The organism is Niastella yeongjuensis, from assembly GCF_900110245.1.
Classification (GTDB): Bacteria; Bacteroidota; Bacteroidia; order Chitinophagales; family Chitinophagaceae; genus Niastella; species Niastella yeongjuensis.
Genome location: NZ_FOCZ01000016.1, coordinates 1 through 57,671 on the forward strand (window position 1 = coordinate 1; position 57,671 = coordinate 57,671).

General features: G+C 41.3%; 60 protein-coding genes (1 of these 60 running past the window's edge). 28 read left to right on the forward strand and 32 right to left on the reverse strand.

Annotated elements, in window-relative coordinates; genetic code table 11:
- Together BMX95_RS29030 and BMX95_RS29035 are read left to right on the forward strand one after the other, a co-directional pair.
- A partial coding sequence (locus BMX95_RS29030; protein WP_143067622.1) for a transposase domain-containing protein occupies window positions 1-276 on the forward strand: 276 nt, incomplete at its 5' end.
- A 30-nt stretch (window positions 277-306) separates the two neighbouring features.
- On the forward strand, window positions 307-795 hold the full coding sequence (locus BMX95_RS29035; protein WP_081203097.1) for a site-specific integrase: 489 nt from the start codon (window positions 307-309) through the stop codon (window positions 793-795).
- 177 nt (window positions 796-972) lie between these two features.
- Here BMX95_RS29035 and BMX95_RS29040 read toward each other — a convergent pair whose 3' ends face one another.
- The 6 genes from BMX95_RS29040 to BMX95_RS29065 form a co-directional block, all read right to left on the reverse strand.
- Entirely contained in the window at window positions 973-1,956 is a 984-nt protein-coding gene (locus BMX95_RS29040) for a hypothetical protein (RefSeq protein WP_081203096.1), read from the reverse strand.
- A gap of 46 nt (window positions 1,957-2,002) precedes the next feature.
- Window positions 2,003-2,566 (reverse strand): hypothetical protein, encoded by a 564-nt coding sequence (locus BMX95_RS29045; RefSeq protein WP_081203095.1) that lies wholly within the window; start codon window positions 2,564-2,566, stop codon window positions 2,003-2,005.
- A gap of 90 nt (window positions 2,567-2,656) precedes the next feature.
- A complete protein-coding gene (locus tag BMX95_RS29050) occupies window positions 2,657-3,016 on the reverse strand; it encodes a hypothetical protein (RefSeq protein WP_090519674.1) in 360 nt (119 codons plus the stop codon).
- 263 nt (window positions 3,017-3,279) lie between these two features.
- Window positions 3,280-3,468, reverse strand: a complete 189-nt coding sequence (locus BMX95_RS29055) for a hypothetical protein (RefSeq protein ID WP_081203093.1) — start codon at window positions 3,466-3,468, stop codon at window positions 3,280-3,282.
- The gene (locus tag BMX95_RS29060) at window positions 3,461-3,994 is read right to left on the reverse strand and encodes a DUF6036 family nucleotidyltransferase (protein ID WP_081203092.1); all 534 of its coding nucleotides are present in this window, start codon (window positions 3,992-3,994) and stop codon (window positions 3,461-3,463) included. Before BMX95_RS29060 ends, BMX95_RS29055 begins: the two co-directional genes overlap by 8 nt.
- A 429-nt stretch (window positions 3,995-4,423) precedes the next feature.
- Entirely contained in the window at window positions 4,424-4,996 is a 573-nt protein-coding gene (locus BMX95_RS29065; RefSeq protein ID WP_133054010.1) for a HEPN domain-containing protein, read from the reverse strand.
- A gap of 1,037 nt (window positions 4,997-6,033) precedes the next feature.
- On the opposite strand from BMX95_RS29065, the gene BMX95_RS29075 reads away from it, so the two are divergent.
- The 8 genes from BMX95_RS29075 (at window position 6,034) to BMX95_RS29110 (ending at window position 12,812) form a co-directional block, all read left to right on the forward strand.
- A complete protein-coding gene (locus BMX95_RS29075) occupies window positions 6,034-6,261 on the forward strand; it encodes a helix-turn-helix domain-containing protein (protein WP_081203089.1) in 228 nt (75 codons plus the stop codon).
- 42 nt (window positions 6,262-6,303) lie between these two features.
- Window positions 6,304-7,215, forward strand: a complete 912-nt coding sequence (locus tag BMX95_RS29080; RefSeq protein ID WP_081203088.1) for a hypothetical protein — start codon at window positions 6,304-6,306, stop codon at window positions 7,213-7,215.
- A complete protein-coding gene (locus BMX95_RS29085) occupies window positions 7,212-7,898 on the forward strand; it encodes a hypothetical protein (RefSeq protein ID WP_081203087.1) in 687 nt (228 codons plus the stop codon). Before BMX95_RS29080 ends, BMX95_RS29085 begins: the two co-directional genes overlap by 4 nt.
- A gap of 29 nt (window positions 7,899-7,927) precedes the next feature.
- Window positions 7,928-8,509, forward strand: a complete 582-nt coding sequence (locus BMX95_RS29090; protein ID WP_090519661.1) for a hypothetical protein — start codon at window positions 7,928-7,930, stop codon at window positions 8,507-8,509.
- Entirely contained in the window at window positions 8,509-8,901 is a 393-nt protein-coding gene (locus BMX95_RS29095) for a hypothetical protein (RefSeq protein WP_081202934.1), read from the forward strand. Before BMX95_RS29090 ends, BMX95_RS29095 begins: the two co-directional genes overlap by 1 nt.
- A 477-nt stretch (window positions 8,902-9,378) precedes the next feature.
- A complete protein-coding gene (locus tag BMX95_RS29100; RefSeq protein WP_081202933.1) occupies window positions 9,379-10,782 on the forward strand; it encodes an ATP-binding protein in 1,404 nt (467 codons plus the stop codon).
- Window positions 10,783-10,826: 44 nt separating this feature from the next.
- Window positions 10,827-12,494 (forward strand): NAD(P)/FAD-dependent oxidoreductase, encoded by a 1,668-nt coding sequence (locus BMX95_RS29105; RefSeq protein WP_081202932.1) that lies wholly within the window; start codon window positions 10,827-10,829, stop codon window positions 12,492-12,494.
- A 45-nt stretch (window positions 12,495-12,539) separates the two neighbouring features.
- The gene (locus BMX95_RS29110) at window positions 12,540-12,812 is read left to right on the forward strand and encodes a UBP-type zinc finger domain-containing protein (RefSeq protein WP_081202931.1); all 273 of its coding nucleotides are present in this window, start codon (window positions 12,540-12,542) and stop codon (window positions 12,810-12,812) included.
- Between the two features lie 118 nt (window positions 12,813-12,930).
- Here the strand turns inward: BMX95_RS29110 and BMX95_RS29115 are convergent, their stop codons facing one another.
- From BMX95_RS29115 to BMX95_RS29125, 3 genes are all read right to left on the reverse strand, one after another.
- Window positions 12,931-15,522, reverse strand: coding sequence for an outer membrane beta-barrel protein (locus BMX95_RS29115; RefSeq protein ID WP_242673204.1), 2,592 nt, complete (start codon window positions 15,520-15,522; stop codon window positions 12,931-12,933).
- Window positions 15,523-16,628: 1,106 nt separating this feature from the next.
- Entirely contained in the window at window positions 16,629-17,153 is a 525-nt protein-coding gene (locus tag BMX95_RS29120; protein WP_133053997.1) for a hypothetical protein, read from the reverse strand.
- A gap of 602 nt (window positions 17,154-17,755) precedes the next feature.
- Complete coding sequence (locus BMX95_RS29125) at window positions 17,756-18,229, reverse strand: hypothetical protein (protein ID WP_081202928.1); 474 nt, start codon at window positions 18,227-18,229, stop codon at window positions 17,756-17,758.
- 524 nt (window positions 18,230-18,753) lie between these two features.
- On the opposite strand from BMX95_RS29125, the gene BMX95_RS34685 reads away from it, so the two are divergent.
- The 4 genes from BMX95_RS34685 to BMX95_RS29150 are packed head-to-tail and all read left to right on the forward strand — an operon-like array spanning window position 18,754 to window position 21,131.
- Window positions 18,754-19,326 carry a hypothetical protein gene (locus tag BMX95_RS34685; protein WP_133053996.1) on the forward strand — a complete coding sequence of 191 codons (573 nt, stop codon included), beginning with the start codon at window positions 18,754-18,756 and terminating at the stop codon, window positions 19,324-19,326.
- 26 nt (window positions 19,327-19,352) lie between these two features.
- Window positions 19,353-19,763: a hypothetical protein gene (locus tag BMX95_RS29140; protein WP_081202925.1), complete on the forward strand. Its 411-nt coding sequence runs from the start codon at window positions 19,353-19,355 to the stop codon at window positions 19,761-19,763.
- A 38-nt stretch (window positions 19,764-19,801) separates the two neighbouring features.
- Window positions 19,802-20,080 carry a hypothetical protein gene (locus BMX95_RS29145; RefSeq protein WP_081202924.1) on the forward strand — a complete coding sequence of 93 codons (279 nt, stop codon included), beginning with the start codon at window positions 19,802-19,804 and terminating at the stop codon, window positions 20,078-20,080.
- Window positions 20,058-21,131, forward strand: coding sequence for a hypothetical protein (locus BMX95_RS29150; protein WP_081202923.1), 1,074 nt, complete (start codon window positions 20,058-20,060; stop codon window positions 21,129-21,131). Before BMX95_RS29145 ends, BMX95_RS29150 begins: the two co-directional genes overlap by 23 nt.
- On the opposite strand, the gene BMX95_RS29155 is transcribed toward BMX95_RS29150, so the two are convergent.
- Both BMX95_RS29155 and BMX95_RS29160 read right to left on the reverse strand, forming a co-directional pair.
- Window positions 21,132-22,184, reverse strand: a complete 1,053-nt coding sequence (locus BMX95_RS29155; protein ID WP_081202922.1) for a Mov34/MPN/PAD-1 family protein — start codon at window positions 22,182-22,184, stop codon at window positions 21,132-21,134.
- Window positions 22,185-22,213: 29 nt separating this feature from the next.
- Window positions 22,214-22,894, reverse strand: coding sequence for a hypothetical protein (locus BMX95_RS29160; RefSeq protein WP_081202921.1), 681 nt, complete (start codon window positions 22,892-22,894; stop codon window positions 22,214-22,216).
- A 341-nt stretch (window positions 22,895-23,235) separates the two neighbouring features.
- On the opposite strand from BMX95_RS29160, the gene BMX95_RS29165 reads away from it, so the two are divergent.
- Together BMX95_RS29165 and BMX95_RS29170 are read left to right on the forward strand one after the other, a co-directional pair.
- Window positions 23,236-24,240: a ligand-binding sensor domain-containing protein gene (locus BMX95_RS29165; RefSeq protein ID WP_081202920.1), complete on the forward strand. Its 1,005-nt coding sequence runs from the start codon at window positions 23,236-23,238 to the stop codon at window positions 24,238-24,240.
- Window positions 24,241-24,668: 428 nt separating this feature from the next.
- Complete coding sequence (locus BMX95_RS29170; RefSeq protein WP_081202919.1) at window positions 24,669-29,528, forward strand: FG-GAP-like repeat-containing protein; 4,860 nt, start codon at window positions 24,669-24,671, stop codon at window positions 29,526-29,528.
- Between the two features lie 374 nt (window positions 29,529-29,902).
- Here the strand turns inward: BMX95_RS29170 and BMX95_RS29175 are convergent, their stop codons facing one another.
- Window positions 29,903-32,233, reverse strand: coding sequence for a S9 family peptidase (locus BMX95_RS29175; RefSeq protein ID WP_242673203.1), 2,331 nt, complete (start codon window positions 32,231-32,233; stop codon window positions 29,903-29,905).
- A gap of 363 nt (window positions 32,234-32,596) precedes the next feature.
- Here BMX95_RS29175 and BMX95_RS34690 point away from each other — a divergent pair, with 363 nt between their 5' ends.
- A complete protein-coding gene (locus tag BMX95_RS34690) occupies window positions 32,597-32,752 on the forward strand; it encodes a lmo0937 family membrane protein (protein ID WP_107686044.1) in 156 nt (51 codons plus the stop codon).
- 83 nt (window positions 32,753-32,835) lie between these two features.
- On the forward strand, window positions 32,836-33,744 hold the full coding sequence (locus tag BMX95_RS29180) for an NAD-dependent epimerase/dehydratase family protein (RefSeq protein WP_242673202.1): 909 nt from the start codon (window positions 32,836-32,838) through the stop codon (window positions 33,742-33,744).
- A gap of 105 nt (window positions 33,745-33,849) precedes the next feature.
- Here the strand turns inward: BMX95_RS29180 and BMX95_RS29185 are convergent, their stop codons facing one another.
- Window positions 33,850-34,239 carry a RidA family protein gene (locus BMX95_RS29185; protein ID WP_081202918.1) on the reverse strand — a complete coding sequence of 130 codons (390 nt, stop codon included), beginning with the start codon at window positions 34,237-34,239 and terminating at the stop codon, window positions 33,850-33,852.
- Window positions 34,240-34,277: 38 nt separating this feature from the next.
- Window positions 34,278-35,231, reverse strand: coding sequence for an NADP-dependent oxidoreductase (locus BMX95_RS29190; RefSeq protein ID WP_081202917.1), 954 nt, complete (start codon window positions 35,229-35,231; stop codon window positions 34,278-34,280).
- Window positions 35,232-35,354: 123 nt separating this feature from the next.
- Here BMX95_RS29190 and BMX95_RS29195 point away from each other — a divergent pair, with 123 nt between their 5' ends.
- Window positions 35,355-35,735 carry a winged helix-turn-helix transcriptional regulator gene (locus BMX95_RS29195; protein ID WP_081202916.1) on the forward strand — a complete coding sequence of 127 codons (381 nt, stop codon included), beginning with the start codon at window positions 35,355-35,357 and terminating at the stop codon, window positions 35,733-35,735.
- A 119-nt stretch (window positions 35,736-35,854) separates the two neighbouring features.
- On the opposite strand, the gene BMX95_RS29200 is transcribed toward BMX95_RS29195, so the two are convergent.
- The gene (locus tag BMX95_RS29200) at window positions 35,855-37,309 is read right to left on the reverse strand and encodes a S41 family peptidase (RefSeq protein WP_081202915.1); all 1,455 of its coding nucleotides are present in this window, start codon (window positions 37,307-37,309) and stop codon (window positions 35,855-35,857) included.
- 68 nt (window positions 37,310-37,377) lie between these two features.
- On the opposite strand from BMX95_RS29200, the gene BMX95_RS29205 reads away from it, so the two are divergent.
- Together BMX95_RS29205 and BMX95_RS29210 are read left to right on the forward strand one after the other, a co-directional pair.
- On the forward strand, window positions 37,378-37,743 hold the full coding sequence (locus BMX95_RS29205) for a BlaI/MecI/CopY family transcriptional regulator (protein ID WP_081202914.1): 366 nt from the start codon (window positions 37,378-37,380) through the stop codon (window positions 37,741-37,743).
- 10 nt (window positions 37,744-37,753) lie between these two features.
- Window positions 37,754-39,571, forward strand: coding sequence for a M56 family metallopeptidase (locus BMX95_RS29210; protein WP_081202913.1), 1,818 nt, complete (start codon window positions 37,754-37,756; stop codon window positions 39,569-39,571).
- A 46-nt stretch (window positions 39,572-39,617) separates the two neighbouring features.
- On the opposite strand, the gene BMX95_RS34695 is transcribed toward BMX95_RS29210, so the two are convergent.
- The 6 genes from BMX95_RS34695 to BMX95_RS29235 all read right to left on the reverse strand — a co-directional run bounded on the left by BMX95_RS34695 (window position 39,618) and on the right by BMX95_RS29235 (window position 42,930).
- Window positions 39,618-39,836 carry an ABC transporter permease gene (locus BMX95_RS34695; protein WP_143067623.1) on the reverse strand — a complete coding sequence of 73 codons (219 nt, stop codon included), beginning with the start codon at window positions 39,834-39,836 and terminating at the stop codon, window positions 39,618-39,620.
- Window positions 39,772-40,224 carry a hypothetical protein gene (locus BMX95_RS29215; RefSeq protein WP_081202912.1) on the reverse strand — a complete coding sequence of 151 codons (453 nt, stop codon included), beginning with the start codon at window positions 40,222-40,224 and terminating at the stop codon, window positions 39,772-39,774. The genes BMX95_RS34695 and BMX95_RS29215 overlap by 65 nt, the downstream gene beginning before the upstream one ends.
- Before the next feature lie 208 nt (window positions 40,225-40,432).
- Window positions 40,433-40,888 (reverse strand): peptide-methionine (R)-S-oxide reductase MsrB, encoded by a 456-nt coding sequence (msrB, locus tag BMX95_RS29220; RefSeq protein WP_081202911.1) that lies wholly within the window; start codon window positions 40,886-40,888, stop codon window positions 40,433-40,435.
- A gap of 17 nt (window positions 40,889-40,905) precedes the next feature.
- Window positions 40,906-41,349 carry a hypothetical protein gene (locus BMX95_RS29225; RefSeq protein ID WP_081202910.1) on the reverse strand — a complete coding sequence of 148 codons (444 nt, stop codon included), beginning with the start codon at window positions 41,347-41,349 and terminating at the stop codon, window positions 40,906-40,908.
- A gap of 59 nt (window positions 41,350-41,408) precedes the next feature.
- Window positions 41,409-41,765: a hypothetical protein gene (locus BMX95_RS29230; RefSeq protein WP_081202909.1), complete on the reverse strand. Its 357-nt coding sequence runs from the start codon at window positions 41,763-41,765 to the stop codon at window positions 41,409-41,411.
- 367 nt (window positions 41,766-42,132) lie between these two features.
- A complete protein-coding gene (locus tag BMX95_RS29235) occupies window positions 42,133-42,930 on the reverse strand; it encodes a class I SAM-dependent methyltransferase (protein ID WP_081202908.1) in 798 nt (265 codons plus the stop codon).
- Between the two features lie 133 nt (window positions 42,931-43,063).
- Here BMX95_RS29235 and BMX95_RS29240 point away from each other — a divergent pair, with 133 nt between their 5' ends.
- Window positions 43,064-43,501 carry a DUF1801 domain-containing protein gene (locus tag BMX95_RS29240; protein ID WP_081202907.1) on the forward strand — a complete coding sequence of 146 codons (438 nt, stop codon included), beginning with the start codon at window positions 43,064-43,066 and terminating at the stop codon, window positions 43,499-43,501.
- Window positions 43,502-43,586: 85 nt separating this feature from the next.
- The gene (locus tag BMX95_RS29245; protein ID WP_081202906.1) at window positions 43,587-44,000 is read left to right on the forward strand and encodes a putative quinol monooxygenase; all 414 of its coding nucleotides are present in this window, start codon (window positions 43,587-43,589) and stop codon (window positions 43,998-44,000) included.
- Between the two features lie 734 nt (window positions 44,001-44,734).
- Here the strand turns inward: BMX95_RS29245 and BMX95_RS29260 are convergent.
- On the reverse strand, window positions 44,735-45,136 hold the full coding sequence (locus tag BMX95_RS29260) for a GlcG/HbpS family heme-binding protein (protein ID WP_081202904.1): 402 nt from the start codon (window positions 45,134-45,136) through the stop codon (window positions 44,735-44,737).
- Window positions 45,137-45,168: 32 nt separating this feature from the next.
- Window positions 45,169-45,999: an enoyl-CoA hydratase/isomerase family protein gene (locus tag BMX95_RS29265; protein WP_081202903.1), complete on the reverse strand. Its 831-nt coding sequence runs from the start codon at window positions 45,997-45,999 to the stop codon at window positions 45,169-45,171.
- A gap of 239 nt (window positions 46,000-46,238) precedes the next feature.
- On the opposite strand from BMX95_RS29265, the gene BMX95_RS29270 reads away from it, so the two are divergent.
- Window positions 46,239-46,727, forward strand: a complete 489-nt coding sequence (locus BMX95_RS29270; protein ID WP_207631672.1) for a cupin domain-containing protein — start codon at window positions 46,239-46,241, stop codon at window positions 46,725-46,727.
- Window positions 46,728-46,776: 49 nt separating this feature from the next.
- On the opposite strand, the gene BMX95_RS29275 is transcribed toward BMX95_RS29270, so the two are convergent.
- A complete protein-coding gene (locus tag BMX95_RS29275) occupies window positions 46,777-47,169 on the reverse strand; it encodes a DUF3224 domain-containing protein (protein WP_081202902.1) in 393 nt (130 codons plus the stop codon).
- An 85-nt stretch (window positions 47,170-47,254) separates the two neighbouring features.
- Complete coding sequence (locus tag BMX95_RS29280) at window positions 47,255-48,280, reverse strand: hypothetical protein (protein ID WP_081202901.1); 1,026 nt, start codon at window positions 48,278-48,280, stop codon at window positions 47,255-47,257.
- Window positions 48,281-48,551: 271 nt separating this feature from the next.
- Between BMX95_RS29280 and BMX95_RS29285 the strand changes: the two genes are divergently transcribed.
- Both BMX95_RS29285 and BMX95_RS29290 read left to right on the forward strand, forming a co-directional pair.
- Window positions 48,552-49,589 carry an alpha/beta hydrolase gene (locus BMX95_RS29285; protein ID WP_081202900.1) on the forward strand — a complete coding sequence of 346 codons (1,038 nt, stop codon included), beginning with the start codon at window positions 48,552-48,554 and terminating at the stop codon, window positions 49,587-49,589.
- 270 nt (window positions 49,590-49,859) lie between these two features.
- Entirely contained in the window at window positions 49,860-50,738 is an 879-nt protein-coding gene (locus BMX95_RS29290; RefSeq protein ID WP_242673201.1) for an aldo/keto reductase, read from the forward strand.
- Here BMX95_RS29290 and BMX95_RS29295 read toward each other — a convergent pair.
- A complete protein-coding gene (locus BMX95_RS29295) occupies window positions 50,719-51,249 on the reverse strand; it encodes a GNAT family N-acetyltransferase (RefSeq protein WP_081202898.1) in 531 nt (176 codons plus the stop codon). The genes BMX95_RS29290 and BMX95_RS29295 overlap by 20 nt on opposite strands.
- Before the next feature lie 22 nt (window positions 51,250-51,271).
- The gene (locus BMX95_RS29300; protein ID WP_081202897.1) at window positions 51,272-52,216 is read right to left on the reverse strand and encodes a winged helix-turn-helix domain-containing protein; all 945 of its coding nucleotides are present in this window, start codon (window positions 52,214-52,216) and stop codon (window positions 51,272-51,274) included.
- Window positions 52,217-52,546: 330 nt separating this feature from the next.
- On the opposite strand from BMX95_RS29300, the gene BMX95_RS29305 reads away from it, so the two are divergent.
- Entirely contained in the window at window positions 52,547-52,984 is a 438-nt protein-coding gene (locus BMX95_RS29305) for an aldo/keto reductase (RefSeq protein ID WP_262493612.1), read from the forward strand.
- 157 nt (window positions 52,985-53,141) lie between these two features.
- Here the strand turns inward: BMX95_RS29305 and BMX95_RS29310 are convergent, their stop codons facing one another.
- The 5 genes from BMX95_RS29310 to BMX95_RS29330 form a co-directional block, all read right to left on the reverse strand.
- A complete protein-coding gene (locus BMX95_RS29310) occupies window positions 53,142-54,068 on the reverse strand; it encodes a DUF6263 family protein (protein ID WP_081202895.1) in 927 nt (308 codons plus the stop codon).
- A 110-nt stretch (window positions 54,069-54,178) separates the two neighbouring features.
- Window positions 54,179-54,520, reverse strand: a complete 342-nt coding sequence (locus BMX95_RS29315) for a hypothetical protein (protein WP_081202894.1) — start codon at window positions 54,518-54,520, stop codon at window positions 54,179-54,181.
- Window positions 54,521-54,523: 3 nt separating this feature from the next.
- Complete coding sequence (locus tag BMX95_RS29320; protein WP_081202893.1) at window positions 54,524-55,255, reverse strand: hypothetical protein; 732 nt, start codon at window positions 55,253-55,255, stop codon at window positions 54,524-54,526.
- Complete coding sequence (locus tag BMX95_RS29325; protein WP_081202892.1) at window positions 55,224-55,670, reverse strand: RHS repeat-associated core domain-containing protein; 447 nt, start codon at window positions 55,668-55,670, stop codon at window positions 55,224-55,226. The genes BMX95_RS29320 and BMX95_RS29325 overlap by 32 nt, the downstream gene beginning before the upstream one ends.
- Window positions 55,667-57,268, reverse strand: a complete 1,602-nt coding sequence (locus tag BMX95_RS29330) for a hypothetical protein (RefSeq protein ID WP_081202891.1) — start codon at window positions 57,266-57,268, stop codon at window positions 55,667-55,669. Before BMX95_RS29330 ends, BMX95_RS29325 begins: the two co-directional genes overlap by 4 nt.
- A gap of 202 nt (window positions 57,269-57,470) precedes the next feature.
- On the opposite strand from BMX95_RS29330, the gene BMX95_RS29335 reads away from it, so the two are divergent.
- Window positions 57,471-57,671, forward strand: the start of a protein-coding gene (locus tag BMX95_RS29335; RefSeq protein WP_081202890.1) for a YybH family protein. It continues 249 nt past the right edge of the window; the window shows 201 of its 450 coding nt (coding positions 1-201); the start codon lies at window positions 57,471-57,473; the stop codon falls past the right edge of the window.

A 57,671-nucleotide genomic window follows, 5' to 3' on the forward strand; every position in this document is an offset into this window, starting at 1 on the left:
CACAAGTTATCAATATATACCACTGATGGTCGATTGAACATTGACAATAATCCCGTGGAGAACAGCATACGTCCGGTGGCCCTTGGCCGAAAAAATTACCTATTTGCCGGATCTCACGAGGCTGCCAGGCGAAGCGGAATGTTTTACAGTTTACTAGGTACCTGTAAAATGCATGGTATAGAACCATACACCTGGCTAAAAGATGTTCTTCACAAAATAGCAGATCACCCCGTAAACAAGGTGCAGGAACTACTACCACATCATTACAAAAAATAGTCCTTACGGATTTTAGACCGGCTCAACAATATGTACTTAGCCGAAGGGATACGTTATACCGGCTTGGCCTATGTTGACCTGATGGGGTTACAGCTTGGTAATATTGCATGCTCTATGGATGGCAAGAAATGGATAAAGATCAGCCGGGCGAAATCTGAAATTGGTGTAAATGTACCCTTGTTAAGTCCGGCCCTGGCAGTGCTGGAAAAATACAGTCAACACCAGGAACCCACACAAAACGATGTGTTGTTCCCTCGGGTAACCAACCAGGAAATGAACCGGAGCCTGAAAATAATCGGGGAAATATGTGGCATCCGTAAAAACCTAACCTTTCACCTGGCTCGCCACACTTTTGCTACCACCGTTACTTTAATGAATGGTGTCCCAATTGAAACCATTAGTAAAATGCTGGGGCATACTAAACTTACTACTACTATGATCTATGCAAAAGTAACCGGGTTGAAAATTGGGATGGATATGGAGTTGTTGCAGCAGAAGCTGGATGATAATAAAAAATAATAATATTGACAATAATATTATTGGGCAGACTTGCATATTTGCAGTTGCTTTGCAATAACTTAAAGCTTAAACCCTAAAATAAAACTACTGCAAAAACTTGTATTTTGTAACTATCATTTGTCAAGATAAGACTGCATGTTTGATATGCTACCGGACTACTGTTTCACTAATATGAGTTTATTTCATCTTAGGTTTTAGTTTATCAACCTTTCCTAATAATTCCTTTAATCTTTGCATTTCGTCATTCAAATATTTGTGCGTCGGTTTGGAAGGACTTACAACATCGTCAAACAGTTCAAATAATTTCTCAAATGCTTTATTGTCAGGTGTATGTTGAATTACTAAAATTGATTCGGGGCAATAATTTGATGAAATTACTTCGCATACAAAGCCAATGTCATCATTAAAACTTTTCAACTTTTTATTTAAAATTTCCTCTCCTCTTTCATTAATAAACTCTGAAAATAATTTTCGGTTGTGCCTTTGCAAATCCTTTCCGATTTTTGTTTGAAGAACCAAACAATCTTCTTTAGTTGCAATATCTAATAAATTTTCAGTTTCCTTTATTTTTTCTATAGTCGTATTTTCCTTTATTCTAAAGAGGTTAGCCGTTGTAACGATTATTGGAACATTGTAAAAAATCACTTCACTTGTTGCAAGTAGCTCCTCAATTTGATGAACCATATCATCAACAATCATTTCAGCCATTGCATAACTTAATTGATTAACTGCTTGCGTAATCGTCTTTGGATTTTGCCCATCAGATGTTAACTCAATACCTTTAAGACATGGTTTTGCAATTGGAGGTAATTCGGGATGCCTATATGGAAACTTTGTTGTCTTAGTAAAATGATCGCATGGGTGCAAGAATGCAGTATGACTTAACTCGCTTGGTCCTCCATACTCTCCAGGAAGGAAAAGCCAGTTCGTTGAACTGTCACGATATTTACACTCAATAAGTAATTTAAAAAAATGATGATCTTTTATGTAAGAAGAATCAATATCAAATGAAAATTCGTTTTCAATCAAATTTTCATCAGGTCGTAAATATGAATATTCAAATGAAGAAATACATTTCTTTGAATCAAGAAAGTCTAGAACTTCATATTCTAACGGAAGCCCCGATTTAAGCAAGTAATCTTTCCATTTGTTATTCGCCATGTCTGTTTTTTAATATATCTACTTGAAGTGAATCTGTGTTATAGCCTTATTTTGTCCATTGTAGCTCAATGTATTTGGTACAGTCATTTTTCATATCCTCAAAACAGTCAAGCAAAATTGCAGAACCCCCATTTTTAACTACTTCCTTAACGATTCCATATGCATTTTCAGCTCCTATTGGATCCTGCCCAACAACGTCAAATATGATGTCTTTTGTTTTTGAAAGAGTTGCGTATAAACTAAGCAGTTTCCTTGGATTTCCAGCCAGTGTATTAACCTTTGTCTTTTCATTTATCCATTTTGTTTCATAAATCTTTGTAACAAAAGGGCTGCTCAAGTCCGCATTCATTTTTAAGTATTCTCCGACTGTAACTGGATAAAAGAGCCGTCTAAATTTAGACTCAATGAAATGTTCAACAAATGTTACTTCTTTACGAACAACAACATTTTCGTCCTTCACTTTTCCACTAAAAATATCCTTAAGTAGCATTTCGGTGTCGTAAAAATGCTGTCCATTAAATAAATATATAACAACAATTTCTCCTGTCTTCAAGTCGAAAGGAGGTATATAAAAATCGGTTCTCCTTATTCCTTTATTTTCAATTATCATTCTCTTGTTTGTCGTTTAGCATTACGCCAATCAATATTTCCAATCTGGTCGAAGTAAATCTTGTAAATGGAAAAATTAAATTTTCCAAGTTCATTCTTTCGCTTCATGATCCTGTAATTCCAAGTTATCTGTTAATTGCTTGAAAACATTATAGAATTCCCCTGTCACGATCATATAGTCAACAACTGAAAGGATACTTTCTTTATTTATTTTATCAATGAGTATCATGTCGCTTGCCCAAAAGTATTTTCCGTTTAAGCATTCACCGGACCGTTCATTTTTTCGTCTCAGACTGTCAATGTTAGTGTAAGTAAAGAAACTGGCAATATACCTAGTGTTATCGGTAAATGTAACAATTACGTCGCTGTTATCGTCTTCTGGAGCACATCCTTCAATTACTGCTCCAAACTCTTCGCTTTCTATCCAAACTGATTTAATAGGCTTGTTCATAAGGGAAGTAAAATGATGCATAACATTATATTTCTATAATTATGCGCAATTACTGCAATTTATTATTTTTTAGATACTAAGCAAAAAAGTGGTTAGAGCTGAAAAGCTCATTTTATTTTGCAATAAATAGTTTTGGGGAATCCGAAAACCGGTGATGACCATGCCCTTGTTGCATGGAGCAAGATGTAGTGTTGTTGACAACAGAAGATGTAGAACCTAGTAATATTATTATTACTATACTGTCATCCTTTAATAGTGCATCATTATTTCAATCCATTTGATTTATTAACAGCTTTAGAATTATCAGTCATAGGATTCGACTTTTGAGCCATATTCCAAAACTGAAATAGGGAAGCATTATCTTCCATAAACTGCTTTAGCCTTTCCGCAGGCGACTTAGAAAGCCAGATTTTTAATTGCAATTCTTTTATATGCTGTGGGGTATCATTCATGCTCAAACAAATTAAATGACTTCAAATGTAGCTTTTCTATCCATTTAGTAATATAAGGCCAATCCAATTGTTCAATTGCAGAAAGATTTTTGATATCCTCCATTTGCTGTGCAGATTGAAAATCCTGAATCCAAATGAGCTTTGAAAGAAGTAAATCTTCAGGAGATACCACATAAATGGTTTTATCAAAAAAATCCACTTTTTTTCTCCTTTCGAACTCTTCAAGCCTAAAGGCTTCGTCTTTCAATACCACAAAGTCAGCTTTAAAGCCAGATGCATGATCTATAATATTGAACATGCTCCGTCTATTTACTGCATCCTGAATGGCATCTTTGTCACAGTAATAACCATCCTGAAAATATTGGACAAAATGGTCAATGTATTTCTGTTCAAGGTGAATTATAAAATCAAAGTCCCTTGTCGCTCTTGGTACGATGTATATACTCATTGCCACACTGCCAGAAAGCATATAAGGTATATTGGACTGGTTTAGAACATCAGTTATTTTCTGGAAAAAAGCTACCATATTGGAGACAAGTTACTATAAGTCTGTCTTATGGGCAAATAACTTTAATTAACAGTTTGATTTTCATGGAATTGTAGTCGAAACACTCGCATTTGGAGTTGTAAATTGTAAAACAGCAATAACGTCCAACGGTTTCATATCCAATGGATAATTTTAAGGAATAAAAGCCTGGAAGTGATAATATCTCTTACTGGCTATGCAGCGGTTAACCGTGCTTGAGTGCACGGAGCAAGATGTAGTATTGTAATCAACACAGCCCTTACTTGAAGGAAAAACCAATAGTTGTAGACAACTATACATCTTGCTGTGAGCGCATACGCACACGCAATACCTTTGCAAAGCCTATTGCCAGAACAGGCCATTTTTCTTTTCACCAGCCCCAAATAGCTTAAAAAGTTACCGTTAAAGTTGTGATCCGTTTTAAATTGATTATCTGTTTTCCAATAAAATCAGATTTTCAAATGTTTTCAGCCTTTCTTCAAAAGATTGCTCCGTTTGTGCGAGAATGGCATTTACCCGGTCAAGTAGCAACATTACCTGATCCTGGCTTATTTCATATTGGGGACTATACCTTGCAGAAACATAGGCCGTATTCAGCAAATCGAAAAATTCCTTTTCTTCATCGGTGTTTTTAGGGAAAATGATATCCAGATCAGGAGCGCAAAAACAGGAATGTCTTATTAATGATTTCAAATTATGTCCGTAGGCCGTCAATCTAGTTAGGGAAACCAATAATGCACGAAGTGCATGTTCTGTTGCCTGATGCAACAAAAAGGCTGCAGGTTTATATTGACCAGTGGTGGCGAAATATTCTGCACCGTCCAGGAAAGATTTTGCAAGACAGAAAGCATCATCAAAAATATTACGGGCATTCACCTTTATGGCAGAAATGTCCATATCAGGCTTTTCCGGCAAGGTTACCCGTTTGTTATCATACACCATAAAATCTGGTGAACAGACGGCAGAATAGAAAATATGCCCCTCCCGCAAATGTTTATACACTTCATTGATTTTATTGCACCAGATGAGTACCGATCCAATTTCACTACATTTTGCCTGCACTTGGGTTAGGTAATCACTATAGGAATATTTGGCATTAGAGGGTAAAAGCACAAGGAAATCAAACTGTGGCCTGTTCCTGCTGTTTATTTTAAAACCTGATCAAAACAGTTTTTCTGCATTGGTTATGCGGATAATGTTTTCCGCAACCGCTTTTATTTTCTCATGTAAAATGTTGCCAACCTCGTAAACTTCAGATAATCTGGCCAAGTTACCCGAATCAATATTCTCTGGTGAAAACGGGTACGTTTCAAAAACGGGCTTTTTTGACAGTTTTTGCTTTTCATTAATAATGTGGACAGCTTCCACTAACTTTTCAATTTTTTCATATATCGTAACCAATAGTTCCCGATCCCGCCGATGCAAATCGTGGGTATAATTGCCTATAACGGTTGTTTTAAAGAACTCCCATAATAGTTCCCGGATTCGGGGAAGGTGGGCAAAATCAAATAATTCGTAAATAACCTAGTACGGGTCGGCAATTTCGGCCGCCGTTAATTTTTGTGGGGGAATGACAATTTTTGGTGGGATTGTTGAAGCCTCTTTATACATAACATTCAATTAAGGATGAAGTAAATATTGAAAGTCATGTAAGGCTAACCGGTTGCAGGAAAACCTGCGCGCCTGGGTGGCAGGTGAAAAGAAAGAAACGTGGGTTAGTCCTTACCGGTTCTGAGGGCTGCGACACCCGTGATCACAATAAGAACGCCCACGTTTCTTTAGTTGCGTAAGATACTAAAGTTCACGCAGGCGATTTACCTTATTCCCGTGATCAATGAAAGGTCGCAGTTTCAGAAACAGGAATTAAAGCAAATTCGCTTTAATAAAATACGTATTTAAAACGCTCTTATGAGCTGTTTAAATTGATTTGAATCATTTCGGGTGATTGTTACGGAAATAAAGATAACGAATTATTTCAAATGTGGGCTTAAGCCCACGCATATATTTATTCTTTTTTTCCATCTTTCTGATTCTATACTATGGAATCAAAAAGATATAACAAGGAAATAGTTCAGTTTGGTGAAAATGTTCGCCGATTGAGAACAGCTAAAGGTCTTACACAGTCAGATTTGGAAGCGGTAACAGGCATTGATCGCGGTGATATTAGTCGGATTGAAAATGGCAGGATGGATATACAGTTTAGTAGTATTATTAAATTGTCAGATGGTTTGGAAGTAGATACAGTTGATCTATTTAGATTTCAATAAAATGATGGCTTTAAAAATAGTAAAACTCCCCAATAATTTCCAATGGACGCAATTTCTATAAATATTCATAGAGCCCAAGTATCCATTACAAATACGCGAGATTTGGAGGATGTAAATTTTAGTAGCTCATTTAGCATTAATAGTGAGCAAAGGCACCTTGGAATACGAGATAAAACATCATTACTAATTGCGGAACCAGAAAAAGAAAGAGAGGATTTACGATTTATAAGTCAAGGAAAAATAACTAAAGTAAAAAATGTTGAAGTAGTAAAGCCATCTAAAGAAAAAATTGATTCGAACATTTTAAATGGATTTCCTCCACCTAAAGATATTTTCGTACATCATTTTGATTTTTCAATAACCAAAAAACTTACAAAAAATAATTTACTCTCCGATCTTGAATATAGTTTGAAGGAAGTAAATAGATTTAATAAACCTATTGTGCATTTTAGACGCCAATTTAGAGTTCTTCCACAAGATGATTTTGATACGATAACCAATGGTTGGATATACGCAGCTAGAACCGTTTTTGGCAGGTTAGCAAATGCCATTCCAAGGCAAAATAAGTTAGAATTTATGCTAGAAGCGATGAACAAATTTTCAACTATTGATTTTAAAGAAATTTCTCTTCAAAAAGGTCTTGATTTTCTTTATGATTACATAGATAGACGCATTTTGAGTCGTGGCAGATTACTCGTTGCTACTAACGATCTTATTGAGGATAAGTTAAGCGATATTGTTCCAATTGAAGATATCGGCTTTAGAAATCCAACTACAGGAAATGAAGACACGCTACATCCCCAAGCTCAAATTTTCAAAAAAATTTTTGAATTGCAAGGCAAAGCTGACTTCAGGAAATATGTAAGTCAAGCAATTAGTGAAAATAGCGAACTCGAATCTCGTTTCCTTCAAATATTCACCAACGAAACTTGGCCAATCGATTTACGAATATGAAAGAATTTATGACTTACCTGAGAGATTATGCAAAACTTCTACATGAAGCTTCTGTCTGGCATAATTCAAAGGATATTTTAGCCCCAGTTATTAATGAACAAAATATAGCAGTTGCAACAGACTGTTATATTTATGAATTTTATTGCTACATCAGTATAGTTACCGATTTACAAGTAACTTATAAAATTGAATTCAAAAAGGGTTCCGGAGATTTCGAATATAAATTTCCGCAAGCAGCCGCTGATAAAGCAGGGAAACCCTATTTTATTGCCACAAAAGAGGGTGTACCTAAATTTCAAATATGTGCTGGGACTAAAATTGAGGGAATTTTTGACTCCGAAGAAAATCATCCAGACATTTCCTTTCAAAAGGCCGAAGCCAACGATACTCCCACCGAAGACGATTTAATTATAATTATGGATGCTAAATATAAGGAAAATGAAAGGGCTAAACTACCAAAAGATGAAGTTTATAAGTTTATAACAATTGTGGGGCTTTTTTCTTTACCCAAAGCGAATTTTGAAAAAATTGAGTTCTTTAAGTATGTTGGCCTTGATGGAAATTGTCTTATTACCAATGCTAATTCATATAGTGATCCGAATAATATTAGGATGTTACAAAAATTTGCAATTAGGGAAGTACAACATTTTAGTCCCCAAAAATCATTTAGTGTTTTAGGTTAAACGGATTAAACAATCTTTACTCATTTACCATGCAAAACGAAGCTAATAAATACAGAGCTTTAGCATTATGGTCTTTTATAATTGGCATATTAATTACAACACTTATCTTCATTTGTCTTGATAAAGAAGAAAGAACCGTTCCAAACGGCTTTACAATATTTGGAACATTTTTTTCAATCTTTGGGTTGATGATTGCCTTTATTCAAATTAAAAGTTTAAGAGAGTCAAGTGAAGAAACCAAAATTGCAATTGATAATTCCATAACGAGAATTAATCAAGTGCTGTCTGTTTCCGACCTTTCAAAATCAACAAAATTGATTCATGAAATACAAGGTTTTTTGCAAAATAACAAGCTGGAAATGGCTTTGATTCGGATGAAAGATTTAAAAGCTGTTCTTATTCAAGTAAAATATAATGAGGATCTTTTAGAATACACCCATGATAGTCGTTATAATCAAAACATAACAGGACTAGGTGCAGATATCAGCAATCTACATGATGAGATCAGCGGAATTAAAAAGGGAATTAATCTTTCCATGCTTAATAAAAATCTGGAAATTTTATCAACAGTTTTATCTGAATTTGAAAACAAGCTTAAATACAAAAAATAATGATACCTGAAAATTATAAAGCTCTAATAGTTAAACTAAAGCAGAAAACGTTAAATAAAGAAACAATATGGTCAAAGACTAGTAGAAATGAGGAGTATAAACTTGTTTTAGATAAAGGAGCAATTACTATCGACAAATGGGACAGTGATTCTGTTTCGTATATTGATATTTCAATTATAAATGATCGGGGAGATGTTATTGATAGAATACAAGTTTCGGATGGGGAGGAACTCAATGATTATAATTTATTGTCAGAACTTCATGCTGCTGCAAAAAGAGCTTATTATAAAGTTGATGAAACAATTAAAAGTATATTTATAGAACTCGATAGTTCCAAAATTATTGGTAAGGAAAATGCGCCTTCTGACGATGTTGATGACTTGCCATTTTAATTGCTTGTCAGCATATCGAAAGTAAACATGGGATATCATTTGAAATTGGTATTCTTTCTTTGATTGGGTAAGTCAAAATTGTTAAATTTATTGAAGCAAAAGTTCTTCCCCTCATTGCGAACCAAACGGTGAACTACCGTTCCCGTTAGTTGCAAGTAAATGATATACAAATAATTAATTTCTTTGGGAGCGTTTTGTCGACCCGACAGAGAAGAAAGGTTCTGACAAAATCAGGACCTTTTTTTATGTCTTGTTATTAAATCACTCATGCTTTCCTCCAAATTAAGATAAAAGCTCTGTGGCCAGACAAATGATCGTCACAAATGAAGAATGATTTCCAACTAATATAAGTTGTCCTTGCGCTACCGGTATTAACTGCGTTTTTTTGCCCAATATCTCAAAAATAATAACTTGCAAATATTGTTTCGTGCAAATGGTAGGGCATAATAGTGCACTACTATTATAAATTTTAACCGAATGGATAAAATAAGCCCGGAATGGCTGCAAACCATAGCAGCGCTGCAAGATGTACCGCTGGTGCAATTGCAATGGCTGATTGATAATAGTACACAGCATGTGCTTGAGGAAGGAGGTGTGCTTTTTAAACCCGGAGAACCGATTAAAGGTACCTTTGTCGTTATAACCGGGGCTATCCGGTTTTGTATCTTGCAGGGAAAGGAATTGCTTGAATTGACCACCTTTGAGTCAAAGGCGGTCACCGGTTACCTGCCTTTCTCCAGGGCGAAAAAAATAGTCGGCCTGGGTGAAGCTGTGTCCCAACTGGAGTATCTGTTTTTCCCCGTAGAACGGATGGATGAAATGATACGTACCCAATTTGAACTAACGCAGGCCCTGGTACACATCATGACCAGCCGGGTACGGGATTTCACCGCTTTTGAGCAGCAAAATGAAAAAATGATGGCTTTGGGTAAACTGTCTGCCGGGTTGGCCCACGAATTAAATAACCCGGCAGCGGCGGTGGTACGCGGCTCGGCATCCTTGCTTGCTCACCTGAAATTGACACCAGAGACGTTTAAAAAGGTGATGGCCATTCAACTCACCGAAGAAGCGGTTGGTTTGCTCAACGATCAGCTGTTCGCTATTTTAAAACGTGAACGCCCCAACAATTTAACCATGATGCAGCGTTCCTCCCGGGAAGATGACCTGATGGAATGGATGGCGGAATACCGTATTGCCAATAGTTCCGAGGTCGCTGAAAATATGGTGGAATTTGGATTTACCCTGCAAGACCTCGACAACTTTAAAAAACACATTCCACTGAATTCTGTTTCAGCGGTATTTAACTGGATCAATAATAACCTTGTCACTGAAAAAATGGTCATGGACATAGCGGCCGCTTCGCGCCGTATATCTGAACTGGTGGGTGCGGTAAAGAATTTCACCCATATGGACCAGGGCCACGGCAAGCAATACGCGGATATCCATACTGGCATCCGAAATACGCTGACTATGATGCAGTTTAAGATCCGCCAGGGGAATATCTCGCTGGATGAACAATTTGACACCACTTTGCCAGAGGTTAATGCGATGGTGGGTGAACTGAACCAGGTATGGACAAACCTGATCGATAACGCACTGGATGCAATGGCAGTCAATGGGACCGGCATCCTGCAGCTTAAAACCAGGAGGGACAGGGAATGCGTTGAGGTAACAATAACGGACAATGGCCCCGGCATACCAGACGAAGTGATGAGCCGGATCTTTGATCCTTTTTTTACCACCAAAGAGGTAGGTAAAGGCACTGGCCTGGGCTTGGATGTGGTTACCAGAATCGTGAATCAACACAAGGGGTCGATAAAGGTCAGTTCCCGGCCGGGGCAAACCTCTTTCATGGTCGCCTTTCCCATCGACGGCAAATAAAACGGGATGTATAATTAAAAACTCAACCAACGAAAGGACATTTTATGGATCTGCCTATTATATTTTGTATTGATGATGACATTCAGGTCTTACGCGCCCTGATGCGTGATCTGAAAGGCCGTTTCAGGGATACCTATAAAATATTAGGAACAAATTTGGTACAGGAGGCACTGGATAGTTTGCTGGAACTGAAAAACAAGGGTGAGACGGTGGCTTTATTCATCTCGGACCAGCGCATGCCTGAACTGGACGGGATTGGTTTTTTGCAACAGGCCATGAAGTTTTATCCGCAGGCAAAAAGGGTGCTTTTGACGGCTTATGCTGACAAAGACGCAGCTATTAATGCGATCAATCTCGTTCAACTGGATTACTACCTGGTTAAACCCTGGGATCCTCCAGAGGAAAAGCTGTTTCCCGTGATCGACGACCTTTTGGATAACTGGGCAGTTGATTATCTCCCGGATTTTAAAGGCATCAAAATAATCGGATACCAGTATTGTCGAAAATCACATGAACTCAAAGATTTTCTGGCGGGTAATTTAGTACCTTACCAGTGGCTGGATATACAATCCGATCCTGAAGGCGAAAAATTACTGGTGTTGAATGACCTGGCTAAAACTGACCTGCCCGTAATCTTTCTGGAAGACGGAACTTACCTGATTGCGCCAGGGATCGTGGAAGTGGCTGCCAGAATAGGGCTGAATCCCAAATTGAAAAATTATGATTTGTATGATGTTGTGATTATAGGCGCAGGGCCAGCCGGCCTTGCGGCCGGTGTATATGGCGCCTCGGAAGGACTGAAAACCTTAATGATAGAGCGCCGGGCGCCAGGTGGACAGGCCGGCACCAGTTCGCGCATAGAAAATTACCTGGGCTTCCCGGCTGGTTTAAGTGGCGCGGAACTGACACGGCGGGCTATGACGCAGGCCGCACGCTTAGGCACAGAGTTCCTTTCACCGCAATCAGTGAATGCCATCATGCAAAAAGATGGCTATAAAAAGATCATTCTCGATAATGGTAAGGAGATCAATACCCGCAGCGTAGTGATCACGACGGGCGTTGATTACCGTAAACTGGACACCAAAGGCATCAGCGATTTTACCGGTGCGGGAATCTATTACGGAGCAGCCATGACCGAAGCCGCTGCCTGTAAAGACAAAGAAGTGTACATCGTTGGCGGAGGCAATTCCGCCGGACAGGCGGCAATGTACCTTTCTAAATTTGCCAAGCATGTTATTATAATTATCCGCAAAGAAGATCTAAGCAGTACGATGTCTGCTTACCTGATAGACCAGATCAGGGCGACTAAAAATATACAGATCAGGCCCAAAACTGAAATTGCAGAAGCACTGGGCTCTGGTAAGCTTGAACAACTCCGGCTTTGTGATATCGAATCCAAAAAGCTGGAAACCTGCCCGGCTGATGCCCTTTATATTTTCATCGGCGCAAAACCAATTACCGAATGGATCACGCTTGATATTATCAAAGATGAAAAAGGCTTTATTGAAACCGGGCGGGATTTGAAAAACTATACCAGCTTTGATAAGATCTGGAAGCGAAAAAGGGATCCCTTTTTACTGGAAACCAGCTGCCCGGGTGTTTTTGCCGCCGGCGACGTGCGCGCGAATGCTATGAACCGGGTGGCATCGGCTGTCGGTGAAGGCTCCATGGCGATCAGTTTCGTGCATAAATACCTGGCAGAAGTTAAATAGCCAGTGCCGGCACTTAAACAATGATATTCCTAAAAAATTTCAATTATGGAAAACAAGACGGTTTGCAATCACATCAGCGTACTTAAAGAGATCAAAAAAAGCAACAGTCATGTTTGCGAAGAATGCATTCGAAATGGAACGAAATGGGTACACCTTCGGGTATGTCAAACCTGCGGGCAAACACTCTGCTGCGATCAATCGCCGGAACAGCATATGACCAAACATTACCATGCTTCCCAACACCCGGTGGTCGCTTCTGCCCAGCCCGGAGAACGATGGTTATGGTGCTATCCCGATGAGAAAATGGTCGAATATTAATACAATTTAGACAGGTTCGAATCCAGTCCACACGTTTAATGATTTCAATTAAATGTGAACGAGCGTTGAAAAGATATAGGGTGATGAAGTAGGCTGGAAATATTTTTCAACGAACCGCTTAAAACAAAGACCACTTTCCACCTGCAGCTGTTTTCTTTGCGCCTGCAGGCCTTAGATTATAAGTGAATGTTGACAAAAAATACTGCGCCAGCACATCTCCCTTAGAAAAGAATGCTGTATTTTGATTAGGCGATATGTACACATTTTTCCCTTGGTTCAATATATCATTTGCACTTATCCTCAATACTGCTCTTTCATCTTTAAAGAAAGTAAAATTTACTGCTGCATTCCATAGATATATTTTTTTCAATGTCGGATCATCAAACATATTGTTAGTGATTAAACGCAATCTTGTATCAAAAATTACATGTTTTATATAACGGACTATTACTTCTGTACCGATTGTTTGACTACATGTTTTGATATCTTCAAAACCAGCATTACTATTCTTTACAAACCGATAACTAAATGAGTACTCCTGGTTAAGCTCCAACTTATCATCCCAATTAAATCCAATGCTACTCCAGAAATTACAATTCAATCTGTTTTGCAGGCTTCGAACTCCATTATAATAAAAATAATTTCGAACATATTCGGTCCAGGTACCAAAATTCCAGGGGATCATAAAATTCTTTGAATTCCTTTTATTCTGGTACAAACCAAAATTAGTAGCAACACGTTTATAACCATTTGCATTTACGGGGTATATTGTTTGTATGCCACTCTGATCCAACGCAATGCTATCTACTATCACATTTTTCGATTGCGAGGCCTCAAACCATGACCATACACCCAAAGTACTTTTAGGGCTATAAGTGTTCAATGTAATACGTACCCTGTCCTGCAACGCCGGTTGAAGATTAGGATTACCCAGCCTTGTCATATAAGGGTTGCTATTGTTCAATACCGGTATCAGATTGCTGTAATAAGGTAACACTACATCCCGGTTATACGAAAGCGATAATTTTTTATATACAAAATCAAACTGTGGAAGAACATTATGTTGCTCCTGTTTAATTGACTGATTTAATGAGGATATATTATTGTCAAATCTTTGCGATTGATAACGTATGCCTGGCCGGAAAGTAAAATCTTTATACCTGTATTCAATTCCTCCGGAAACGCTATACTTATTGCTTTCCCTGCTAAACCTGCTGCTCAGATCTTTGATAGGGGCACTTGTGTTATTTGCAAACGTGCCTACTTTGTCATCCATTTTTTCGTAATCGTAGCGTGCACCTAGCCTAAAGAAAAAGTTTTTGATCAGAGGTTCGCTGTAATTTCCGGCCAAGTTAGCCGTCCACGTTGGTACCCATTCATTACGCAATTGATGGTAAACGGTATCTTTACCAACAGGTTGCTGGTATGAAATTAGAGCATTTGTATAGTCATCTCTGTCTCTTTTGCTCCACCCCATGTTTTGTGTAATATTCAATCGTCGCCCTTTTTTACTTCGGGATAGTTTGGTGAACATTATATTATGACTATACATGTTGGTTTTCAGATCACCTATATTATTTACAATACCGTTGTTTAAGTTTCCAAGAAAATTATTGACGCCACTTCTTGCGTCATTTTTTTCAGATTTGGTTCCGGATATTACATAGTTTAAGCCAATAATGAGGTTTATTGTAGAGTCAGGCTTTAAATTTGCACCGGCTCCAAACACATGCGAATTACCGATCTCGGTATAGTACTGTTTTGAAAAATTATTTATTACAGTATCTTCTTTATAGATATCGGTTCTGTTCTCATTTTGCACATCTGTATGAACACGTCCATAAAAATATTGACCATAGATTGATTGTTTATTGTTGGGCGAATGGTTGATGTTAATGCCTACGCCATCACTTTTTGTGACACCACCGTTCCGTGATTCTCCTCCAAAATTGATATCATTGATACTGAAGGAGGAACCGAAATTACTGGTATTGTTGTTATTGTTAGAGTTACCTCCCATCGTCTCGATTGAACGGCTGATACCCATTGTTTGCCGCATATCAGTTACGCTAAACCCGGGGCGGTTAAGGTTATTGGAATAGCCCATTACACTTACCTGCAGTGTGTCCCTAAAAATATTTGCTATAGCTCCCATTTCATACCGGCCACCCTGGGGTCCGCCACCGCCGCCGGCATAGGCTTTACCGAACATGCTTTTCTTTATCCCCTTTTTTAAAGTAAGATTGATCACCTTGCCTACGTTGTTCGCATTATCATCTCCATTACGCAACATCTCTTCTTTATCATCCGTTACCTGCACTTTATCGATCACCTGAGACGGCAAATTACGGCTAGCCATCTTTGGGTCATCACCAAAAAATGTTTTGCCATCAACCAATATCTTGTTAACAGGTTTCCCATTAACCATAATATTTCCATCTTTATCTACTTGTACCCCAGGTAATTTTTTTAAAAGATCTTCTACCAACGCATTGGGTAATGTTTTAAAAGCAGATGCATTAAATTCAACTGTATCCTTTTTAATTACAACCGGTGGTCGTTCTGCATATACAACCACTTCTTGCATTGCTACGGAAGCGGGCGACATGTAAACAGTACCGAGGTCTAAAACGGGCTGATCGCTTCTAAAAGTAAATTCTTTCCTGTACCCAATGTAGCCACTATACGAAACTACAACTCTGCATTTCACATCAAAAGGTAACCCCGGAACTTTGAAATCACCTTCAGGGTTACTTAACCTGTAAGTAATAATGGCTGTATCAGATGCTTTAAAAACAGTTACGGTAGCTAAACCCAGAGGCATTTTTGCTGCACTGTCTATCAATTTTCCCTTAAGTGTTGCTTGCGAAAAGGATGTTGTACATATGACTACCCACATAAAAAGCAATAAAATTATTTTCATTTCTTAATTCCGTTGTTTAATGGCTATATTAATTTTCTGTATTTATCTCCGGTTTATATATAAAAAAGTGTACTTATAATTTCTATAAACCGTATCTCTTCACACTGCGGTAAAACTGCAAATAACGAATACAGTTATAGAGACAAGTCGATATGATATATGTTGCATGATAATATTGCTTCTCTATTAACATAATTTAACTGGCTTAATTAAATCAAGAAAATTTGAATAGTTCGAGCCGCAGCCCCGAACAGTCGAATATTCGCAGTAAGCTGACACTGGCGCAGATTTTAACCAATAATAAAAAAGACAATCATGAAAGATTGCCTTGTTGGATTTGAAGGGTTTTTTTAATTTTAATAATTTTGAATCTATCTGTAGTAATTTAGTGATTGCTCTCAAATTGAATGGGTTAGAGTAAGTTCGAATCCAATCTGAATCAATCCCATTGTCCATTCCAGTCATTTATCTTTTAAATCTGACATTCAATAAATTTCATCCTAGGTATTGGTAATGATGTTACATCTTCAACGGTATCTTCGGAAATCCTTAGATTTTTATTTAAAAAACGTACGTAACCTGCTGCTCCGCCCGGAAACTCCGGCTCAATCTCCACTGTCGTATAAATATTCTTTTTTAGCGGCTTGTTATAATAGTATTGGCAACTCACATCATAACTAATATGCTGGGATTGATCGCCAGCAAGCCAGCACAGCGTAAAAAAATAATAATGTTGACTTCGTAAACATATTTACTCCTAATTCAAAAACGTAGTTACCTGATTTCTAATTTCGTTAATACTTAATAAAACTGCTTTTAATTTATTTGATTATCATTAAGTCCACCATTAATGCCTGGGTACTATGTATCGACACCGTGTTGTATGCAGCTTCTCATTTTACAAACTGAAAAGAAAATTCTTTTTCTAACAGGGTGGCTATTTTTAAAACATTTCCAGCCTGCCAAAAATTTGTATTGATCTCAGGATTACTATAACTATAAACTCTATACCTTTTTGAGGTCGCTATTTCAAAGTCATAAGAGATCCCATCCGTTGCTCCTGCACCATTATAACCAGCAATTTCTGCCTCATGTGGTAATGTGGCTATTCTTAATTTATATAAGCTATCAATCAGAGCACCCCATCCAGATCTTGGATATACTTTCCTGACTTTTTTACCTGGATCATTACTCCCGGTTTCATTACTAAAACTCACTAGTTGGCCCTTCCATTTTTGGTCTTTAAATTTTAGGATTACAACATGTTTGACTTTAGCCATTGAATGGCCTAACCAGATACGAAACTGCAAAGAGTCATAACCTGCTTCTAAGGAGTCAAGTTGTAGAGCGAAGGCATTCTTATTAATATCTTCATAGAAAGGATCTTCATGCCCTTTAAGTCTTCCTTCTTTTATCATGGGCATCTCTCTAACAAAATCGGCGGCTATTGTCCTGTTTACATGCCGTGACTCAGATATATCAGTGCATCTGCAGAGACCTAATGACATGATTAAATTTAGATATGGTAAGGCGTGTTTTAGCATAGCATACAACGTTAACCCATTTGTGTTTGTGGTGGAAATAAACAAGGATCGAGCGAAATATATGCTTCATGAAATTAAGATGCAAACAATGGGTAAATCCACAGAGAGATTTATTATCGTATATTAATAGTATTCAAAACCTGCTGAATTTCAACTAAATCACTTATTAACAGGTTAGACAATTGTCCAGTCTGCCCGAGTTTTCGATTTTGATCGAATGTGATTGAATCTGATCAATTTTTCTCGATTTTATTCTCTTTGCTCTTGAAAATACCATTCATTTTCCGGTTCACACAGAGAAAGGTGTAAACGGTACCCTTCTGAAGTTAGGTGCTACTTGGTTCGCCGATAAGCACATCGCCCTTACAGCCCTTATCAGGGAGCTCTCATTGAAAAAGTTTATACAGTTTTCTTCGGGAGTATCGATATTTCAGACACGCTCCTTTGAGCCTCCACAGAAATTTTATACTCCAGAATCAAGGTTTAGGCGAGAAATATTGAGAAAAGATCTTGTCTATAAGAAATTGTGATCTGAGGGCGGCCATCTGCTTGTTGATGGAATAATAATTCCCAATGACAGTTTTAAAATTCCGTTGTTTATTCCCGTGTTTCAACTCATAAACAACCGCTGAACCGCAATCCGTAACTCCTTCACAGGGATCTTTGACCACCGCCCCCGCAGCTCGCAGGGAGTCCAGGACGGCGCTTTGACCGGGGTAAGTAAAGATGCCGTTCTTCCGCAGCTGAGATATCAGCTCCCGGGCAGTGGTATTCACCGGTATGCGGTAGATCTTCCGGTTGATGCAATAAGTGTCTCCCTGCCGGCGGCCTACATATTCATAACCGTCGCCATAGGGCCGGTTGAAGGAATAAATATATTTATATCTTTCAAAAAGGACACTGTCGGGCAGTAGCCGGATAACCTGCACCTCTCCCCTGTTGCCATCCATCACATTGACGAAATAACGCCGGATTTCGAGGCAGGCCCCGGATTGGGTAATAGCCGGAAGGATGCGATTGATCGCTTCCTCGTTTAGAAAAGGGACTGTCGAATCAACCTTGAAGGGCAGACCGGGAAGAATGGGGCAGTTATCTCCTTTCTAGGCCTGAGTGGCAAAAAGAATAAGGTTCGATATCAGCATGCATAGGAATAACCTGTATAACCGATAGGGGCAAAGAGGCATAGTTCAGGCGTTGAATTATGAAAAAAATAATGATGGGCCACCTTATAGGTGGCTTTTTTATTATCGTTTAATTCAGTACTTCTAAGCAAACAACTCAGTTTTTTCATAGGGTTCCCGATCAACTTTTCTATCGTTAAGAAAACGCAACCTTTATCGAGAGCTTTTTTATTGACCTTGCTCAGTTTTTTGCTTTTCACATACAAAGAGCCAGTAACCGGGGGATTTTTATTATTTTTTTTTCGTTAGCTTACTATAACTATCACTATACCTTTAACCCCCATTCTTTTTGAATGAAAACTTACTGCTGTTGTTATAGCCAGAAGTTTTTATTGCTGGCCGTATTTATTTCCATTTTGGAACTTACCTATTCACAACCTCCAACTCCTAAATTTGGAAATTTTAAGGGAGTTACCACTACCAGTTCCCCACCACCGCAATCTATATATCCGACACAATCGAATTCGTATACATCACACGACCCGAACTGGGAAATGAACCAGCGGATATTGCAACAGTCACGTGTCATGACCGTGCCCGGTCAGGTAACACCCCAGAAACCAACCCCAGAAGAGTTAAAGCGGGAAATTACAAATACACAACTAGATATTGAAAGGCGTAAATATGTAGATTTTACAGAAGTGTATTTAAAGAGCTTTAAACAATTTCTTCAATTAAACCCCGATAGTTTTTCAATTGCCAAGGCCGTATATCTTTCAGAAAATCCGTGGTATGGAGCGTCAGGGAAAAGTTATAATAATGCACAGGGTGGATTTAATTTTTCAAGGGGTTTGATTTTATTAACCGGGTTAGAAGAAAAGCGAGGCTCCGAAAAGGAAAGTAATAATAAACAAAAAAATCCCTAGTTATAAACATAAAAAAATAATAAAGAATGTCGTATTTTATTGAGCCTGAAGTTTCTGGTCAATTAGGGGATAATACGAATATGGATTTATCAATTCATCCTCCAAAAGTTGAGCGTTTGCATTTTGTATTCTATGGTTGGCTAGGTGATGATTTAATAGAGTGCTTTCCTGTTTTCTTAATTACCGAAAAGTTAAAAAATGCACTCATCATTTCAGAACTGTCAGGATATGAAATTAAAGATTGTCAGATCGAAGAAAGTGATGAATTTAAGTTGCTTCAGAATGTGATATTGCCGAATTTTTTCTGGCTTTCAATAACAGGAAATGTAAATGATGATTTCAGTATTGCCAGTAAAAAATTAAAAATTAGTGACAATGCTTTTTCGTTTCTCAGTCAGTATAATTTACAAAATGCGATAATTTCTAAAAGTAGTTAGGGATTATCACATTGTTTGAGAAAACAGTAAGCTGAAATATGGATAAACAAGCCTTAGATAAACCTGTTGGCTTGGTTGTGAAACATATAAATAATACGCTAACGCCAGAAGAAAAGATCGAACTTGATAAATTTCTTCAACAGCCCGGTACTGACTTAAACCTTTGGCTGCGGCTTTTAAATGAACATAACTCTCCGGATTCATCCCTCAAAGATGAATATGACACGAATAAAGCCAAAGAAGAATTCTTTAAGAGAATAAAAGATTTGAAACAAAACAATTCCAGAAAGGATAATGATAAAACAAAGCTTATTTAGGCTTTTATTAGGTTGCTTATTTTTTAGTACATACGGTTTTATTTACGGGCAGAACGTAAGCGAAGCCGACTCCAATTTGAAATTCAACATATACAGTCAGGTTTTTGATTCACTAAAAACTATTATTGAAAACGATGGGAGTTTCTCCAGGAGCGTTTTTTTAGTTGAAAATGCATATCATAACTATAATTTGCCATATAGCGATTTTCAAAAGGCTATTAATGACTTGTCTAAATTTATTACCCAGGGTACCTTTATTTCAAGGGGATACAATTATTCTGATATTTTAAATTACATTAAAAACTACTCAATTTTTTCAAAGCTCTTTGATACAACCCTACATGTAAAAAATAATTCATTAGAAAAAGACGGGCATATAGCGCATTATTCATACTCACACATTGACCCAATGGGAAAAAAGGAATGGTCAAATATGTTTGTGATAAATTTACTGGCGACTCGTAAAGGGAATTGCCATAGCCTGGCTTATTTATACAAAATAATAGCTGATAAGGTTGACGCAAAATGCTGGTTTGCCCTGGTACCTAATCATATTTATATAAGATGTTATAGTCAGAAAGTTGGCTGGTATAATATTGAGTTAACCAGCGGTACCTTTCCTACAGATGCCTGGATTGCCACCTCAACATATGTTTCAATGGATGCTATACGAAGCGGTATTTATATGGATACATTAAGTAACCAGCAATCAATTTCATTATGCGTATTAGACCTGGCCAAAGGATATGAATTTCAAACCCACAATTATTATGATGGTTTTATCCTGAAATGCTGTGATATGGCATTAAAATACCACCCTATTAATCCAATGGCTTTATTATTAAAGGCTGAAACTCTAAAAAAAGTGTATTTTAAAGAAGTCGAAAATAAAAAGCCGGATTCCACGATCACCTATTTGGAAATGGAAAACGCATATATCACATTAGCAAAGCTCCATTACAGAGAATTGCCAGAGAAGGCATATCTAATGTGGTTAAATAGTTTGAGGAAACAAAATAATAAATATCCATCTAAGCAGTCTTCAAATTAATTAGTTTGTGGCTTCCTTACCAGAAGAGGCGACATTTAAGGGGCTAAAGTAGTATCTCTTACCCGCGGGATGCACAGTGCATGATGGATCACCAGTATTTGATAAGATGATCATTACTGGGTGATTTGTGAGGTATTCTTTCTGCCAAGATATATCCGACAGGCTTTTTAAATCTGTACCACTTGGGCGGTTGTCTTTAGACGGATGCGAATGCCATTCGCCTATGTATACATATTTACCACTTGACTCTTTATAAACATCATTGAGAAACGATTGACAATAGGCAATATCTTTTTCGAATTTATTTGCACTACGCACAGAATTTTGACCAGGGCCGGACACGTTTGTTATGACGATTTCGTTATCTGGTGTTATATATCCGGCTAATACTCCGCCCGTTTCAATCGTCGGGTTTGCAGCTACTTCTTGCTGCATGAAGGCAAGTTTTTCAACCGGAATGGTGGTGTGCATCTGTTTATCATGATGGCAGTAAGGGCATTGCGGGTGTGGGCCGATGTATTGTTCATGCAATTGAAATGGAGTCTGTAAAGGAGTGCCGGTTATAGCTTCCGTTGTCCAAATCCAATGATTGGCATTGCCTGCTTTATTCTGTATGTGATCAATAAGCAGTCGGGAGGCTATAGAAGCAATGAGTTTCAGATCTGCTGCACTTGCCGGACGAATAGGGTTGTTACATTCATTACGCAATGTCGGAAAAGCAGGATCGTCAGGAATGTCGATAAATGTATTTTTCTGTTCGCGGTAAAGCTGCAGGCAGTATAAGCAAGCATCTTTGCCTGGGAGTATACGTATGATTCGTGCGGCTTTGCCACCGCGGAGGGCTTCCAGCCTAAAGGCTTCGTCTTTCAATACCACAAAGTCTGCTTTAAAGCCAGATGCATGATCTATAATGTTGAACATGCTACGTCTTTTTACTGCATCCTGAATGGCATCTTTGTCACAGTAATAGCCATCCTGAAAATACTGGACAAAATTGTCAATGTTTTTCTGTTCAAGGTGAATTATAAAATCAAAGTCCCTTGTTGGTGTCACAATTTTTGCACCGGACGGTCTTCCATATACTAAGTGAACTTTATAAAATGTCCATCCTTATTGATTGTCCATTTTTTTGTTGAATATTCTACGCCTTCTTCAGTACCTTGTGCATCGACGGTCAGCGCAAATTTGTGATGCATCGTAATGATCAAATCAGCGGAAATATCAGATTTTCTGTTTGCATACCAATGACTGTTATTCCCCGGGTTCGTTGCTTCTATTCTAATGGCGTCGATACATTCCAATGAGTGGGTGATTGTCACCAGGAACATGCCAGCATCTCCCTTTACCTCAACCACAATAAAACGAGGCCGTTTGGCAACCAAGGTCCATTGCCCCTTGTAGTACGTATTTACTAGGTCAAAAGTGGTGTCCTCTTGGTTGTAGTCGATATAACTTGCGCCAATGGCGGTTGGAATAAGTCTGAAGGGGATTTTTGTCAGTTTTTTATGCGCAAATACAGAAAGGTCAATCAAAGGGACATCATCATTAAGTCCGGAATGATAAGGAAAGCTGATAGCAGGTAAACTATCAAGGTGCTGCATCAGCAAAGCGCTGTCAGTTAAAGGCGCTTTTACGACAGCTGCTACAGTTTTTGTGGTATCCTTTATCAGGCTTGCGGAGGTCTGTTGCTTTGTATGGCAACCGGCAATGATTACCATCACTGGAAAAATAATTTTAAAGGCAGGCGTAGGTGTAATCTTCATAGAAATGATTTAAGATTTTAGAGACCATAAAGAAATAAACTGAAATGTCAATAAAATGCTAAAACCTGTATGCCAGGGCCTGCTAAATGCGTACAAAAACAAAAAATGTTCTCGTTTATAGCGAGGGCAACCTTGCCCCCTGGGCTCGCGGAGGCAGGGGAACGATAACGTTTATAATACTGATCAGACAAATGATTTCCTTTTTATAGATATTGTAGCGCAGACCGGAAAGGGTGAACGCCATATGGGATTTTTTATGGGAGTGTATCGTTACTGACCCTTCAGGCTGAAAGGATCAAAGTAGTTTCGCTGTATCAAACTTAATAGGATTAGAAAATATCATGAAACACGTACTCATCTATATTTATTTCGTAATATTTGTTTTTCACACCTCCCGTGGACAAAACCAAACAAACGTACCAAAAGATAATATCAACTACAATATCAAAGACACAGTCACTTCTTATGGGCCTAACAGAATGATTCGGAATGTAAAGCAAGATAGAAACGGAAACATTTTGTTTGCTGCATCATGGGGTGGTGTTTTCCGATATGATGGAAAATCGTTTACCAATATCGCAAGTAAAATAGGTTCTCGCAGATACTGGGATGTTCTGGAAGATCGAGGCGGAAATCTTTGGTTCGCTTCCACTGATTCCGGGGTTTATTATTATAATGGGAAAACCTTTCAACATTTTACAACCAGGGAGGGACTTGCCAGTAATGGTGTCTTTAAAATTTATGAAGATAAAACCGGCATTATTTGGTTCGGTACCGGAGGTGGAATAAGCCGTTACGATGGGCAATCTTTTCGAAATTTAACAACGAAAGACGGACTGCCCAATAATGATATTAGGACTATCATGGAAGACAAAATTGGAAAATTATGGATTGCCACAGGGGACGGACCTTGTTTTTATGATGGAAAAACATTTACCGTTTTAAAAAACAAAGATGGCAAAGCGTTTAACAACGTTAGGTCTATAATCGAAGACAAAAAAGGCAATATTTGGTTGGGTGGCAGTGATGGCCTTTGGCGCTATGACGGTGGTACATTTACCAGCATCACCCAGCAGTTTATTGGTCATATTTACGAAGATAACAAAGGAAACATCTGGACAACTGGTGAAGTAAAACCCAATAGGTATTGGGCACTTTCCCGTTATGATCAAAAATCCTTGTACGATAAGACGCCTACTGTAACCGTAATAATGTCTACAGAAAAAATGCTTTGTGGGATTTTGGAAGCTAACGATGGAAGTATTTGGTTTGGATCTTTGTACGGAGTGTATCGTTATGATGGAAAGATCATCACGGACTTTAAAAGTGCAGCCGGTCAAAAATAATTACAGATAATGCGGCCCAGGCAGAAGATAACTATCTGGAAGTGAAATTAAAGTCGCCTTCTCAGGAATTTTTAACCCAACGCCTACTTGCTGTATTTTGCCGTTACTTACTAAAACGATCTCTACGTGTGGCTATGTTAATGATGGTTGTGCGGATGATTGTTTTAATGGGATCAACATCTCCTCTATTCAGCCGTTATAACGCCCTGGTGATAACCCAATTTTCCTGACATGAGATGAAGTAGTTATAGTTCCCTCATAAGCCCGGGGCAAGCATGTCGCGCGCGCTGGCTGCCATGGAAACCGTCTTTAAAAAATATGACGCTGGCGGTTATAGTTCACCCCACTCCCACGATCCAATTCAGCCAGCTTTCGTAGTAAAATAAATTGAATATCTTTGACTCTATAATGCCCCTAAACCCTCGTCAATGCATTTTCCGTACCTGAAAACAGCCTTTAAAGGCTTCTTATCCCTTGTAATTATTTATATTTTTTCCCTTTCACCTGCTTTGGCGCAGATGCGGCAGCTATACCTGGATGCTGATCAGGATAACCATATCAATAAAATAAGTTTTTATTCGCCGAATGAGGGATATGTAGCTTTTGAGAAATACATCGGCTATACGACCGACAGCGGCAGAACGTATACAAAGAAATTTATCACCCTCAGTAACGTCAATTACGGTAGCTATATGAACGTCAATGTAACCTTGGGGTTCGGTATTGAGGGTGTAAAGGCCTTCGATAAAAATACCCTTATCGTATATGGCGATTATGGCCTGGTACCATCCATTTTATATTCTGCCGATGGCGGTAATTCTTACAAGTTGGTATTCTATTCACAGTTTGATCCTTTACAACTGAGGACCGGGATAAAGGACGTCGTGTTTCCTCAAAATGATAATACCGGCTATGCTGTCGATGCAGACCGTATTCTGAAGACGACGGACAAAGGGATGACCTGGTCTGTGCAGACAGTGCAGTCTGCAAGCTATTTTGACCATATCGAGGCGATTGACAATAATAATGTAATTGCGATAAGTACCGACTATAATGGAAACAGGTTATTAAAAACCAGCAACGGCGGAGCGTTTTGGCTGCGCAAAACATTGCCTCAAACGGGAATTCTGACCTATGCATACTTCCTGGACGCCAACATCGGATGGCTGAGCATGTATAGCGGGCAATATCGCTACTTTTATAAAACTACAAACGGCGGCCAAAACTGGACCCTTCAAAACGACGTTGACGCTACTCCTTTCAATTGCGATAAGATGCGGTTTACCGACGTCAATACCGGCTATGCCCTGGTAGCTCCTTACAAGATCTTTAAAACAACAAACAGCGGCGTAACCTGGGAACCCCTCGCAAGGGACACTAATTTCACTTACCTGGGTTATTCCCACAACGACCTGCAGTGCTTTTCCGCAACACAGCTGTGGGCAGGAGGCGGCCATGGATACCTGGAAATGACGGCAAACGGCGGAGGATCCCCGATAGCTGCTGCTTATTTTAAAGCAGATACAACCGGGATGTATATGGCGGGCACCGTTCAGCTGTTGAATTTTTCCAGGACTGGATGTCAATACCAATGGCTGGTTAACGGATCATTGATAAGTACGAGCTATAACGCAACCTATACACATGATATCGTCAGGAGCGTAGATACTATACAGTTGATCGTCAATGCCGGAGGAATTTCCGATACAATTACGAAATACTCACAGTTTTATGCCGGGGGAATCGCGAAAGCCTCCTCCTGGTACCCAAAATCGGGTAGCGCAGGCACGTTCGTGACCATCTCCGGTTCAAAATTCTCCAACGTATCGGGTGTTTCGTTTGGTGGTACAGCCGCAGCTTCCTTTACTGTTTTGTCAGACACGGTGATTACGGCAGTTGTTGCCGGCGGCGCCACAGGAACCATCACTTTAAAGCAGTTTTATGGCATCATTCCGGTTGGCGGATTCACGTACAATCCCCCACCCGCTTCAGCTCCTCCGGTAATCCAGACCGTCAGTCCCTCAGCGGGCATTATTGGAACCACAGTAACTATCACCGGCAGTGGATTTAGTACAACCGCTTCACAGAATAGCGTTTTCTTTGGAACTGTTCCGGCGACGCTACAATCGGCTTCTTCCGGGCAACTTGTTTGTACCGTGCCTGTTGGGGCTAGCCTGGGTACTATCCAGGTGCTTAACAAAGACAATGGCCTTTTGGGCGAATCCCTATCCCCTTTCCATGTGACGTTCGTAGACAGCACTGAGAATTTTACACCAAATTCCTTTACTGAAGGCTTCATTGTAAGTAAAAGCCAAGGAAATCCCTGGGGCCTCCAGGGGAAAGACATAGATGGGGACGGAAAACCTGACCTGGTTGTAAATATGTCCATGGGGGGACAGGGCGATTCGCTGGTGGTGTTCCGTAATACAACTACAGGGAAGCGCCTTTCCTTTGCTCCAAGGGTACGTATCGGTTATACTTACTTCCCCACAGCCGGTCGTTTTGATATGAACGACCTGGACGGTGATGGGCGTCCCGACATGGTGTTACCAACAAATCAGGGGTTGGTGAAGGTACTTCGGAATGCAAGCAGTCCGGGTGTCATTTCATTTGAGAAGGAATACCTGGTCCCGGCCGGAAGGGGCACCCAGGAAGCGGTGATTACAGACCTGGACAATGACGGAAAAAATGATATTGCAGTGACGTCATTTGAAGATTATAGCATATCTGTAATAAGGAATACAAGCGTGCCCGGCTCCCTGTCTTTTGCTGCCACACAAAACTTCAATGCTTCAGTGACGGTTACAGGGATCACTGCCGGTGACCTGGACGGCGACGGGTTGAAGGATATTATCACCTACGAGCAGAATATCAAGAAAGGAAATATTTTTTTGTACCGGAATACCAGCATCCAGGGAAAGATCTCTTTTGCTTCATTTGTTAGTATAAGCGTACCGGGCATCAGTTGGGAAGGTACCTTTATTTCGATCGTGGACTTCGATAAGGATGGCATACCGGATATTGTTATTTGCAATAACGATAATATCTGCGTATTCCGGAGCAACAGTACCAAGGGAAACTTTTCATATTTGCCTCCTGTTGTCATGCGTCTGGAACAAAGCAGTTATTTCACGGATGGCTGGGGTGGATGCGTGTCGAATTTCAGTGGAGGTGTACGGCCTGATGTAATTTCGGCCACTGGCGGACCATTTCGTCATCTCATCATAGAAAAGAATAGTTCCCTCCCCGGCGCCGTCAAACTGGACAGCCTGATCTACTCCAACGCTTACATGCCCCAGGAAGTTGCTGCGGCGGATTTTGATGGAGATGGCAAACCTGACGTTGCGGTGTCGAGCGGTCTTGACAATGTTGTTGTTGTATATAAAAATACGGTCAATGTTCCGGTCATCACGCCCATGTGTACCAGCAGACCGTGGGCGGATACACTAAGGTCCGATATTTCCGGCAAGACTTATCAATGGCAGCAGGATATCGGTGGTGGATTTGCCGATGTCGTTAACAGTGCCAACCTGTCCGGAGGAACCACGATCACCCTGCAATTCGACAATATCCCGCTCTCGTGGAATGGTTATAAATACCGGTGTATTGTGGATGGCCGTTATAGCAGCACCTTTGTACTGCAACTAAACTATACTGCCAGTCCCGGTGTAATCCTTACAGCGTCTGACACCAGTTTCTGTTTGGGAACGAATGTAACCTTTACCGCTACCGACTCTACCGGTTATAAACATGATTATTTATGGCAATGGCTGATCAATGGAAAGAACACCAGTGGTAACACGTTTAACAGTACACTTATCACCAATACGCTGCAGGATGGAGACCAGGTGCGGGTTGTTCAACTCAATAATGACATCTGCAACCTCGATAAAAGAGATACCAGCAATGCGATCACCGTGCATGTAAATGGGTCTCCTGCTTCCGTGCAGATAAGTGTTTCCAGCCTCACAGCCTGTGTGGGAACACCCATTACATTTACGGCAACGCCTGTGAACCCGGGCAACTTGCCGGTATATGACTGGAAGGTAAATAACGTGTCGCAGGGGATCAATAATGCGATATTTACCAGCTCACGCCTCAAGAAAAACGACATCGTGCAGGTATTAATGGAAAGTTCTGCCACCTGTGCATATCCCAACCCTGCCCAGAGCAATGCGCTTACCATGGCCGTTACAGATACGAGTGCGCTGTCTGTTAACATATCAACCGCAACGCCTGCCGTTTGTAACGGAACCAATGTGTTGTTTACAGCAACTCCACGTAATGCCGGCCCGGTATCCAGTTATCAGTGGACGGTTAACGGAACTGGTGCAGGTACAAACGCAAGTACATTCAACAGCTCAACGCTGCAAGACAAGGACGTTATTCAGTGTATGCTTACCAGTCCTGCTGCCTGTCGCCTTCAGCCTCAGGTAAACAGCGGGATAATTACAATGACGGTGAACAGTTACGTAGTCCCTTCTGTGTCCCTGTCCATCAATGATACCACCGTATGCGCCGGAAGCACAGTCCTCATTACGGCTCTTCCGGTGAACCCCGGTTCTGCACCTGTTTATCAATGGAAAAACAACGGGGTGATAACAGGAAATAATTCTCCAGCCTATACCATCAATGGGCTTACGAAAAATGCAACAGTCTCGATTTTGCTACGGAGTACCGCTTCTTGCGCCATCCCGGATAGTGCAGCCAGCGCTCCTGTGGTCATTACAGCGATCCCTGCACCTGATATCAGGATTTCCGGTGATACAGTAGTTGTAGCTGGAGCCAGGAACCATTTAATAGCTACCACTACCAATTCCGGCACGGGGTTGCAATATCAATGGCAGGATAGCACCCATTTGCACGGATGGCAGAACATCAGTGGAACTACAGGGGATACTATAAACTACGCACCTGTTACAAGCGGCGATAAGATCAGATGTGTATGCAGGAACAATGCAGGTTGCACGACTATAAGCAATTCAATTTCCATGAGGATCAGCGTGCTTACAGCTATTTCAGGAATTCCGTCAGCCGATGCCGATTACCGCTGGTATCCCAATCCTGTAAGCTCAACGTTCTATGTGCAGGACGAAAATCGATTTGACCCGGTTTCCAAGATATCTGTCTTCAGCAATGTAGGTGTAACGATACTGGTGATGAACAATGCCGGCAGACAGTCAACAATCAACGTCAATGTGGGGACCCTGGCAACGGGTGCGTATTTCGTGGAAGTGCGAAGAAAATCTGGTAAAACAAGTTATTTTCAGTTTATGAAAGTGCCATAAGGGAATCAAAATTGTACAACCAATAAACACTATAAAAGTGAAAATTAGGGCTGGCCTTCTGTTTATATGCATTTTCGTATCAGGCAATTTATTTTCTCAGGATTCCACTGTCTGGAAAAGAAACGTTATTGATAGTATTGTCTCTGTAATTGTTCCTGGAGATTTAGAGTTGTCTATGCCAATAGAGCGATTTACAGTAGGTAGTTTAGTGTATGAACAAATTATATTTGGAATCCGGACTCTGAAAATTTGCGGAAGAGATTTTTGAACTCATTGACTATTGCACCCGTCCCATCGAGGCACCAGGGAGCAGCCATATCTTTCGATTCTATTTTTTCCAGCACAAGGTTGTGCTCCCACGCGTCCCTGTAATCCTACTGCATACTATTCCTGGGATCTGTTTTGATTTCCATCAGGTATTCTTTGGGTGGTTCAACGCCTAATAAGTTTTTTACAAAATAGTCCCAGCGGCGGCGCATCATATATGGCGAGTATGTACCATAGCCATGCGCACTGTTGGGAAAAATAACCAGGTCATAATCTTTATTCGCCTTTTCCAGTGCTTCTACTACCAGCATGGTATTGGAAGCAGGTACATTGTCGTCCATTAATCCATGGGCCAGCATCAACTTGCCCTTCAGGTTCTTTGCATACACCTGGTTGGCCTGTTCGGTATAGTTATCCGTACCGTCTGCATTTTTTGTCATCAAACCAATATAGCGCTCGCCCCAGTCGTCTTCATAGTTGCGGTTGTCATGGTTGCCGGATTCTGAAATACCCACTTTAAAGAAATCGGGGTAACGGAACATAGCACACGCAGTTGCAAAACCACCGCCTGAATGCCCCCAGATCCCCACCCGCATGGTGTCCATGTAAGCATAGCGTTGTGAAAGTTGCCGGATGCCGCTTACCTGGTCTGGCAATGTATTTTCTGACATGTTGGGGAAATACATATCGTGGAAACTTTTTGAACGCAATGGATTGCCGCTGCCTTCAAGCACTACTACAATAAATCCAAGTTCAGCCAGGGATTGGTGATCGCCCCTGGATGCACTAAAGGCCCAACTGCCAACACTTCCGCCCTGCGGACCGGGATAAATATAATCTATAACCGGATATTTCTTTTTGGGGTCCAGTTTGGTTGGTGTAAAAAGTAAACCATACAGATCAGTTGTACCATCGTGCGCTTTCACCGTAAAAGGAACAGGCGCTTTCCATCCCAAAGCGGTCAATCTTGATACATCTGTTTTCTCCAGTGTAACAATTGTTTTACCTGTTATAGCATGCAACTCTGATACGGCTGGTACATTAGGTTTAGAATAGGTGTCAATAAAATAATTTTCTGATGGTGATAAAACAATCTGATGCGTACCTTCCGCTGGCGTGAGCAAGGTTGTTTTCTTTCCATCAAAACTCACTTTATACAACTGGCCAAAGTAAGGGTTCTCCAGCTGTGTACCGCTGGCCATAAAATACAATTCGCGGTTTTTCTCATCTACCTTTATCAAACGTGTCACCAGCCAGTTGCCTTTGGTGATCTGATTTTTCAGCTTTCCGGTGGTGGCATCGTATAAATACAAATGTCCCCAGTTGTCTCTTTCAGAATACCAAATGATCTCGTTGGTCTTTGGTAACCATCGCCAGCAGTTGGCGCTTGCGCCCGATTCAAATTGCGTGGTAACTGTTTCCTCAAACACCTTGTGCACCTCACCGGTGCTGGCATTGGCAATGCAGACCTTTTCCTGTTTATGATCGCGGGAAGTGGAAACAAACGCCAGTTGTGAACCATCCGCATTCCAGTCTATATCACTAAGAACGCCACTGCGGCTGATATCATCACCCAAGGAAGACCGGTGCGGGTCTGGCGGCACATTCAATACAATTACTTTGGGTGTATCCACATTAATAACTACCCGTTGTATCATGGGGATCTCTTCATCGCCAGGCAATGGATATTTCCAGGCACGCAACTTAGGGTGCCCCACATTGGTGGTGATCATATACATATCCCCTACTTTGCGCTGGTCCTGTTTGAACGTGGCTATCTTTTTTGAATCGGGCGACCAACGCAGTATAGCCCTGTCACTGCTGGTCCAGCCTGCATTGTCTGTAGCATAACCAAAATCTTTGATCCCGTCTGTTGTCAACTGGGTTTGCTGGCCTGTTTTTACATTCCGCACCCACAAATTATAATCTTTGATGAATGCGGTGCGACTGCCATCGGGCGAGAGCGCATCATTGCCACTCCTGCCTGTTTTATCTGCAGCTGCATCGGTATCTATAGTACAGGTATAAGTTTCCAGATCACATTTCCATAGCTTGCCACCCACATTGAAGAGGATGGCCTTTCCATCAGCAACATAGCTGAAAATCTGGAAAGGCAGCATAGCAGGCTTATATGATTTTCCGCTGGCCGTAGACAATGCCGCCGCCAGTTTTTGCTGATCAAAAGCGGCTGTGCGGGTACCTTTGTTAGGATCAACGAGGATAAATTCACTGCCCTGCGCTGTAAGCGTCCGATACCAGAACCTGTCATCCTTAATCCAGTTGGGTATTACGTTGCCATGGTCTATGAATTGTTGGGTATTGTATGCCATAAAGCTTTCCGCATTGGCATAGTCTTTTGCCGTCAATACAGTGCCCTGTTGCGCATTGACCGCTAAAAGTGTTGTGCTGCCAATGAACATAGATAAAAATCTTTTCATAATATCTACTTAACAGTTAGATGATTGTTTTATGCAAATTATAGTATTGGCAGCAAAATCGGGCGTGAAATCCTGTCGAATATCACTGGTTTAAAGCCACTGGAACATTCCTAACCTGTTTTTAAGTACTTGCGGGCTCCTGCAAGATGTGATTTTGATGTGCCCTCACTTATACCGGGCGCTGAACCGCTGGAGGTTTGGTTATTTTTGAAATGGTTTTGTCTTGTAATACCTCATAAAATGTGTGAATGATGTAATTCAATTGTTTAATTACGTAACAGTTACGAGCAAAAAATGGCTAATCTTTATGTCGGCATGTTTTTATTTGAATGAATGCCATTTTAATGAGAGAAAAATAATTTTATGAGAAACTTATTATACATCGTTGCCGTCATCCTGGTTGTGGGATGGTTAATTGGTTTTATTGGATATCATGCAAGTGGGGCTTTTCACCTCCTTCTTGTTCTTGCAATTATTGCTATTGTGATAAATGTTATGCAGGGTAAAAAAACCGTATAGAATCATTTCAGCTCAAGGATTTTTGGCTGATTTTTGTGCGGGAGTTATCCTTCCCGAAAGCTTATAACGCTTCTTTTCCTGCTATGCATATACTGATTACCGGAGCGAATGGTTATATAGGGCAACGACTTGCCCCGGTGCTGCTGGAACAAGGACACCGAATTACCTGCTGTGTGCGGAGCAGGCGACGTTTTACCACTGTTCATTTACCGGCCGATGTCCAGATTATTGAGGCTGACTTTTCATCGAGCAGCACACAGTTTCAATTCCCCGAAGACATTGATGTGGCATTTTTCTTGATCCATTCCATGCGGGAAGGGCCTTCTTTTGAAGCTGCGGAGCAACGAGCTGCCACGGTTTTTCTTCGGCTTGCAGCGAGCACCTGTTGTCAACAAATCATATATCTGAGTGGCATTGTAAATGCTACACATCTTTCCAGGCATTTATCGTCCAGGTTGGCGGTAGAAAAAGTACTTCGCGCAGGCAGGATACCTGTAACAGTTTTACGTGCAGGGATCGTTGTGGGAGCCGGCAGTTCTTCTTTCGAGATTATGCGAGATCTGGTGGAGAAGCTACCTGTTATGGTAGCTCCCAAATGGGTGAACACGAAATGCCAGCCGATAGGTATACGCAATGTGATCGCTTTTCTGACCGGCATACTGCTACTGAGGGAAACATTTAATAAAGATTACGATATTGGTGGCCCTTCCGTTCTTACCTATAAACAAATGCTGTTGCAGTTTGCGGCCGTCCGCGGCTTGAAACGGCATATAATTACAGTACCAGTGATGACACCGCGCTTGTCGAGCTACTGGCTTTATTTTGTAACCTCCACCTCTTACCAATTGGCAGTGAACCTTGTTGATAGCATGAAAGTAGATGTAGTATGCCGACCCAATAATCTTGCGCAGCAACTGGGTATCACTTTGCTTTCCTACAAGGAAGCCGTGGCGCTTGCATTGTTGAAGCCAGACGACCGCATGCAACCCTGAAAAAAATTTGATCAAAAAGCCATAAAGTTTTCCTTCTTTGTTTATTAAAAAGTACTGGTTTTGACTTCCTGTGGAACTATAGGGATAGAATAACCTATATAAAGCCTAACTTTTATTGATTATTGCCATAGCTTCAATTTCTAACAACAATTCATTTCTGACAAGCCGGCTTCCCCCAACCGTTGTAGAAGCTGGGGGTTGCAAGGTATTCACATACCTGTCCCTTATAGTTTTGAATAATGGCAGATCAGAGATATCAGTCAAATAGTTATTCAATTTGACAATATTGTCAAAACTTCCGCCTGCCTTTTTCAGTATATTTTTGATAGATGAGAAAATAAATTCAGCCTGCTGCTCAAAATTACCCTCACCAACAGTATTCCCTTCCTTGTCAATAGCCACCTGGCCGGATATAATAATCATCTTTGAAGCCCCAAGGTCAACTTCAACATATCGGGCATATCCAGCAGGCGTAATATCATTAAAACTAATCATGGTAATATAATTTAAAAGTGTCTTTGTCGTTTAAATCCCTACATTTTCACAACGATTTTTCCCCTGCGGTTTCCAGCGTCCTGATGCTGATGTGCCTTGGGCAGTTCAACAAAATTGTAACTGGCGTTGATATGAGAACGAATGATGTTCCGCTCCAATAATGAAGCAATCTGCTGCATATCATTTCCATTGGAAGCTACGCCCATATGATAGCCCCAGACCCCTTTGGCCCTGGCCGCTTCACCAATTGCACCTTTAAAGTCCGTTAGAAGGCTTATTATTCTTCCGCCACTTTTTACGGCCTCAATAGAGCGGAACAGGTGGTCACCGTACATTGGGTCCAGTACAACATCGGCATCGGTTACTATTTCTTCAACCTTCTGTTTCTGGTAGTCAACAAATTCATCTGCGCCAAGTGATAGTACAAATTCTTTATTATCCGCTGAAGCTGTTCCCACGACATATGCGCCCAGGTGTTTAGCTATGGGTACCGCGTAGTGCCCCACACCTCCTGCTGCTGCATGGATCAGCACTTTCTCGCCGGGTTGCAGTTTTGCATGTACGACCAGGGCTTGCCAGGCAGTAAGTGCGGCAAGGCAGGCTGCTGCCGCTTCCTCAAAGGAGATGTTGTTTGGAATAAGAGCCAGCTGTGATACTGGCGCAGCAACATATTCCGCATAGGTATTTCCGGCACCACGAAAATTAATCAGGCCAAACACAAGATCCCCTTGCTTAAAATCCCTGACATCCGCACCTGTCTCTTCTACAATACCGGCCATATCCCATCCTAAAATGAACACTTCCTGGTTATCTTTGGGTAGCATAAAAGCCTTCAGTGCATTGCTGTCCTTCCTTACATAAACATCAACCGGATTGATGCTGATGGCCTTTACTTTTACCAGTACCTCATTGGCCTGAATGTTGGGTTTCGGAACTTCTTCCAGGTGCAGTTGTTCTGCTCCTCCGGTCTGTCTCAATAAAAATGCTTTCATAACTATTTCCTGTTTATTATTAAATGGCTGTTCGTTATTTTTATGCCCACAAAAGTATCCCGATTCAACTGTATGATACAAGTCTACAGCGAATTGTAAGGAGGTTACAAAAATGTAAGTAGTATGAAAAAGACAAAGCTTAGTTCGACCAACCAGGTCAACAAAACCTACCTGGAGGATGTCTGCATGGGGGCTTATGCGCTTGGCATTATTGGCAGCCGCTGGAAATTTTCCATTTTCTTTTATCTAAAAGATCGGCCTATGCGTTTTTCCGAACTCAAACAGTCTGTCCAGGGTATCACCGAACGTATGTTAGCACTTAATCTTACAGAAATGGAAAGGGACAAACTCCTGACCCGTACCGTGTTTGCGGAGGTACCGGTCAGGGTAGTCTATGAACTAACACCCATAGGAATGGCACTGACACCGGTATGGGACCAATTGGGCAACTGGGGCATGCAACATAAAGATATTGTATCGGAAGATGAGTCAAAAAGCATGTGACCTGGAGCCTTCAGGTCTTTGGATTTGGAGGCTCTTTTTGGTTCGAAATGCTCTTGTTAAATTGTGAGTGCAAGTGTGAAGCTGGTTTGTTATCTCCAGTAAACAACCATGTCTATTGATCATTCTACCTTTGACTTGTCAGAGACTCTTCCATCGCGCCACCACATTTTTATGCTTGAAAATTTTCCCTGGTTGTCTTTTACGAACTCCACCTGTACATTTTCATCGAGTATAAACCTGTTGCCCGAAATAAAAGTTAATTTAAATACCCGGTTGCCCACCTCTGCATTTCTGCAATACAGCCCTGACTGGTTTACATAGAAAACCAGTCCACCCTGGTAAGTACCGGTATAAGAAGACAAAGAGGCGGAGTCTTTAATAACTTCCGTTTGGTTGGCAAGCATTTCATTTATTTCCCATTGAGCGCTTCTTTTGTCTACATCGGAAGATGCTTTGTTCAGGCGTTCGGTTAATATCGCCAGTCGTGCAGCTTCAATGGCTTTATTTGCGGCTACAGGTATATCTGGTACAACTCCGGTGCCTTCCCAATCGGTATGCGTATAGGGATTGAGGGAACGCGCAAATGGAATAAAAGCTATAAATCCCTGTCCTAAGGAAAATGGTCTTGCAGGATGAGCGCCACCCCCGGTTCTCTCGCCTACAATGATGGCTCGTTTTACACTTTGCATTCCGTAAGTGAAATCTTCTGCTGCAGAATAGGTACGTCTGCTGGTAAGAATATAAATGGGCATTTTTAGAATGAGGCCATCTGCTTTTGCAGGATCGGTCCAATGCTCGTCTGTTTTACCCTCAAGGCGGTTTACTATATCATTGAGATGGGTTTTCTCGGGGAAAAAATAACTCTCAATCTGGGTCACCATCTGAGGGCTTCCGCCTGAATTACTACGCATGTCTATGATCAGCCCTTTAGTATTTGAGAGGAAGCGGAAAGCCGCCGTGATTGTGGGCCTGGCTTCATTTACAAAGCCGGAAAACCCATTGAATAACAAATAGCCAATATTGCCTTCGAGTATTTTGATCTCGCGAAAAGTGAAATTATCTTCAAGGCTACGTACTAAATTCATAGAATCGCCCTGTTTTTGGCGGGCAGCCCGTCCTACTGTATCTGACTGTTCTCTGTCAAAACGGGGATCAAATATAATGCGGAAGTGGCCATCGCGATGCGCCTTTTGTAGATCCTGCTGCAGTTGTATTGCCAGTGTTTGTGGATCGCTAATGGCTGCATATGCCCCTTTTTTAAATTCCGCTTCCACGTACCTGATCATCTTCGCGGCCGTATCGGGGTAAATATAATTGCGGTACAACGACTGCTGCAGGCTATCGATCAACAAACGGGTAACTGCAGGTGTCACCCGTATGGATGATTCCTGCCGACTGTCCTGTGCCTGGCAGATAGAAGGGCTTGCAAATATCCAAACACAAATCAAACAGATAGCTATGAGCGTTTTTTTCAAATCATAATAGTTCCGAAGCTGTTGGTCCAGTTCGATTACTGGCAACGGTAATGAGCTGAACGAAATGATTGCTGGTGTTTGGCGCTTGTTATTCTTCATACAGGATTTTTTTTGTTAAAACTACAAATGTAGTTTCTGAATTACAAAAATAGTTTTAGTTTAGCGGTATGAAAAAACGTCTCAGCGAGAAAGAGGAAGCTCTCATGCAGGTCATCTGGCGGCTTGAAAAAGCTTTTGCCAGGGATGTGCGTGAGGCCCTGCCCGATCCCAAGCCACATATCAATACTGTGGCAACGACAATGCGCAGACTGGCAGACAAAGGATTTCTTATTTATGAAGATTTTGGTACCACCTATCGTTATTCGGCTGCTATTTCCCAAAAAGACTATACGAATAAGTTTGTGAAGCCCTTACTGACTCGTCTTTTTGGTAATTCCATGAAGAATGCCGTGGCATTCTTTGCCGAGCAGGAAGAGGTGTCGGTGCAGGAGTTGAAGGAAATCATCAAAATGATAGAGAAAAAAAGGAAATAAATTCCATTGTATGTCGACTGTCCTATTGTATTTGCTGAAAGCGAACCTGGTCATCAGTATCTTCTTCCTGGCCTATTACTGCCTGTTGAGAACGGAAAAATTTTTCAGGTTGAACAGGATTGTTCTTTTGAGCGCTATTGGCCTGGCGTTCCTGCTGCCCTTGTTGCCGTCTATAGAAAATGCTACTGAAAGCCGGCTGGTGCAAAGTATATCGGGTTTGAGTCCTTTAAGTTATTGGGAACAGCCATTCAGCAAAACCCAGGACAGCGCCGCGGTAAGCACACCAGCACAAGCTCCATTGTCTGTCAAGACTAAGAATAATATATTCTCAATATCCCAGGTTGTAGATCTTCTTGAGTGGGTATATTATTTAGTAGTTGTCGTGCTGCTGTTACGTTTGCTTTTTCAAATACAACAAGTCGGTAGTATAATCGGTAGAAGCCGGCGCAAAAAAAAGAACGGCATTGTTTACTGCTATCATGAACAGGATCTGCCAGTGTTTTCATTCTTTCATTACCTGGTAATGAACAGGGAGCAATATTCACGGGCAGAGGCTGACCAGATCATTGCTCATGAGCAGGTGCACATACGGCAGGTACACAATTTTGATCTATTGCTGGTAGAGGTCATGCATGCATTGTTCTGGATCAATCCCCTGTTCATTGGTTTCAAACGAACCGTGAAGCTTAACCTGGAATTTATTGCTGACAAGGCGGTGCTCGACAGCGGAGCCGACCCCGTCTCCTATCAATACAGCATGCTGCGTTGTCTGCGACCGTCCGGGTTACCACTGGTTAATTTGTTCGCTTCCTCGAAGATCAAAACACGCATTCATATGATGAACAAAAAAAAATCTCCTGTCCGTAATTTATATAAATATACACTGGTGCTTCCTTTACTGGCCGGGTCATATTTTATTGTCAATCCCTTAAAGGCGCGATCTACGCCTTTGATCAGCCACCAGGAAGCCCCACTTCCCGCCCGTCAGGAACTGAAAGCGTTTGAAGGATATTATCAGTCTGATTTCAATAAGGATAGCCATATTCAGATCCGGGCTTCAGGTGATCAGTTAATTCTTAAACAACAATGGGATGAAAGAGAGATTGTCTTCAATCAACAGTCAGCACTCGAATTTTCCACCCCGGATAAAAAATTTCCCCTTAAATTTTTCAAAAATGATCAGGGTGCTGTTGTGCAGGTATTGGCCTTCAACAGAGATCATTGGAATAAAGTGACAAATTATGCACCGCCAAAATACATCCATCTTCAACCGGAGGCTTTGAAACTTTTTGAAGGGTATTACCAGAATAAAAGAGATGATGGTAAGATGATGTATCTCCAGATCGAATCCATTCCCGACGGGCTTTTATTCCGCGAGGGTTGGGATGGAAGGGAGATAAAGTTTAGTCCGAAATCAGCTACAGAGTTCCTTGGTCGTAATGGAACTTTTTCCCTTGAGTTCACTAAAGATGACAATGGTAATGTTACCCAGATGCTGGCATTTCACCGCGACCTGTGGAAAAAGTTGCAGGATCCCTCTGCTGCCGTAATTAAAAGGGAGATTAAGCTGGAACCTGCGCAACTGAAGGCCCTGGAAGGCGAATATCAAATGCAGGACGGCAATAAGATCGGCATTAAAGCCGAAAGTGAAGGCCTCGTGCTCAAACAGCTGTGGGATAATGAGGTGATCTACCTGGTGCCTTTTTCATCTACCGGGTTCTTTAGTAAGGAAAGGAGCATGGCACTTGTTTTTAAGACAGAGAAAAACGGAGTCGCAACAGAATTCATGGTAGACGAAAAGGATCGCTGGACGAAAATTAAAGAATGATACATTTGCGGGTTTTTATTACGGCTGTGCACTTTAGTTAGATATTTCATTCGCTTCGGAGGCTTTTCACAGGATTAGCCAGTGCTGCTTTAATAGATTGAAAACTGATAGTTACAAACGCTATTACCAGTGCTATAATGCCGGCTGCCGCAAATATCCACCAGCTCATATCAGTATGGAAAGCAAAATCAGCTAACCATTCATGCATCCACCATCCGGCTACCTGCTTTAAATGCATCGTATTGAGAATGTAGCTGTCCAACATACCCCATTGTTAAAATAGCGTCCTTACTGAAGCCTAAATCGGCTTTTTGAATATATTGAGTTTGGCGGAACACTACAGTAGTGGCTACTATCAGGATAATCGAAATAGAAAACTGCGAAACGACCAGCACCTTACGGAATGACACTCCACCTGAACCGGTTTTTATAATACCTTTCAAAACCTTCACCGGTAAAAACGACGACATAAAAATGGCTGGGTAAATACCACTGATGAGTCCTATTATAAACGGCAGCAACAAAATTGGCACTAAAATTTGCCATTGCTGCGGGCTATCAAAAGCGAGATTGGTGTTTGCAAAATGGTTTATCATTGGCAACAGTAATGCAGTTGCCGCCATGGCCCGTGAAAGTGCAAACCAGGTAATCATTACTGCATTAATTATATACTATACTTATCACGAAACAGGTTTAAATAGTATGCCTAATTAATAAGATGTTGATTATTAATATATTAATAAGGATATATTACTTCACACGTAACAAAAATGAACAATTGGTGTCCGTTTTTGACACGAAATGAAAACGCCTTGAAATCTTATTAGATAAGAGTTTCAAGGCGTTTAGATTGTTTCCTTCCTATTTTACTTCATCTACAATGACTTTTTCCAGGGAAAGTGCATTTATACAATACCTAAGTCCACCAGGCCTGGGGCCGTCTTGAAAAACGTGTCCCAAATGTGCATCACACGTATTACAGAGCGCTTCAATACGTTGCATGCCAAAAGAGGTATCCTTATGGTAAGCGACGGCATTTTCCTTTATTGGTTGTGTGAAAGAGGGCCATCCTGTTCCACTTTCAAACTTCGATTCAGCATCAAAAAGTTCCGTCCCACAGCAAATACAAGCATATCTTCCTGGTTCGAAATAAGAGCAAAGTTCAGAGCTGAATGCACGCTCTGTACCCTTAAGCCGGGTAATATTGAACTGCTCCGGTGTCAGGATTTCTTTCCACTCTTCCGGTGTTTTTTCTACTCGTTTATCAGGAACAGGATTGTTATTAGATAACCTTATGATATCTGGCCATTTTAGCATCGTTATATTTTTAAGGGCTAAAAAATAGATTCAATCATAAACGTCTTGTCGTTGAAAACGAAGGAATCGTTTTGCTTCTTATCCATTAGTACCTGGTAAAAGGGTGCATCAGCTGACATGGCAATAAAATGCTTTTCCTCAAAGTCAAATTGGCATGCAGGTATTCCAATAATATAATACTGGCCGTTGACCAGTGCTACTGCTCCCATTGTAACTGAAGTTTTGTGCCCAAAATCCAAATCACGGAGCATTTTAATTTCGTGCTCGCGCTGATGAATTTGCCTTTCCAAAGCTTGCAAATATTCTTCTGTCTCCTCTCTGTGTGAGCTATCGCCAGCGTCACGGACTTCATCAAGATTCAGATTTCCGCCGCTTTGATAACTTGCATATTCATCCCTCAATTGTTGGAGCATTTCCTGATGCGCTTTTATCAGTGTCGTTTTTAAAGCAACCTTATCCATTTATGATTTTTAATTTTCAATACCGTCCAAACAATGAACATTGATTTCTGCATTTTTGTTTACCATCCTTTGAAATATTGCTCTTCAACGATTTGGCCATTTTCCCATAATGAACGGATTATTTCGTGCCAATCTATTTTAGTTCCATCCTTCATCTCAAAACTAAAAATGTATTCAGAAAAGGAGACGTTTTGATACGACGCAGATCGGCGAAGTGCAATTTCATTCACTTTTTGAATGGATCCTACAAAGTCATTTAGTTTCTTCATAGTCGATTCTTTTCCTTCTGTCACAGTGCCATCAAAGTCAATGGTTTTGATGTTTGACGCGAAATACTTTTGCGCGGCGTCAATTATTTGCCCATCTGTTATCATTTTATTCTTGCCGTTTGATAGGTCCTGAAGATTCATTTCCATTTCTTTATTTTTATAAGTGTAAATTGTTGAATACTCAAGTTATGCACTCTGACAGTAAATAAAAGAAGATGGAACAGTTTAGGACTCCCGGATACTAATTTAGGATTTTGAGTCAGCAAGACAATTAACCCACAGGTTAGGCATATTTAATTTTTAAGTTCTTTAGGTATTAGACAAACCGGTATCGGTTCCATTTTATGTTTATTTGCAGCATTGCGCTTTTTATAAATGCTCATCACCATTTCCTGACGATCATTCAAAGGGTAACTTTTATGCGCTTCGTAACCAGAGGGATTTATGGTCATTTTTTACTTTGATGAACGGGCTTCCCATTGTAACGATCGGTAAAATGTATTTATGAGCCTACTTATATTTTTTCTGCAATAGTTAAAGACATGGAGAAGTGTTTGTCTATTCTACCCTGAAATGAATTGCGGATCAACGTTTCGATTGCCTCGTAAAATTCATGTTGCATTTCTTTTGGTGCTGCAAGATGGTTAGAAAATGTATTTAATAATTGTACGAATTGTTTGGCAGTATAAGTTACGGTAACTGGGAAAAGCTGAAAGTGTACCAACTTGAATAGTTGCTTGTCCAGGTCACTTGCTTTCAATTCTTCATTTTTGGGCAATTTTGGTTTTTGATGTTTACCGGTAAAGTCATACCGGTCATATATAGGTTGTGAAGCATTGAAAAAGGCATCTCCCTTTTCGTCTGATATATGGTTAGTATGTATAATTGCCAGGTGTCCTTTGTTTTTTAATATAGTATGCGATTTTGAAAATTTAATAGCAGGTTCAATCCAGTGAAATGAGGTGGCCGCGAATACCAGGTCGAATGATTCTGGCGACAATGCTGTTTCTTCAAAAGCACCAGTAATTATCTGAATATTTTTATAGTCATATAATTCCTGCCTCATAACTTCCGCCAAAGATGCTCCCAGTTCGATAGCAGTAATATTAAAACCTTTTTGGGCTAATGCCTTTGTTGCTTGTCCGGTGCCGGGACCAATTTCCAGTAATGTTGAATTTTTATTTACAGTTGAAACCTCAATTAAAGTAGAAAATAATTCATCCGGATACCGGGGTCTTATTTCATTGTATAATAAAGCTACTTCATTGAAAGTATGCCTAAGCGAATTGTCAGAGTAGTTATTACTAAGCATTAAGAACAAAGTAAGAAAATACCTTTATAATGACAAAGGCTTATTTGGAAAAATGCTAATTTTAAGCTTATACAGGTGTTTGGCAGTGCCGGTGTCAGGTGATCTTGAGTAAGACAACTAAATATTAAATTATATGAGCGTGCAAGAAAAAATCAATGAATATATTACCAATCAATCTGAACCAAAACGCGGTGATATGCAGGCATTGCACAACCTTATCCTGGAAATAAAACCCACCTGTCAATTGTGGTTCCTGGATGGTAAAAACAGTGAAAGTAAAACTGTTTCCAATCCTAATATAGGGTATGGGCTTTACACAATAAAATATGCCGATGGAAAAACCAGGGAATTTTATCAAGTTGGTATGAGCGCCAATACAACCGGAATTTCTGTCTATATAATGGACACCAGGGACAAAACGTATTTAGCTCAAACATATGGAAAACAACTAGGCAAGGCGACGGTGACCGGGTATTGCATTAAGTTCAAAACGCTGAAAGATATAAATATTGAAACCCTTGAGGCAGCCATACGATATGGGTTTGATACCAAGAATGCAAAAGAGGAGTAAGCAATGGTTAAAATGTGATATACATCACGTAATAACCTCACCGTTTCTTTTCAACTTTGCATAGTAATAAACTTATCACTAAAACATGAAATACTTTTTTCTCATCGCTTTGCTATTCTTTTATGAAGGGAATATCAATTCACAAATAAATACTAAAATGAATAACGCAGGCTCAATAAGCAATAAGGTCACAAATGACGGTAAAAAGTTCAGCCTGATTGCCACTATAGAAATACTTCCGGGTTATGAGGCGGCTGTTAAAAAAGCGCTGTTTTCGATGGCTGCTGAAACCCGGAAAGAATCAGGTGTTGAGTTGTTTCTGATAAATACAAAAAACGATTTGCCCAATACCATTCTGATTTATGAAACCTACCAAAGCGAAGCGGCCTTTGAACTACACAAGTCATTACCGCACGCCAGGTCTTTTTTTGAATTTACGAAAGGAAAGATCAAAGACGACAAGATTGACGTTGTGCTATTAACAGCTATCGACAACTGAGGATCTGAATCAGGCCCTGTTAAAATAAGCACCAACTGAAACATTCAAATTGATCTACATTAAAAAGTTTATTAGGCAAATTGGTAGGGAAAGAGTTAATTGTCTCCTAATCCCGATAAGCCTGATGTGTGAGTTGCTTTTAATATGATTTATAATCCCGCTAACAGCAATTTTAATCTAACCGCGCAAATTGGAATGGTTGGGTAACCTTAAAATTCATTGAACATTCACCGGAATAGTTCTCATTATTCGACAGGCTCAGTTTCCTTACCTTCCCTTTTTCACTAAAGTCTATTTTGTTGAATTCAACCCAAACAACATTGGGGTTTAATACATTGTCAAAATAATAAACAAGATTCTTTTGGTCTGCGACCGTTCTCCAGCGTGTAGAAGAAATGTTGGGTTCGGTTGCCTATGGAAATGTATCGCAGGCCGCATTGCGTGTTTAATGACGTACGTCATTATCCATTGTGACGAGGCTCATTTTCCAGTCTTGTACATAGTAGTAATTTGTATAAAATTGATAAAATATGACCCACCTCGCCTCACTTCAAAAGAGTAGATCAAATGGCCTGAAAAGTCCGGCGCGCGTAATACCGATTCTCCATGCCGGTAAAAAACAAGGGCAAAACCAGGGACCAAAACATCGGGAAAGATCAACGGTTGAATTCCCTCAATTTAATAATGAGCGAATTTTCAAACCTAAGCAACATGATCCTTTGTGATATCATTTTTTATTTTATCGCATTCGCTCCTGCCTGCGCAACCAGGTGATCGTTTTCTACCGAACTTCCTGATGCACCTATTGCCCCAATGACCTCCCCATTTCCATTCCTGATAGGAATTCCACCTGGCATGGTGATCAACCCGCCATTTGAGTGTTCTATCTGGTAAGCAGGACCTCCTGGTTGGGACAATTTACCCAACTCGCCGCTTTCCATATTGAAGTACCTGGCAGTTCTGGCTTTGCGCATTGCGAGATCTATACTGCCAATCCATGCATCATCCATACGGGCGAAGGAGACCAGGTTGGCACCGGCATCCACGATAGCGATATTCATCAGTGTATTTAACTGGCGTGCTTTTTCTTTTGCAGCTGCAACAGCAGCCTCCGCTTGTTGAAGAGAAATATTCATATACGTTCTTTTAGAATTATCGCGTGTATTGTTCAAATATTCCCGAGCTGGCCAACGTGGTACCCTAACCGCGTTTCTACGTCGCCTGACTGGTGAAGCCCCCTTTCCAATAACGTTTTGATCCTTTTTTGCGTGGAAGGCCTGCCGATCGATTCATAACAAACATTCATCTCGGCCCCCACCTCATAATCGGACGGTAGACTGGCTACATCGGTGAACCGCTTGGTGTCGCTTATCGCCTGTCTGTCGAACGACGCGATCCGTTTGGCAAGTGAGTCTACAAATTCATCGAGTTCTGCATCCGGAAACGACCGGTTCACATATCCATAGCGTTCTGCCAGATCGCCGGGAATATCATCTGCACCGAGTAACACTTCCAGTGCGCGCCCACGGCCCATTAGACGGGGTAACCTCGCCATAGGTGCACCACCAGGCACTATGCCGGCGCCCACTTCAAAGTGCCCCATGATCGCTTTTTCGCGACTGGCGAAACGCATGTCGCAGGCCAGGGCGAGCTCACTTCCACAACCTGTTGCCCGTCCTCTGATCTTGGCTATGGACACCACCGGGGCCCTGCTGAGGCGAACAAGCATATCTGGCCAGGGTAACAGTCCGGTGGGACCAAGCGGTAGGCTGGTCGTTTCCTCCGGCTTCGCCAGAAAATCGTAGTGCGTCATGAAAAAACCTTCGATTGCACTGTCAAAGACGATGACCTTTAGTTCTTTGTCCAACTCAATTGCCGAAATGATCTCATTAAATGGCGGTATCATTTTAGGACCGAATATGTTTACCGGCGGATTATTGAAAGTTACCCGCCAATACACCGGAGATTCTTTTGTAAGTAAGACTAATTTATTACTCATACCTTTTATTTTAATTACTTAATACAGCACATTAGTTAGTATGACACTTTAGGCGGGGGCATTCAGCCATGTAATTTAGAATTTCAATGAAAGTTTAATTTTGATTTAAAAGGCGGTCCCCATTTCACCAGGAGCCACGTGTGTGCACTTTTACCAAAACTGTTGCATTGAATAACGGCATATTGGCAAACCAACTTTATTTGAAATGATTTGTTAGCCCAATACTAATTTCATCAATCATGAAAAAATTTAGCAATTTAATTGTAATGGCTGCCCTACTCACTTCAGGTATCAGCAGTGGGGCACAGGGCTTATCCAATAAACAATTTGGCTCTATAAAACAGGAAAATTTAAATTGGGTGGCATTCCCGGCATTTCCACCGGAAGCGAGGCTCGCCATAGTTGTTGGGAATCCCAAGCTGGCCGAACCTTATGTAGTAAGGGTGAAATTACCCGCAGGTGTTAAGCTTATGCCACATACCCACCCTGAAGACCGGATCTATACCGTGATGTCGGGTGTGTTTTATATCGGCATCGGAAAAGAATTTGATACATCCAGGCTGCAGGCGTATTTGCCAGGCACTGTAATTGTTCTTCCGGGAAACACACCGCATTTTCATTGGGCAAAGTCAGGTGAATATATCACGCAGGTTACAGCAATTGGCCCTTTGGGAATAAATTATGTTAATCCGGCAGATGATCCCCGTAACAAAAACAAAAAGCCCTGAAATTCTTTACAATGAAGAGTTTCAGGGCTTTTTAGCTATACAAAGTGAACTACTCTGGCAACGTGTATTCCATTTCGTAGAAATGTTTTTTATCTTTTATTATGATGTTCAATGTACCAGCAATGCCGGTCAACTCATCTGTTCCCGAAGCTGGTACAACAATTATATTCAGCATGAATTGCCCTTTACTCATGGTTGCATTATGTTGTAATACAAAAGAACCTTGTTTGCCATTTATAGTTCCTTCTACCCGCTCTATCGCCACATAACCAGCGGAATCAGGAACAGAAGTTCTTGCGCTAAGCATTTGCCCCTGACTAGATCCTGTTATATCACCATGAAAAACTTTATCGATGGTTAATCGTCCTAATAATGGTATTTCCCGGTCTTCTGTTTGAGGAACAAGTTTAACTTCAAACTCCCCTTTTGCGTAAAGTGTCATTAGATTGTTTTTGCTTCGTCAAATGTAATAATGATTTTGTAAACCTGCTATTTTAACATTTGAGATCAGCATATGCGTTACCCAGTTAATGACTAAAAAACGGAGCCTGGACATTGTCAATCTCCCAGACTTCACCGGCGAGGCTAACCACGTAGGCACTATTGCCGATGAACTCCATCGAGGTGGGCTGGTTCAGGCAATCTACGATGACGCAGAAGGTGTCATCAGGTTGAAGCTTCAGCAGCGCGCCGGTGTTCGGCTTCGCCGGTGTACCTTCAAAGGGACCATCCCAAACGCCCTGTGCGAGGGTATAGAGGGTGTTCCCGAAGCCAAATTCTACGTCAACGAATAACCCAACTTTCAATCCGGCAGCGGAGGCTATTTCTCTGGCGGTGGGTGACTTTGGCGTGAAGGACATGAGCTTGGCAGTCTCAGGCAAGTGAGGAATAGGACCGGCTTCTGTGACATAGATTGTGTTGCCGCTAACCGCCAGTCCGGTCGGCACAACATCCGCAAAGGTGATCAACTCAGTGATCTCGCCGTCGAGCGTAACATAAAGTACGCGGTTATGATGGCCGTCAGTGACAAGAAAACCGTCGCGGTAGGGTTCCATCGCGTACTGAAATCCGGTAGGCACGAAGAATGCTGGCACCGGGGGATGCGCAATGGACCATGCGCCGATATCCGCTATGATAGAATGGCTATGCGGCCCGTCCACCCGATAGATACCTACGGTGTCGTGGCCATCAAGGTCTGGCGCAACACCGGTAACCAGCGCATAGGCAGTCTCACCGCGGAAGGCGACATCCACTACTCCACTGCCAATGTAGAACAGGTCCGGGATGCGCTTCGGCAACCCGGTAGTGAAGAGCTTATGGTCGCCGGTCTTCGGGTTTACCCGCCAAATGGTTCCGTCGAGCGGCGCAGTAACATACAACGCCTTGTCAGGCCCTACGGTGCTGCCCTGGAGCTCCTTCAAGCCTGAAATCAGCAGGTGTGGCGCCTTGGGGACACCAGGATGAAGGTCGCCTTTTTTACAACCTGAGACTGCCATGCCAAAGCAAAAGGCCAGTAACATAAAAATTCGACTGTTGATGATGGACTTCTTCATTGTTTTTCATTTTAGTGGCTAAAAATTACCCTTCAACAAATGTGATAATTTTGAATTTGTTTTTCTGGCTGGCAGTTGACTTAACCGTAAAGTATTTCACATAAAGGTTGGCGGTATGCTCAGAAGCTCTCAGCGCATTAATAGGTAATTAACAGTAAAAAGGCCATCCCCCGAAAAGGCGCTCACCCGGCGTTTTACAACAACACATTACATTCAACTGTCTTGAATTTTTTTTATATTTTAGGAGCACAGTATCTTAAACATCCCGCCGATGTCCTTACGCCTGATTTTATTGATTTCATGTATGTGCGGCTATTCCCTTCTGTTATCTGCACAAGACATACCTTATCCCATAAACGACAATTACACGATTAAGGGAGCAAATGGGCTCACGCTCTCCATTCGCAGAGTGGGCACCCATCGTACCCATCCCGAAGCCCGTGTCATTCTCCTCGTCCACGGCGGTGGCCCGGGTGGTGTTGCTTCCTTTGATTTTGGTCCCGGCTCCTTCACCGATTCCCTGGTCAACAAAGGTTTTGTCGTTTACCTGATGAATATCCGTGGCTGGGAAGAATCCACCGCGCCCCAGTACAATGAAAAGGACACCTCACTTACTGCCGGCTCTTGTGTAGAAGCTGCCGAAGACATCGATACGGTCGTCGAACACATCCGGCAAAGAGAACATCTCCCCCGGGTTAGTCTTTTCGGCTGGGCCACCGGTGGTCATTGGGTGGCTTATTATACAACCCTTCACAATGACAAGGTCGACCACCTCGTTGTTCTAAATACCCTTTATGGCGTAAATGCACCCTGGAGTTACAGCAGCGCATTCGCCGACCCTTCCGACTCGAACCGCTATGACTCCAGGATTCCGCTCTATCGCACATCTGACACAAAGGCGATCATCGCCTCCCGCCTTGCATCTATTCCTGCAGCCGATAAAACTCCCTGGATTGACACAGCCGACCTCAAAAGTTACGCCTGGTCCGTGGCCAACGATAGTGGGCATCTTACCTTAAAGGTGCCGGGCGGCTATCGGAAAGAAAGTTTTTACATGGCTCATGGCCATCAGTATTGGAACGCATCCAATATTCGCGTTCCCACCCTGATCGTCCGGAGTCAGTTTGATCAGTGGTCCCGGCCAGACGACGTTTCTGCGTTCTACCACGACCTGGTAAACGCGCCGCGCCGTGACTCCATCGAATTGCCGAATGCTACCCATTTTGTTACCATCGACAAACCCCGGCAGGGCCGAAACGCCCTCGTTGCTGCAATCGACCGCTTTATAGCTGCCCCGGCTAACCCATAACACCAACCAAAACCTCCCATGGTCAAATTCGTCGCTTAAAAGGAAACCATGATTGCAGGTTACCTCTCAAGGGTACGTTGATATCTTTAAGAAAGTCGTTAATCTTCCCTATAGATTTTAGATTGCATTCTGTCACTTCAACACGGTTTTAAAAACCACCAATTAGTATTAAAAAACGCAGGTTTTTCCTTAATGTGATGTAGGTCACACAGGAGCTTCAGATTTACTGCCGAGCTTTGTATCATGAAAGCTTCATCTAACCTCATAAATATGCCCGCGCTAGGGTTTGGTACGCTGATTCCCGATGCAGTCGATACAAAGAATGCTGTCAGGTACGCATTGGAAGCCGGATTTCGGCACTTCGATTGTGCGGAACGATACAGAAATGAAGCCGTGGTGGGCGAGGCAATACAGGCTGGACTAGCCGCCGGAGTTATTTCCCGCGAAGACATCTTTGTTACCACCAAATTGTGGAATACAAATCACCGGCCCGAACGGGTGGAGCCCGCATTTGAGGGTAGCTTGAAGAGACTACAACTGAACTACCTGGATCTATATCTGATACATACCCCGTTTGCATTTCAGCCAGGCGATGAGCAGGACCCACGGGACCAAAGCGGTAATGTCATTTATGACAACAGTATAAGCTTAACCGATACCTGGAAGGCAATGGAGCGGCTTGTGGATGGAGGTAAATGCCGCGCCATTGGGCTGGCTGACGTGAACCTGGAGAAACTGCGGACCATCTATGAATCGGCGAGAATAAAGCCGGCCGTAGTTCAGGTGGAAGCACATCCTTATCTGCCGGAAACTGAGCTGCTGGACTTTTGCAAGAATAATGGAATCACTTTGTTGGCTTTTGCTCCCCTGGGGCACGGGATCAGACCAGGTCCGATCGAAGACCCGGTTGTTTTGTCCATCGCGGCACGCGTTAAAAAGACGCCGGCTCAGGTATTGCTGGCCTGGGCAATTCAACGTGGTACGGCCGTGCTCACCACCGCACGAACTGCCGCCCGGGTACAGGAGAATTTTGATATTACTCCCCTGCCGGATGAAGCGATTGAAGAAATCAATCGGATTCAGACAAGGCAGAGATTCAACAACGTAGTGAATACCGGGGTACCAGGTTTCATTCCACGAGTAACCTAAATAAGATCATATCCGTATTGCTCTCATCACGAATCCCTGTTTTTTCAAAGTTCAGCTTTTGAAGAAGATGCATCGAGCTTTGATTGTCCCTATGAGAAAAGGCGCTGATTGTAGTTATACCAAGTGTTTGAAAGGCAAATTCAATTACGCCGGCTGCTGCTTCCTGCATGATACCTTGTCGCTGAAAGTCGGTGGAAAGTTCATACCCAATTTCACAACTGTTATGCGCGTCTGAAAAATCAAAAAGACAGATAGTGCCGATCAGTTTCTGGCTATCAGCTTTTGTAATTGCCCAATATAAGTTTTCATTTTTTGCTATCCCTTCATTTATTGCAGTAATAAAGCGTAAGGCATCTGCAGGCATCTGGCTTGGTTGCCTGTCAAGATATTTGTTTATACCGGGATCGGACCGAAGAAGAAATATTTCTTCGATATCACTTGCCAACAGTTGGCGAAGTACCAACCGGTCTGTTGTCAGTACTGGAAAAGGTGAAAAGTTTCTGTTTATCATGTCTCCCCTACTTTATGTGATTTTAATTGAATGTTAGTTTATACCCTTTGCCATGAACATTCGTTATTCTCAGGTCAGGGTCCTGACTTAATTTCTTTCTAAGTTTCGATATAAACATATCCAGGCTGCGGCCGGTTATAACCCCTTCATTGATCCAGATCTCCTGCATCAGCGTTTCCCGTGGCACCAGCTCACCGAAACTTTTGTTGAGCAGGTCCAACACCTTGTATTCTTTGTCTGTGAGGCTAATCACTTCACTCCCCAAGAGCAAGCGCTGATTTGTAGAGTCGACTAAAAATTTTCCCAGCGTAGCCAGCTCCGGAACAGACTTTTCTACTATGGCATCGTTTGGATGCTCCACTGGCACAAGTTTTACTTTTTTTCCTACACGCCAGCTCAACAACGCAACACACAACAACACCAGTATGCCGCCATAAACTAATGTGGAAGGTTTGGGATTTGCTTTCTCCTGTTTTATGTTCTCATAAAAATCCGGAAAGGCGAATTCGATTGTATAACAACCTAACGGCTGACTTCTGCCGCCGCAAACCAGGATGTCGGGAAAAGTATTATTTTTCTGGAGACCATAGACGATGTCGCGTTTGACGCAATCATGAACCGTAACGATGTAACCTGAGGGGAACTGTGTTTTGGGAAGCAGGTTCTCACACAGCGCCATAAGCGAGTCGTGATTAAAAATAAATTCATTTTCGAACCTGAGCAGAAACGTACCTTCTTTAACCTCAGTAACCGGCAATACCCGTGAGGTGGTGTTACCCGCCTGCAGCAGCAACCGGTGACCAATCTGACGGATAATGAGGTTTACCTGCTTCACCCGTAAGTCGCTATCGGAATGTTTGGTGAAAGACAAGGCAATAAAAAAAATGGCGGACATCGAGATGGCAACGGCGGAACTCACCACCAACCGCCTTTTAAAAAAGCCGTTAAAAGCAGAACTTACACGCATTTACATTTCTTTTACAGTTGTTTTATCAGGAACGCCAACACGGGTGCGTACGTTTGAGAGGTGAAGCTAAGAAACTTTCTTTAGTCAGATACTAATACAAACCAAATTATATATGATAAAACGACATGTCTTTACGGAAATGAAATCTTCTGCCATTTTATGCCTTCTGATAATATTTGCTTGTGGATGCAATCGAAATAACCTGCAGACAAAACTCTTACATGAACAAAAATTACTTAAGGATAGCGTTAACAATATATATGACAGAATAGATGTCTTTGTGCGTAATGGCCACATCGAATTAGCGAAATTGAACCGCTTCTTAAAACCATTGAGGAGGCCGATCCGGATATACTGCTTGCAGCGAGTCAATATTCTATGATCCATCATGAAGAGGATTTGAACGAGTTATTCCCCAAATGTGCGGAAAGAGGTATTTCCGTTGTGGTTGGTTCTCCTTTTGATGCGGGTTTCCTGGCGGGAAAGGATCGTTTTCTTTACTGGGGCACTATCCCATTGGGCTATAAAGAAAAACTGGCGGGGATACAAAAAGTAGCGGCGAACCATCATGTTGATGTGCGCACAGCCGCCCTACAGTTTTGCGCAGCGCCGGAGGTGGTTTCGGCAGTCATCCCCGGATCGCATACTCCCCAGCAGGCAAGAGAGAATGCCGAATCATTTTTTAAAGCTAAAATACCAGCGTCTTTTTGGGAGGAACTGAAAAGAGAAAAGCTGATTGCGGAGAATGCACCCATACCAAAAGGTTAAATGGGAATTTACAGGCTTTAATCACTATACCGGCAGTTATATCTGGTCTATTTGTAAAGGTTGTCTTTGGAAAGAGGAGGAATGGATACTTATAAATCGATCGGGCTCATTGATAGATTTTTTACCAATGAGCCTGCCTCCTTGGACCTGGGGTTCTTTACATTTTTTTGCCCGAGATATGCTTTGTTACTTTAATTGAAACCGGGACTTCTTTTCCCATCACCTGAAAATTACCCTCTATGGATGTGGCAGACTGGCCATTTATTAGCAAACCAGTGACAATATCCGTTTCAAAATGACCTTCCTGCTTGCCTTTCATATTCATCACAACCTCATTTCCCATTACTGACGTTTTATTGTCAGTATTTATTTCAGCAGCAGACTCAACTAAAACCAGGTTATCTGAGAAATCGTCAAGAGTGAATTTGGAAACAGCATCAGTATTGATCTCTGCAGGCAAACTACTTTTCATTTGCCAGGTATCGCCAACGGATACCGCTGTATCGGGAAATAATTTGAACTCCCGGCCAAGGTAATTTCTGATAAAATCGTCCCCGATAAATTTGCTGAACTGCTCTCGTATCTGGTCCTGATTCGTAGAACTTGTGGCATTTAATGTTGCTATCAATTTATCTACGTTCTCCTTCCCTCCGGTGATGTGCAACACATCGCCTTTTTTATTGAAGGTTATATTCATGGAAGCGCCTTTGACAGTCGCCAATTGCTTTTCCTGATCGTTCAATGTATGGCCTGAATTGGCTGCATCGATCTCTTTTTCTCCATCTTTATTTTTGAGACTGAATTTCAGATTGTCGTAGGTAAGCTTTATTTGTATGCTATCTGACGTGCTGTTAACCACTTCGTAGATCAATCCAACTTCAGAGTGGTTATTGCTTTCCATGTCTTTATTCATTACCGAAACTTTTGTTGAAGTTTCGGTAATGATATTGAAATAGTATTTGTCGCCGGTAATCAGGTATAAACCGAACTTGTATTTTTTACCATCAGTATGATAGCTACTGCTTTTGCAGGAAAATAGAAATGGGGATATACATAGGAACGGAATAATAAATGTTTTACTCATTCTCTTTTTTGAGTGGGCAAAATAAATCATTATTAATGGCTGGCAAAAATACTCGATAGAAAATTCAACCAACTACTTTTGCCGGCCATTTGAGTTAACTAACGAATGTCTTACCTAATTAATTTTTCATACAAATCAGGAAACCTGATTTTGAATTTCTCCCTTGCAATACGGTCGTCATTATGAAACGCCTCATAGAAACCGTCATAAGCTAACATTTCAGGCAAAAGAGTGTAAAATTCTTCACTTACTTTTTTTAATACCCAATCAGCATCACTCTTATTATCTTCTATTTCGAATAGATTAGCATCATGAAATGCTAAAGTATCACTATCATTGACAATATTATAATCAACTTTTTGTGAATGTAAATTAAAAACTACAGCCACAACCTGATATAGCTGATTAGGCGTAATATTTCTTCCTTTGGCGATTTTACAACGTATTATCATAAGTTATTCTTTTGGAAGTGAAACCGTTTTTTTAAAATAGTCACCTGGGAGCTTCGACTTATAATCATATATAAAAAACTTGTTAGTATTTTTATTATAATTATAATGTATATCAATTACAGATTCTTTTGAAGTACCCACGCCTTTTGGATTTAGATGTTGTCTGATTTGATACGACATTTTATTCCAATCGCTTATATTACTTCCATCTGCTGTTAACAGTTCCCTTAACTTCTCATTATCAAGTTCATTGCCATTCATTATTTGGTCAGAATTATTAATTACTTCTGCTTTCAAATCTCCATTTTTATCAGATATTGAAGACCTTTCCTCCTGAATAAATTTTTCCCGAAGCTCCCTAAATTTAGCATTATTATGAGTCTCTGATGAACTATTTGAACCACCCTCTCCTCCGTTTTCAAAGGACGACATGTATGCATATTCCGCCTGCAGGTTACTTATTATTTCCTCGGTCTTTTCAATTTGGATTATAGCAGTAGCTTCAACCCCAAGACCATGTAATGCTACAGGTGCTGCGAGTGGGGCAGCAGCTCCGCCTGTGGCCAATACCGCACCTCCACCAATGCCCATTTCTCCAGCGCCTTGAAGTTGCGCGGCCATATAACCTTTCAATTTACCCTGGTAATAGGCCATCTTATCTGCTGGAACAGAATACTCATCTCCATGATCGCCCCATATAAGCTCATAAAGCCCTACCGAACTCGCATTTGCCATGGCGTCCTCTGTACCCCGTGTTTCGATCCCCCCCCAATCGTAATCCTTCTGCTGCAATTGCAAGACCATGAACAATTGAAGCTTCCAGTTTACGCATTCGCTGTCCAACAACAACTACTTCCTTCAATATCTTGGCATCTTTAAATGGGTTTGCAGCCTTTAATCCATCCCTGTCAATATTTGAAATCGGTTCGCAACTTGCATATTGATAAGGGGTCAAAAATGGGTATTCAAATGTTAATGGATCAAGCTGCGTAAACCGTCCAATTTGCGCATCGTAATTTCTGAACCCATAATCATACCAATCAAGATCAGCCTCGTCAATGAGCTCTTTATCGTTATAAAGATACTTATTCTCTATATCCCCTTCACCTACATCAGCCAGTTTGTGGCTGCTTATTCCCGCAATTTTCAACCCATAGGCATAATAAGGTTTTCTTCTATAATACGACCTCGGTTGTGTGTCACCTGCAGGTTATTGAAGTACACCATTTCATCACTTTCATTGCAAAGATATACCAGGGCGTACCCGTTTTTGGGCGCTTTTCGATTAGGCAATACCAAGGGGGATGCTCCATTTCCTGATTGCAGCACCCGCTTTGTTTCACTGCCTTCCTCTACCAAATTGAACCTTTCATCAAAATACAATATAGCCAGGTAAGCTTTGGGCCTATTATCACCTATGTCGTTGGCATCCGGATCTATTATGGTTCGAAACGGAACGCTTGAACTTAATTGATTTGTAATATTTGATGCTGCAGATTTGGTAACTCCTGCTGTTAACGGACTGCCTGATATGGCCTGTGCCAGCGACAGCAGTATGTCTGAAACAAAAGAGGCACCTCCGGGCTGATTGGCAACTGCATTCTGGTAATAGTAGAAGGCTTCAGCACTAATTTCATCACCGGCCATAACCTTTAAAAGTGCATTAGGGCCTACCTTGCTTGCCAGGTTACCAAGACGGCTTACATAATTGCCTATAGCGTTGTTTTGCCAGCCATTTCCGATAGTTTGTCCCGGTATCTGGTCCACGGGAAAACGAGCCTTTACTTCATTGCTACCAGTAGGAGTGCCATTTGCATCTACCTGCCCAAACACCGTTTCTTCATTATTGGCGCGATTCAGTTCCATGGTACAGGTGTTTCTACCAGTATGCGTTTCCTCTGTCAGGATCATTCTCACATTTCCGAGGTGATCTCTAATAAAGAAATCATAGGCGCCTCTTTTGCCACCAGGCAGATCCATATTCCCATCCAGTGCTAAAAAGTCGTAAGCATTATTAGGATCCGAAGTTACAGTCTGCATTACCCTGATCCGGCCTTCCTCAAAATTTATATACTGTAATTCATCGCCCCGGTAAACAAAACCGTTGATATAAGAAGTGACCGTGTCTGTATTGCTGTTTTCGGGTGTAAATATCTTCTGCAGTTTATTACCATCCGCGTCATAAACCAGCTTAATGGTTCCCTTTCCTATAATCCTTATTTCCTCAGGTTTATCAAGATAATTGTATTTGATCCCATTCGCTGATCCCGCCAGGTCCTTGATATCCTTATTAAGATCTTTGACCAAATTTCCATTATCATCATATGCATAATCATCATTATCGGCATTACTGCCATCAGTAAAATCGCCAAATTTGCCATTGCTGCCTTGAGCCAGTGTCGATTCATCCTTAACTTTTGTCAACTTATTACCCAACGTTTCATAAAAATACCGAAGGTCATCTATGTTTACGGGGGAGCTATTACCAGGCATTACCCCCTTATGCATCATATATTTTAGGTTCCCGTTAAGATCGTATTCAATTTTACCGTTGAGCCCGGTTACCGAAAAGTCCATTTTAGCATTGGACCATCCAGCGGAAGATGTTGTATATTCCCTGAAATCAGCCCTGGTCACCCTGCCCGAATTGTCATACGTATAATCATATTTACGTTGTGCATCATCGCCCTGGGTTGTCCATACTGTTCCAGTGAGTTGTAATATCGGTTCCTGATTTGATATTCTCATCGAGCGATTGTACGCTTCTCCCCTTTTCATCGTATCTGAATTTCGATATTAATAAAATGTTACTCCTATTGTTTATAATCCCCTACCCCAGGAGTTTAATCTTGATATTGTTATGATCGACTGTCAATCATGGTTCTGTTTAGTGCGGAATCTTACAATTTTCTTTGCGCAAGGGGCGGTTATTTTGCCATAAAACAAATATATGAAAGGAATTATTTTTTTATTGTCATTTCTGACAGTCTCCGGCATAGGCTATGCTCAATCAAAAAATGACCAGCAATTGGAGGAGATAAGAAAAGTCATTATTGCCAGTAACGCCATCTATTCCGATCTGGCAAACAAAGGCGATGGATCTATATTAACCAGGTATACTGATGATGCCTGTCTTATGCCTCCTAACTCA

Excerpts from the sequence above, each read along its gene's own strand:
- BMX95_RS29185 (WP_081202918.1), bottom strand. The coding sequence starts at position 34,239 with ATGATTAGTTTTAATGATATTACGCCTGCTGGATATGCCCGATATGTT.
- BMX95_RS29165 (WP_081202920.1), top strand. The coding sequence starts at position 23,236 with ATGAAACACGTACTCATCTATATTTATTTCGTAATATTTGTTTTTCAC.
- BMX95_RS29190 (WP_081202917.1), bottom strand. The coding sequence starts at position 35,231 with ATGAAAGCATTTTTATTGAGACAGACCGGAGGAGCAGAACAACTGCAC.
- BMX95_RS29040 (WP_081203096.1), bottom strand. The coding sequence starts at position 1,956 with ATGGCGAATAACAAATGGAAAGATTACTTGCTTAAATCGGGGCTTCCG.
- BMX95_RS29100 (WP_081202933.1), top strand. The coding sequence starts at position 9,379 with ATGGATAAAATAAGCCCGGAATGGCTGCAAACCATAGCAGCGCTGCAA.
- BMX95_RS29315 (WP_081202894.1), bottom strand. The coding sequence starts at position 54,520 with ATGATAATACGTTGTAAAATCGCCAAAGGAAGAAATATTACGCCTAAT.
- BMX95_RS29290 (WP_242673201.1), top strand. The coding sequence starts at position 49,860 with ATGCCCGCGCTAGGGTTTGGTACGCTGATTCCCGATGCAGTCGATACA.
- BMX95_RS29205 (WP_081202914.1), top strand. The coding sequence starts at position 37,378 with ATGAAAAAACGTCTCAGCGAGAAAGAGGAAGCTCTCATGCAGGTCATC.
- BMX95_RS29275 (WP_081202902.1), bottom strand. The coding sequence starts at position 47,169 with ATGACACTTTACGCAAAAGGGGAGTTTGAAGTTAAACTTGTTCCTCAA.
- BMX95_RS29125 (WP_081202928.1), bottom strand. The coding sequence starts at position 18,229 with ATGGATGGCAACAGGGGAGAGGTGCAGGTTATCCGGCTACTGCCCGAC.
- BMX95_RS29090 (WP_090519661.1), top strand. The coding sequence starts at position 7,928 with ATGCAAAACGAAGCTAATAAATACAGAGCTTTAGCATTATGGTCTTTT.
- BMX95_RS29060 (WP_081203092.1), bottom strand. The coding sequence starts at position 3,994 with ATGGTAGCTTTTTTCCAGAAAATAACTGATGTTCTAAACCAGTCCAAT.
- BMX95_RS29085 (WP_081203087.1), top strand. The coding sequence starts at position 7,212 with ATGAAAGAATTTATGACTTACCTGAGAGATTATGCAAAACTTCTACAT.
- BMX95_RS29035 (WP_081203097.1), top strand. The coding sequence starts at position 307 with ATGTACTTAGCCGAAGGGATACGTTATACCGGCTTGGCCTATGTTGAC.
- BMX95_RS29095 (WP_081202934.1), top strand. The coding sequence starts at position 8,509 with ATGATACCTGAAAATTATAAAGCTCTAATAGTTAAACTAAAGCAGAAA.
- BMX95_RS34695 (WP_143067623.1), bottom strand. The coding sequence starts at position 39,836 with ATGTTGGACAGCTACATTCTCAATACGATGCATTTAAAGCAGGTAGCC.
- BMX95_RS34690 (WP_107686044.1), top strand. The coding sequence starts at position 32,597 with ATGAGAAACTTATTATACATCGTTGCCGTCATCCTGGTTGTGGGATGG.
- BMX95_RS29055 (WP_081203093.1), bottom strand. The coding sequence starts at position 3,468 with ATGAATGATACCCCACAGCATATAAAAGAATTGCAATTAAAAATCTGG.
- BMX95_RS29265 (WP_081202903.1), bottom strand. The coding sequence starts at position 45,999 with ATGAGTAATAAATTAGTCTTACTTACAAAAGAATCTCCGGTGTATTGG.
- BMX95_RS29230 (WP_081202909.1), bottom strand. The coding sequence starts at position 41,765 with ATGGAAATGAATCTTCAGGACCTATCAAACGGCAAGAATAAAATGATA.
- msrB (WP_081202911.1), bottom strand. The coding sequence starts at position 40,888 with ATGCTAAAATGGCCAGATATCATAAGGTTATCTAATAACAATCCTGTT.
- BMX95_RS29260 (WP_081202904.1), bottom strand. The coding sequence starts at position 45,136 with ATGAATATTTCTCTTCAACAAGCGGAGGCTGCTGTTGCAGCTGCAAAA.
- BMX95_RS29170 (WP_081202919.1), top strand. The coding sequence starts at position 24,669 with ATGCATTTTCCGTACCTGAAAACAGCCTTTAAAGGCTTCTTATCCCTT.
- BMX95_RS29225 (WP_081202910.1), bottom strand. The coding sequence starts at position 41,349 with ATGGATAAGGTTGCTTTAAAAACGACACTGATAAAAGCGCATCAGGAA.
- BMX95_RS29080 (WP_081203088.1), top strand. The coding sequence starts at position 6,304 with ATGGACGCAATTTCTATAAATATTCATAGAGCCCAAGTATCCATTACA.
- BMX95_RS29045 (WP_081203095.1), bottom strand. The coding sequence starts at position 2,566 with ATGATAATTGAAAATAAAGGAATAAGGAGAACCGATTTTTATATACCT.
- BMX95_RS29240 (WP_081202907.1), top strand. The coding sequence starts at position 43,064 with ATGAGCGTGCAAGAAAAAATCAATGAATATATTACCAATCAATCTGAA.
- BMX95_RS29180 (WP_242673202.1), top strand. The coding sequence starts at position 32,836 with ATGCATATACTGATTACCGGAGCGAATGGTTATATAGGGCAACGACTT.
- BMX95_RS29295 (WP_081202898.1), bottom strand. The coding sequence starts at position 51,249 with ATGATAAACAGAAACTTTTCACCTTTTCCAGTACTGACAACAGACCGG.
- BMX95_RS29160 (WP_081202921.1), bottom strand. The coding sequence starts at position 22,894 with ATGAAGATTACACCTACGCCTGCCTTTAAAATTATTTTTCCAGTGATG.
- BMX95_RS29245 (WP_081202906.1), top strand. The coding sequence starts at position 43,587 with ATGAAATACTTTTTTCTCATCGCTTTGCTATTCTTTTATGAAGGGAAT.
- BMX95_RS29120 (WP_133053997.1), bottom strand. The coding sequence starts at position 17,153 with ATGATAAAAGAAGGAAGACTTAAAGGGCATGAAGATCCTTTCTATGAA.
- BMX95_RS29285 (WP_081202900.1), top strand. The coding sequence starts at position 48,552 with ATGTCCTTACGCCTGATTTTATTGATTTCATGTATGTGCGGCTATTCC.
- BMX95_RS34685 (WP_133053996.1), top strand. The coding sequence starts at position 18,754 with ATGAAAACTTACTGCTGTTGTTATAGCCAGAAGTTTTTATTGCTGGCC.
- BMX95_RS29140 (WP_081202925.1), top strand. The coding sequence starts at position 19,353 with ATGTCGTATTTTATTGAGCCTGAAGTTTCTGGTCAATTAGGGGATAAT.
- BMX95_RS29195 (WP_081202916.1), top strand. The coding sequence starts at position 35,355 with ATGAAAAAGACAAAGCTTAGTTCGACCAACCAGGTCAACAAAACCTAC.
- BMX95_RS29175 (WP_242673203.1), bottom strand. The coding sequence starts at position 32,233 with ATGAAAAGATTTTTATCTATGTTCATTGGCAGCACAACACTTTTAGCG.
- BMX95_RS29330 (WP_081202891.1), bottom strand. The coding sequence starts at position 57,268 with ATGAGAATATCAAATCAGGAACCGATATTACAACTCACTGGAACAGTA.
- BMX95_RS29105 (WP_081202932.1), top strand. The coding sequence starts at position 10,827 with ATGGATCTGCCTATTATATTTTGTATTGATGATGACATTCAGGTCTTA.
- BMX95_RS29110 (WP_081202931.1), top strand. The coding sequence starts at position 12,540 with ATGGAAAACAAGACGGTTTGCAATCACATCAGCGTACTTAAAGAGATC.
- BMX95_RS29215 (WP_081202912.1), bottom strand. The coding sequence starts at position 40,224 with ATGATTACCTGGTTTGCACTTTCACGGGCCATGGCGGCAACTGCATTA.
- BMX95_RS29310 (WP_081202895.1), bottom strand. The coding sequence starts at position 54,068 with ATGAGTAAAACATTTATTATTCCGTTCCTATGTATATCCCCATTTCTA.
- BMX95_RS29235 (WP_081202908.1), bottom strand. The coding sequence starts at position 42,930 with ATGCTTAGTAATAACTACTCTGACAATTCGCTTAGGCATACTTTCAAT.
- BMX95_RS29210 (WP_081202913.1), top strand. The coding sequence starts at position 37,754 with ATGTCGACTGTCCTATTGTATTTGCTGAAAGCGAACCTGGTCATCAGT.
- BMX95_RS29320 (WP_081202893.1), bottom strand. The coding sequence starts at position 55,255 with ATGGCAAATGCGAGTTCGGTAGGGCTTTATGAGCTTATATGGGGCGAT.
- BMX95_RS29150 (WP_081202923.1), top strand. The coding sequence starts at position 20,058 with ATGATAAAACAAAGCTTATTTAGGCTTTTATTAGGTTGCTTATTTTTT.
- BMX95_RS29300 (WP_081202897.1), bottom strand. The coding sequence starts at position 52,216 with ATGCGTGTAAGTTCTGCTTTTAACGGCTTTTTTAAAAGGCGGTTGGTG.
- BMX95_RS29050 (WP_090519674.1), bottom strand. The coding sequence starts at position 3,016 with ATGAACAAGCCTATTAAATCAGTTTGGATAGAAAGCGAAGAGTTTGGA.
- BMX95_RS29280 (WP_081202901.1), bottom strand. The coding sequence starts at position 48,280 with ATGAAGAAGTCCATCATCAACAGTCGAATTTTTATGTTACTGGCCTTT.
- BMX95_RS29270 (WP_207631672.1), top strand. The coding sequence starts at position 46,239 with ATGAAAAAATTTAGCAATTTAATTGTAATGGCTGCCCTACTCACTTCA.
- BMX95_RS29075 (WP_081203089.1), top strand. The coding sequence starts at position 6,034 with ATGGAATCAAAAAGATATAACAAGGAAATAGTTCAGTTTGGTGAAAAT.
- BMX95_RS29200 (WP_081202915.1), bottom strand. The coding sequence starts at position 37,309 with ATGAAGAATAACAAGCGCCAAACACCAGCAATCATTTCGTTCAGCTCA.
- BMX95_RS29145 (WP_081202924.1), top strand. The coding sequence starts at position 19,802 with ATGGATAAACAAGCCTTAGATAAACCTGTTGGCTTGGTTGTGAAACAT.